We start from the raw sequence: 57,671 nt of genomic DNA on the forward strand, positions 1-57,671 counted from the left end.
GGACTGTGGAGATAGCCTAATAAATTAGAGTTCGATAGAACTCTTTACTTAGGAATCCCCCTCTTCTAAACGAAGTGAAAGTGGGGGTAGTTCAAGCGATTGAATATAATGTCACACATTTTATAAGGTAAAAAGGAAAGGATAGATGAACAGGAGAGTATACCTGTTTACATCTATCCTTTTTTACAACAATATGACCACATTTACTACTACAACAAGGATTTTTACCACAACAAATTTTCATATAGTTATTGAACTATTTTGTGAATAACTAAATTAACCTCTTCGTTAACTTTAATTACGAATAAATGGTCCCCTTCACCTTCAATTGGATCAACTACATCTTCATTAAAAGATTCAGCATGTTGTCTACCATATCTATTAAACTAGCGATTTTTTTCCCTGATTCCTTTCCATACCTAAGATACCCAAAAGTCCACTGGATTCCCGAGGCTACCATCCACATTTGTGTCTCTGAAAAGGCATTTTGTGCCAATAGACGTAACTGTAGATTCCTGAACAAGCAAATCATGAAAATACACACAAAGATAGATTATCATCCATTACATTACTGTTTTGCTTCGTTCGAATAGAAAAACTCGGAAGAACGCCACTTGTTTGATATCTCCTCAATGTGATAAGGTGTCGTTCTGCAGCATCCACCTATTAAACGTGCACCTGCTTGGTACCATTCTTCAGATTGAATATCCAACGCGTTACATTGTTCATGACCATGCCATGTTTTTGATTCTGGATTATAAGTTTCACCCGAGTTTGGATAAACAATAATCGGTTTTTTGGTGTTTGCCCTCAACTCTTGGATTGCACCAGTCACAACGGTTACTGGCGCACAATTGATGCCTATCGCTACAATTTGTTCACTTTTCTCAAAAGCTCGTGCACACTCCACGAGTTTCATACCTTCACTAATCTCTTTCTCATTTTTTAGCGAAAAGGAAAGCCAAGCATATGTTTCTGGAAACTCACGCAATAATGTATCTAATACTCTTGCTTCTTGCAGGGAAGGGATCGTTTCAAATGCCAATAGATCTGCACCTGCTTCGATTAACGCTAACATTCTCGAACGGTGAAAGTCTGCTAATGTTTTATCTGTCACACCATAGTTGCCTACATACTCTGAACCATCTGCAAGGTAAGCCCCGTACGGCCCAACTGATGCAACAACCAATGGTTTAGGCCTATTCGTTTGCGTATTTTCCTTCCAAAAATCATCTCTTGCCCTTCTTGCAAGTAACACCGTTTTCTTAATTAATTCCAAAGCTTCCTGTTCTTGTATTCCACACGCGGAAAAACCACTAATAGTAGCTTGATAGCTTGCTGTTATGGCACAGTCCGCTCCAGCACGAAAATAGTCCGAATGAACCTGATAAATTAGTTCCGGATTTTCTAGTAACGCACGTGCCGACCAAAGGGGATCGTCCAAATTACATCCATGCGCCTCCAATTCTGTAGCTAATGCTCCGTCAAGAAGCATAATGGAATGTTGGGATAAAATAGCATCAATTGGGTTGATTTTGTTCGACATAATCTACGCCCCTCTTTTTTAGATTTTTTGTTAGATAATAACTTCCATAGCAAAACAAAATAAACGGTATGCCGCAATATAAGGCAATTCTCTGTGTTGGATCGAATACAATTCCAATACACGATGCCAGACAAAGGATAAAAGAAGCAATTGGTACTAATGGATATAGTGGTGTGCGATAAATCAAGTCCTTTTCAGAATTTCCTTCTTTCAAAAATTGTCTGCGAAATAGGAACTGGGAAGCACTAATACTCATCCAAACTACAACTACTGCTAGACCGGAAATGGAAACAAGTACGATATAGATAGTATCTGGTGCCACAATACTTGAGAGCAAAGCCAAAGCTCCACCCACCATGCTGAAAATGACGGCGTTGATTGGAACACCTTGCTTCGTCATTTTTCCAAAAATCGGGGATATCGTATTCTTATTAGCAAGCGACCAAAGCATTCTAGAAGAGGCATAAAGGCCTGAGTTTGCCGCAGATAAAATGGCTGTTAAGATAACGAAATTCATTATGTCAGCTGAATATGGCACCCCAATTCGTTCTAGAACTGCAACAAAAGGGCTCTCTAATACCCCTGCATCGGAAATAGGCAATAACGCAGATAAAACAACAATCGTTCCTACAAAAAAGATGATCAATCTCCACAGAGTAGTTCGAATGGCCTTCGGTATCATTTTTTCCGGGTTCACTGTTTCTCCAGCTGCAATGCCTATTAATTCTGTTCCCGAAAAAGCAAAATTAACCGCAAGCATGGTCATTATAATGGCCGTAGCACCATGAGGAAATAAACCTCCACTTGTAAAATTAGAAAAGAATGGTGCTGCTTTTGAATGAGTCATCGGAAGAAACCCTAGCATTGCCGCTACTCCTAAAACAATAAAAATCACGATAGCTATAACCTTTATCGATGAAAACCAAAATTCGGATTCGGCGAAAAATTTAACAGTCAGGACATTTAATACAAAGATCAAAATGGCAAAAAGAGCACTCCATACCCAAACATCAATCGATGGAAACCATCGCTTCATAAGTAATCCTGCGGCTGTAAATTCAGAACCTAAAGCAACAGTCCAAGTTAACCAATACAACCAGGCTACTGTATACCCTGTACCCGGTCCAATGTATTTAACTGCATAACTATGAAATGCGCCCGTTTCAGGCATATGTACGGAAAGCTCTCCTAAACATAGCATAACTAGATAAACCACTAGCGCACCAATCAGATAGGATAGAATTGTTCCAAACGGGCCAGCTTGTTGAATAGTGTAACCCGGGCTTAAGAATAAGCCAGTTCCAATCACCCCACCAAGTGATAGCATGACTAAATGACGTGCTTGCATGTTCCTTTGAAATTCTTGCCCATTTTTGTTCTCCATTTCTACTCTCCTTTAGTTACTATCCAGAAAAAACAAAAACGCACTCTAAAAAAGAGGGCGCTACTGACAAATAAAAACGGAAGCTCTCATCTATCAGGATTATCACCCGCTGGAATTAGCACAGTGTCTACTTAAGCAGACCTGTTGCTGAGGTTTCATAAGGCCAGTCCCTCCACCTCTCTGGATAAGAAATATTTTTTTATAACCTTATCAATCCATTCAATAACTGTCAAGATAATTCTGTTTTTTTGAAATTTTATCTATTATAGAAATACAAAAAATAGAGTATTACTATAACTGCAACCCACTCCTTCTTGGGTATTATTTAAAAATCGAACATACAAAACCTCATTTATTTATGGTACGGTTCACAAGCACTTCCTCAAAATTTGATGCACTTCTAAATATCTTCTTACTTCTTTGGCTATGGGGTCACCATACATAACCATCAACTCAGGAGATTTTAATACCCTCAAATATCAAAAAACGTTATCCTTTCTAAACAAGCTAAATGAGAAAGGATGATGTTTTCTTATGAATCTCTCGATTCAAGATGAATTACTACCATTTGCAGAAGAATTACAACGATATGTTACACCTGTATTCTTAGAAGAACTTGCAAAAGAAATAGGATTTATAAAGCGAAAACGTAAGCTTTATGGATCAGACTTAGCTGCTATTTGCATTTGGATTAGTCAACGGGTGGCAAGTGATTCCTTGGTTCGATTATGTAGTAGGCTTCATGCAGCGACAGGCACTTTACTTAGCCCTGAGGGCTTAAATAAACGTTTAAATGTTACAGCAGTTTTGTTTTTAAAACATATTTTTTCTTTACTGTTACAACAAAAAATATGTGAACAAACTCAAATTTTTAATCAACTTTTTTCCTATTTTGGACGAATTCGTATCCTAGACGCTACTGTATTTCAAGTACCAAATACTTTAGAGAATCTATATCCAGGCTCTGGAGGATGCGCTCAAACAGCTGGAATTAAAATTCAATTGGAATATGATTTGCATAGTGGGCAATTTCTTAATTTTCAAGTTGGACCAGGGAAAAATAATGATAAAACATTTGGTACAGAATGTTTAGATACCTTAAGACCAGGAGATTTATGTATACGTGATTTAGGCTATTTTTCATTGGAAGACTTAGATCAAATGGACCAACAAGGTACATACTATATTTCTCGTTTTAAATTAAACACAAATATATATGTGGAAAATCCAAACCCAGAATACTTTAAAAATGCTGCTATTAAGAAACAATCGGAATACATACAAATCAATGTGAAACAGATTTTGAAACAGTTACAATCCGGGGAAACATTTGAACTAAAAAATACTTATATTAGAGATAAACAACAACTGTTTGCACGTGTTATTTTTAATCGATTAACAGAAAAGCAACTTCAAAAACGACGAGCAAAGATAGCAGAAAAAGAAAAATCACAAAATAGAACGTACTCAGAGAAAAGTAAAATGATAGCGGGATTAAACGTATATGTGACAAATACACCTTGGGAATGGGTTCCGATGGAACAAGTACATTAGTTGTATACGTTGCGTTGGCAAATAGAGATTGTTTTTAAAACATGGAAATCACTCTTCAAAATAGACCAGTATCGTCATGTAAAACAGGAGAGATTAGAGTGCCAGCTATATGGAAAGCTAATCGCTATTTTCCTGTGCTCCTCTACGATGTTTAAAATGCGCCAACTTCTTTTACAAAAAAAGAAAAGAGAATTAAGTGAATATAAGACAATTGGAATAATTCAAGATCATTTATATCTGTTGTATCAGGCTATACAACAAAACACCCAAGAAATAACAAAGATTCTAATCCGCCTGTTCCACTTACTCCAGAAGAATGGCCGGAAATCTCATCGATACGAGAAGAAAACAGTCTTTGATATTTTAGGTGTCGTCTATGAGCATAATGGTTTGAGAAAACAAAAGAAAGCTGCATAATTTTTAAAAACGATACCTATCTAGGTTTATTTGGTATGCTCGTTTTTAAGGACACACAATATTTTAAGAGTTTTTTCGTTTATACGAACGAAAGTTCATTGTGTTTCCACTCTTAAGTTGATGGGCATGTATGGTGACCCCTATTAAGAAAAAAATGCAATTATTTTTCTTTCTTTAATCGCATTCTTCTATTTGATCGCCTTCTTCACCTGTGTTTACTGCCGAACTATCCGTTCCGCCTCCCACTGCATGTTGCTGTTTGGTGTTAGAACTTTCGATGGCAGCGTTTGTTCCCGCTGCACTGTCATCTCCACCACCACTTGCCACTTGAGTAGCACTAGCCTGTTTCTCACGGGTTCTATTAATTTGATTATTGATGATGAGTACAACTTCTGCCTCTTCATCCGAAGTTTCTTTTTTCATTTTATGTGGCTCAATCTGATCCCCACTAATTCCTTTATTTATCGCTTCGCCTCCAGCGCCCACCGTTTCTTGCTGTCGAGTATTCGATGAATCGATTGCTGCATTACTTCCTGCTACACTATTTTGTCCGGCTCCACTGGCAATTTGTGTTGTATTCGGTGCAAATGTAATCTGATTATTAATGACAATGACAATTTTTCGTCTATCATCAAGATTTCCCAAATTAATTTCTTGCCCATCTTTTTTTACAAATCGAAACGTGATTTTTTCATTGTTTTCCATGTTCTCACCCCCTTTGTAATATTAAATGACAAAAGAATGATAATAGATTGGACAAGGCTATTTTTTTAACTATGTGCACCCCGCCCACAATGAAGGATGTATTCCTATGACTACTTTCCATAAGAAGTGAATGTTATTTTTCTTAAGCTATTCCAAAGTAAACTTTTAAATATTAGTTTACATTCAAAAACCCGTAAATATTGAATTCAAAACGAATCCTCTGATATCCTCAAAACACACAACAAAAGTATACATTCAAAACAATATAGATAAAGAGTTTAAAATACCTATAAACAAAAAAAAGAAAAAGCTAGATTTATGCTAGCTTTTTTACATAATTTCCGTTATCTGAAGTTTACTTAGGATACGCTACAGTCTCTTCCTTAAGAATGTTTCCATGATATCTCTCTTAAAACTTTCGTAATTGAACTGAAAAGCGACATTATGTGTTTTATAACCCGGATTTGTCACAAAACGAAAATCTGCAATACTTTGACCGAATCCTTCTCCTTGATCGGGAATTACTTTGATGGGTACTTTTGAAAGGAGAACTGCATCTGGGTTCAACAAATACCAGATTGTTACAAAATCATGCATAGGACTTCCCCCTATACCAGGGTTCGATTTAGAGTAGAAATTATAGTAGTAGTCTAACATGGGCTTGATGATAAGCCCTGCAAGGTCCTGTGTATTACGGTGAAACGCGTCGATTTGTTGGACCATTTCGGGTGTAACAATCGCGTGTTGGGTGACGTTTAACGGAATAATTGTCAAATTCTTTGCATGCTGCAGAATTAAGTTTGCTGCATAAGGATCTGCATAAAAGTTAGCTTCAGCCACAGCAGTCACGTTTCCAGGATAAAAAAAAGCTCCTCCCATACAAATATATTCATTCACGTTCCGCATTGTTTCTAAATTTAGGACAAATGCCGTCGCCAACGATGAGAGCCTTCCCAAATTGATAATTATGAGATCATCTAAATTAGAATCTATAATCCGATAAATATCATTGATAGGGTAAATCGGATAAGAAATCTCAGGCGGGATGATAGGTCCTAATCCCACTTTCCCATGCACTTCAGGAAAATACTGGACCAATATGCCCGTTAAAGGTACAGAAGCACCCAGAAATACAGGTATCTCTTCTTTTCCCCCAATATACTTTAAATAGTTAATATTTCTTATAACATTCTCTCTTGATACATTTCCATAATCAGCTACAATCCCTACAAGTTGGATATCTTTACGAAAAAAGGTATACAGAACAGCAAAGGCATCATCAATTCCTAAATCTGTAAACAGAAGAACTTTTTTTGGCATATATCCTCCCCCAAAAGCAATAGAATCGTAATTTCATTGAGCCTGTACTATATATATTTCATGTGTTCCTGAATAGTACGTTCTGGTTATCAGTCACTGCATACATCCTATATGTTTTTACACCTAAAAAATATTTTTTTTGTATATCCTCTACATGTGAACTTAACATAACACCACTTATCAGTAGTCACTGTATCTAGAAAAACCCCCTTCAATTTACTTGCTGAAGGGGGTTCCTATTTACATAATTATCGTTCTCGGAAGTCCTGTCTTTGTTTTGCCTAAAGTACTAATCCTGTTAGAATTATGGTCTCTTTTCCCGATAAGCTGAGGAATGTTCATCAGAAATGCGATAAATTTCCTTTCCTGTTGCAGCTGATACTTCTACCAATTTATGACCTAATCTATCCCACACTGCAACTGTATTTAAAGAAACCCATTGGACATTTCCCCGTGCGAGCCGAAAAGAATAATAATCATTGTCCGTTGTTACTAAGACTTCTTTATAACTAATCTGCTTGTTCTTTCGATTTTGAATAACTAAAACAAAGTCTAGCTTTTCTTCTCTAACTACTTGGATAATCCGTGCTACAAACATTTTATTAGGGCTCATCTTTGTTTTATAGACTTTTTCTGTTTCTATTTTCAGTTCTGGTTTGCCCTTCATAAATTCCCTCCATACTTATATTTCATCTTGTAATTTATATAAACTCTTGAAAGTAATGATAATTCCTTATTCAATAAACCTGTCCCTTTATTTGAACAAAGAACAGTGTATATCTTATTCATGTAAGGTTAACATAACGTCCTATTATCGGTACTGAAAAAGGATCTTCGATTGAAGATCCTTTTGTGCTGCTTATTGAACAATCGCGCCTTTTAATTGAGTTACAAGGTCAAAATAACTTTGACATATAATACTCATTATAATAAGTTCCATCTACCATAAGAGAATTTCTTTTTGTGCCTTCTATTTCAAATCCGCTCTTTTTATATAGAGCTAAACCTGCTTCATTTTTAGTAACCACTGTGAGTTCCAATCGTGAAATGTGATTACTTTTCGCCCACTCTTCTACGTGTTGGAATAAAGCTGTTCCAATCCCTTGTCCTCTGTTTTGCTCTAAAATTCCAACAACAATATAAACAGAGTGTTTATTCCTCTTTACACTTCCGCCAATAGCAATCAAATAACCTATTAAATTCCCTTCTTGTTCTGCAACAAAGATTGTTGAATTGTTTTGCTGTCCAAGACTATCTATATGTTTTCGTTGCTGTTCAGAAGTAGTTTTTCTTTCTCCAGCTTCCATAAGCATAAAATTTGATTTAGCTTCTACTTCTGTAATTAAATTTAAAAAATTCTCTGCATCCTCAATTTTTATCTCTCTAATTAACATAAAATGTCCCTTCTTTCTTCTACAGTGCTACCATTTAACTTAATCATAATTATTTCAACATTTCATGATTTGAGCAATGATTTTATTCTAGAATCTGGCCCGATTGTTGAATAACATGACTGGCGTTTTTTAAACAACTTTATTATGTTTTAAACGACTTTATTGTAAATTAAACAACTTTATTATCTCTGTACAGCAGCCTGGATGTTAATAGGACTTCTCATGTAACCTACATAATTAGTAAACCCCTGAATAAAACTCAATATTCGGTCAATACTGTATACAACCCATTTCTTAACCATATTCCATGATTGGAGCAGTTAGCTTTTGCTAGCTGCTCTTTTATTTATGAAAAATAAGATTCTTTATAATGACTCTTCTTTATTTCTCAATATAAAGAGCCTTGGATTTTCGCTAACAATCTTGTACTATATAAACAAAGAGTAAGGTAAGAGTTACTCTTTGCAATTTTAGGAAAGGTTCTGTTGGAGACAACAGGACCTTTTTTCGTGATTTGAAAATTTAACGAACTCCCGAAATAATTCTCCTTCCTCAAGCGTGTGAAGGGCGTAGCCCAACGGTAGGTGGGAGATGAATTTCAATTTGGCATAGCCAAAAGCTTTTGATAAACTAGCTATATGAAGTTCTTTAATAACTTGATATATGAGGTTGCAGGAAGAAAATAGAGTGCGAAAACCAAGCCATTCGGTTCCTGTGTAAAATATCAACCGTACCAAAAGAGTGTCCAAGCGTTGGACATCTAGGGATGGAACACTCCGAAGTAACGCTCAGGGAGACGAAAGGTTGCTTTCATCGTGGAACTGAGAAGCTCCCACTTCAAGCTTTGCTAAGTGGCGAGTAGTTCACTATATATTTCTTTTACCATAGAATCAGACGACAATAATTTAGAAAAGATCCTCTTCTCATAATTTCTCCGTGAATGACTGTTCATTGAATCACTGTTTATATTGAACTTGATGTGGGTGCTGAAGAGAACCTTTTTGTTATGCAAGAAGAATAAATTTAATATTTGATTCAAATCCTTAAAATTAATAATAAAAAGAACCATAACCTTGTCCTAATGGAAAAGTTGTGGTTCAAATAATTTATCAATATTTTATTCATTCAGGCAATCGATTGCCTCTTGATTGGTAATTGCAAATACATGCTCATTTTCTCTAATATCATAAATATGAATTTTATCTACACCTATAATCTTAGATAAAAATCCTTTAAATGATGTTAAAAGCGCTTTTGAGCCTGATATATGTAGATGATTATTCGACTTAGATATATAGCTCTTATCACTCATATATCCTGCTAGAAATGCAGGATACCATTGCTCTTCTAAGTCCGGTAACGTTATTTTGTTCTTTGCATCCAAACCGTGTTTTATAAGTGTTTCATTTAAGTGTCTTGAATGGAATCTGTACCTTATAACATTATCTGCTCCTACATAACCTCCTATATCTTCTCCACTTCTTAACACGTAAACTAACGGTTTTATAATATCTTTCTTACTAATATGCATAGTAATTTGAATGCAGTAGGAATTATGTAGTTTTAATGCCGATCCCGTAGCAAAGAGAACTCCTAAATGATAAGCTTTTTTTGCATTATCAATGGTATCGAAATAATGTTCATTTATTTCATATTTCCTTATAGCTTCACTCAAATCTCTTATCTCCACATCTAAATCATTTAAATAATTTAGTATGGTTTGTGAATCGATATTAAACATGTTCCCTATCTCAGCGGTAGAATAACCATCTTTATACAACTCTGCAAAATCTGACGCTAAATGCTCGTATAGTTTCTTTTGTCCACCCGTTTTTCGTTTGACACCCTTTTTTTCAAGTACACGAGTCACTATTCCTATATCACACTTGTACTTTCTTGATATATCAGTCTTGGAGTATCCATCTTTGTATAACTCATACCATTCATCGACATATTTATCCCATGGACTTTTAGGACAAATCTCTACAAGTCCCTCCAAAGTTCTATTTACTGTCTTTGCATCTACTTTATATAATTGACCGATCTTCCGAAACGACATTTCTGATTCGTATAATTCTTTCCATTCCTTTTGGTACTTTTCATACTTTAATCCTTTACCCATAATTAACGCCTTATTTTTTTACATAGTACCACTTATTCTTGCTTTAAGGGAAAGTAGGGTATATCCGTCAACTAAAATGAATATACATAACTACATAAAAAAGAACTTTGCAGATGGTAATTTCCTAGTTAGGTGTATTCATTTGGCTTTTCGTTATGACTGAATTGTTTTAAAATGTTCGAACGGACAATTAAATAGTGGAGGGTTCTGAATGAAGGTAAATCTAAATATTGCTTTAAAAATTATTGGGTTAGAATTTTTAATATTGGTTTTTTACACGCTTAACGGGGCCTATCAAACTATTGCTAAACCATCTAGCCCGGTATTCCAGTTTATCGGACTTGTTCCTTTAGCGGTTGGGATCTTATTGTATTTAATAATAAAGAATAAGTGGGTATACTACTTCTTTGATATTAAGTTAAATAGTTCGACGAAGAATAACTTTCTATTGAGCTCCCCTCTAGTGCTTGTTCTGCTAGTAATACTAATTGGTAATAAAGGATTAAATACAACATCAATATCTGATCTGATTTTTATGTTTATCATACAATTTTGTGTTGTTGCATTTATTGAGGAAACTTTTTTTCGGGGATTTATGCTTAAAATGTTATTTTCAAAAGGAATGAAAAAATCAGTTTTGATTTCAAGTTTCCTGTTTGGTATCACACATTTATTGCAACTGGTTGGTGGGCAGTCTGTTGAAGATACCATTTTACAAATCGTATATGCGTTTTTAGTTGGGCTTGTTCTATCTTTACTTATTGTAAATAGGCAATCTATTATCATCACCATTACTTTTCATGCTTTTAATAATTTCTTGAATTTTATGGGGAATGTTCAAGGCTCATCGCTTTTTGCTTATGTTATTATTGCGGTTTTATTCTTCTATACCATTTATTTATGGAAACGAGCTCATAAAAAAGAGTGTGTACGACAAGATATAAATTTAGCGGTTTGAGCTAAATGAAGTTTTCGTATTTTGATACTTAAGGGGCAGCATATCTATTGGTATGCTGCTATTTTTCGTTTGCAAAAGGGGTGTTTGCATTCCTTTGTTTAAACACGGTAAAAAATTAGAGTTCGATAGAACTCTTTACTTAGGAATCCCCCTCTTCTAAACGAAGTGAAAGTGGGGGTAGTTCAATGAACCTGCAACAAATTTCTTTTTAGATCAAAAATAATGTAAGAAAATAAGCACATCTTGTTATAAAAACAGATGTGCTTATTTTTTAATTTCTATGCATTTTTACGTTTTAAGAAAATTACTCCACCAACTATTAACAACAATGCGCCTGCAGCCATAGAAATCCAACTTGTTAGGTTAGTACCTGTTTGCGGTAACCATCCAATTTTAGATTGAATTTCTTTCTTAAGTTGTGGTTGTTCTTTTGGTTGCTCTGATGTTGGAGTGTTTTTATCTGGATTCGGCTGTTCTGGTTTAGGTTGTTCCGATTTTACCTCTTTAAATTTCACTGTTTGACCCATATCTTCAATGTCAACGTGAATAGCTACTAAGACATTATCTTGATATAGTTCTTCAAACACTACTACTTCTTTACCTTGTAATTCAGAAGCATTAAATGTGAAGTCTAGTGTGATAGAACCATTTTTCTCTTTTGTAGTAAACTTAGATTCTGCTGTTACTTCTTTACCATCAACTAATAATGGTTTGTTTGTTGCTTTATCCATTAGTTTACCTTTTACAACGTACTCTTTACCCACAATTAAGTCTTTGTATTCCACTTTATCTTGGATTATTACAGATTTAGAAGCGTTTAATTCTTTAGAACCATCAACTTGGTTTGTAGCTGTTGTTTTAATTAAAGGCTCTACAAATCGAACTGTTTGCCCTACATCGTTAATGTCAGCGTGAGTTGCAATTACTTGCCCTTCATGTAATAAGTCTTCAAACACTACTACTTCTCTTCCTTGCTGTTCAGCGCCAACGAAAGTAAAGTCTAATGTTACAAAACCATTCTTTTCTTTTGCAGTAAACTTAGTCTCAGCTGTTACTTCTTTACCATCAATTAATAACGGTTTGTTAATAGCTTTGTTCATTAGTTTACCTTTTACAGTGTACTCTTTACCAACAACTAAGTTAGTATACTCTACTTTATCTTGGATAGTAATAGAATCGTTTGCATGAATCTCTTTTCCACCATCAGCTTTGTTTTTACTGATGGCTTAACGAACTTAACTGTTTGACCTTTGTCGTTGATATCAGCATGTGTTGTAACAATTTTTCCGTCTTTCAGTACATCTTCGAATATTACTACTTCTTTTTCTTCTAAGCCAGTTGCATCAAATGTAAAGTCTAATGTAATAGAACCATTTGCTTCTTTTGGTGTAAACTTAGTTTCAGCTGTTACTTCTTTACCATTTACAACTAATAGTTTATTAGTTTCTTTATCCATTAATTTACCTTTTAAAGTGTACTCTTTACCTACTTGTAGGTCTTTGCATTCCACTTTATCTTGGATTGTTACAGACTTAGAAGTGTGCATTTCTTTTGTACCATCGGTTTTATCAGTAGCTGTTGTTTTACTGATGGAATCTTTTCATCTTTGACAATATGTTTAATGATTTGACCATTCTCTTTGATCTCAAAAGAGAACGTTTCTTCATTCAATACATAACCTTTTGGTACAACAGTTTCCTTATATGTGTATTTTCCAAATGGTAACTTTTCAAACTTTGCGATACCTTTATCATCTGTTTTTCCTTTTACTACTTCTTTTCCTGCTTCGTTATAAATAGTAAACTCTGCATTTGGAAGCTTGTTGTTTCCATCAGCTACATCAACTTTTGTAATTTCTAGATTACCTTTGATAAGATGATTAACTGCTAATAACTCAATAATTTTTCCATGTTCCTTTATTTCGAACACAATCGGTTCTTTAACAAGAACGTAACCATTCGGAGAAGTCTTTTCTACAAATGAATATTTACCATACACTAAATTTTTGACGTTAACTTCACCATTTTTATCTGTCTTATATTCACAAATTACTTTCCCACTTGCATCTTTTAGCTCGAATACTGCACCTTCTAATTTTTTACTGATATCTTCATTATCTACTTTTAGTAATTTCACACTACCTTTCACTTCTGTATTTTCCACTGTAAAAGTAAGTGTTTTATTGTGTTCTTTAATTTCAAAAGGATACTTTGTTTTATTTCCAATATATCCATTAGGTGTAAATGATATTATGATGAAGGGATAGCTATTAAGCTATCCCTCCTCTGCGTTTATTATTGTTACTTAATTAGAGAATCCCATTGATATTAGTGATAAAAAATGTGATGTGATTTGCAATGTTTGCACCTCAAAAGGGAACCTGTTAGTACGTAACTGCCCTCTTTTTATTACTGATTTCTTTTAGAATATTTCAAAGGATTCTATTTCTCTCTCATTTGATTCTTCTGACATTTTTTGAACCTCTTGTTTTACCTGTTTTTCTTGTATTGATACCTGATTATTATCAGATGTCATTTTGTATCCAAAATAAATTACAAAAAACAACAAAATAATTATCCAAATACATATAAACACTTTATAAGAATTTTTCACTTTATATACCTCAATCACTCTATTTAAATCCATTTCGAAATTAATTTTTTAATGCTGTTATAATTACCAATCTCTTCATTTATTTCGATACACTCATATGTAAAAGTAGCTGCGCAGCAATTAGACTGGACCTTAAATATGTACTAAATTGTGTGGGAAAGGAAGTACATTTTATATAATCTCATTACCTAAAAACCCCTAAATAGTTGGTATTCTTCTTCTTTTAAGACAGAAAGGATTTTTAATATAATGTATGAAGTTCTAACTGAGACTTCTTACTACACACACTCTTACGCACATAGAAATAACGTTTCTAGTATATGATTTGTAACAAAATATAAACAATAAGAAGATAAAATGAAACAAAAGTCACACAAAGTAATACTTTTGTAACATTAATGTAACATATAAATTTTTAACATACAATAGTTTTTTTACAGTGTTTTTTATAAGCATATACTCATTGAACATCTGCCTTCCTTACAATATATCCCCAGATACTTTAAATACCGGTGCTATCCTTTCGATGTATTTTTCAGGCTAGATACAGTTTTTTTATTTACTACTATTCTTAAAACTACGTTGGTTTGTGAGCTTTCTTTTCAACCTCTCATATTTGCAACATTGTTTTCTTCATATATTCACTTATTACATAATCACTCTAGAAATATGTGTATCCTATGCTCTCTTGTAGTATCTATGCACTACAACTCAATAAATAAGCACACCCTCTTCAATAGTAATCTCAAGATTCGTTACACTTTCGTTTTCGTGCACTCTACTTTCACGCAAAGGAGAATTGACAAATAAATAAGTGCTAATATAAGAAATATATATAATGCCATACTTCATCATTATTGTATGCTTGCTTGTTTCTTTCATCCTTCACAACAAATTCTATATGATAATAGGTGCACTTCTTCTATTCATGAAGTTTTTGATGTACCATTATGACTCTCTCAATTCTGTCAAAACAGTCACTTCTTTTTTTATTTTTTCTTTCTCAAATAGTTCTGATTTTCCCATTGATTCTTTTACCATAACTGTATAACCGCCATAAGATTGTTTGGATTGTAGAGGTAAATCTTTATTTTCGATGACGGATTGTATATCAAATCGTTTTACACCAAAAAGTATACCTACTTCTGTTTCATCCATCATAGCTAAACCACACAGTGATACTGTCGCTCGTCTCTTTGCTTTGGTTTCACAAGTCATCAGTGTATGAGCTAACTGAGCGGGACTAAGTTTTCTTCCAACTTCTGTACTAATAGGAACTGCGCCTATAGCTGTAGTTCACTTACTTCCCTTAAACCGAATAAAAGCAAACGACCCTGTAAATGGATCTAGTCCATATTTTCTGCATACAAAATGGTAATATTGCCGCTTTTCTTCCTCTGTTAGCTGTGATAAATCACTATTTATTGCCAATCTACCTAATATAATTTGTATTTCCTCAACCACTGTTGGTCTTTCCTTCGTACTAGGTATAAAAGAGCGTTCTAATATATTAGGAAACGTATTGTGTTCTTGCTTTTGTTTCTTATAATAAGTGACAATTTTTCACTTTAAGCTGACCTTACATAAGGCGTGTCTTACTTGAGACAGATTAACTTTGACTCCTTTGTTTAAAAGATAACTGTACCGCTTTCGATACCCCATTCACCCTTTTAAAAGTTTAAATTGCATGACAATATAAGCCGCTGTCTTTTTACGTTTTTTCTTATTTTCAGTAGGCTTACGATGAATAAAATCTATGTATATATAAAATAACCTTATATTTATTATGAAGAGCATTTATGGTTGCTGTTGCAAAGTTAAAAAAGCATACTCAGATTGATAAATGAATAATATTTTAAGTAATTGTTTTGGTGTATTTCATGCTGAAAAGCAGGAGCTTGATTAAAGATTTCTTCTCTGTTTTTATAGGCTCAGGTGCAAGGAACGGAGAAATTTATCGACATGAGGCATTACAATTGGCAAAAGGAAAATTTGTATGTTATCTGAGTGACGATGATTCATGGTTTCCTGATCACTTACAATACATGGAGCAAGCTTTATTCAAAGCAGATTTTGTACATAGCCGCTATATGGCTATTGTGAATAAGGAACAAATGATGGCCATTCAGGGATCATTTGAGGAACTTGAGACTCGCGATCGTATGTTGAAAGAGTCATATAAATTTTAGTCCTACGATTGCTGGACACCCCATAGATACCTATCACCGTCTTCTTGAAGGATGGAGTCCTGGACCAGAGGATGTGTGGAATGATCTCAATATGTGGCGAAAATTTCTAAAGCTAGATAATATAACTTTTCATTCAATGCCAGCTGTAACTGCTCTTATTCTTCCTTCTCCCTTTAGAACTAACATGACATTACAAGAAAGAGAAGCAGAAACGGCATTTTGGGCAAAACAAATTCGTTGCCAATCTTTTCGTTCTACTATTCAAGATACATTTTTTACACTCTAATTCTAGATGTTCCTGCTGCAAAGATGCCTAAAATGTAGAAAGAATTGGATGAAGGGATTATAAATAAAAAGTCGATTTCCTGTACGTTAAGAAATCGACTTTTTAATGAGTAATTTAATGTCTTGATTAGAAACGAGCTTAATTAAATTAAATCCAAAATATCTTTTGGGGTATTTAATACATAATTAGCTTTTTCAAAACCTTCTTTTGTCTTTGAGCCCCATAAAGCGAGTGCGAATTTAACACCAGCACTTTTCGCACATTGCATATCGTATATAGAGTCTCCAATGTATACTGCCTCATTATTAGGAACATCTAATTGTTTCAAACAAGCTAATAATGGTTCAGGGTGTGGTTTGTGTTTATCCGTATCACACGCACAAATTGTATGTTCAAAATGACCGCTTAGATCAAATGGCTCGAACTCATCTATTAATTCTTGCTTAGTTTTTGATGTAACAATACCAAGCTTTAATTTACTAAGGGATAACTCTTTAATAATGCTTTCTAATTCTTCAAACACGGAGACTTCATGAGAAAAATCTAGTACAGATTTGGCCCATTTCGGATGAACAACATCTATATTTTGTACATTTAATTTTTTTAAGGTTTCTTTTCCAGGAATCCCTAATGCAAATCTTAAATCCTGTAACGCATAATCTTCCTTTAGTTCTTCTTTTAAAACTTTTTGTAAGGATTTTAGTATTGCTTTTTCTGTGTCTAAAATTGTGCCGTCTACGTCAAAAACAAGAGATGTAATCAAAATAAATCCTCCCTATTTTTTAATCTTCACTTGCAATTACTACTTCAACACCGTTTTCTTTCAAAGTATTATATAAATCATTAGACATAACTTGATTTGTAATGAATGTGTCTATAGATTCAAGCGTTAAACCCTTATAATTTCGTCGCTGATTCCATTTAGTGTGATCTGCCACTAAAATAACTTGATCAGCATGTTTTATTAATTCACGCTTGAAATAAATATCTTCTTCAAAACCATAGTATATCCCGTCTTCTGTAATACCTGCGGTTCCAATGAACACCTTGTCAAAGTGATAATCTTTGAGTTTTTCAGTGGTCGAAGTCCCCGTAGTATGTCGAGAAACCTTATTTAAAGTTCCTCCCAAAAGGTGAATAGTCGTATCTTCAGATTGAGCTAACATATAAGCAGTATCAATCGAATTCGTCACAATAGTTACGTTCTTTGATTGCAAATGTTGCGCTACAAAGTTGACTGTTGTTGAAACGTCTAAATAAATCATGTCATTGTTTGCAATTATATTTGCAGCTTTCATTCCAATCAATTTTTTCGTTTCTAATTCAGTCTGTGACCGCTTTTGATAAGTATCAATTTTCTTATGAAAAGTAGCTAAAGCCACTCCACCATAGGTTCTAACTATTGCTTTATTTCTTGAAAGTTTTACTATATCTCTTCTTGCAGTATCTCGTGAGATATGAAACATTTCACACATTTGTTTTATATTCATGGTTTTTTGTATTTCTAAATAATTAAGGACTCGTATCAATCGTTCTTCTTGATTCATAAGTAACCTCCATAAGGATATCTTAAGTTAAAATAAGTTTATTCGCAAGTAAGTTTAAGTTATAAGGTGCATGAACACTCCTGCAATTAAGTGGTTTTAAGTAAATTTAGTAAAACCTTATTTTTAACGCCTTTATAATTTCAAGCGATTTTATGAGTGATTAAAAATTTTATCGTTGGAAGCATAAATTTGCCACGAAGAGAAAGAACCATAAATTTGCCAAATTGGCAAGGTTATGGTTTAAATCACAATCCTATACTGTGTCTCCGTCTTTCGTATATACCACTTTCCCTTTAACCGTATCTAAACCTTTTAACTTGTCCTTATACGCTCCGGGAATATCGATACTACTCTTTTTTGTTTCCGTACCCTGTTGAACGGTTTTCCGTGCTATTTGTACTGCCTTAGAATCATTTGTTTGTGTTGAACTGCTACATACTGTAATTTGAAAGACTAATGATGTTATACAAGCAATCTTAATCCATGGTTTCATACCGTAGTATCTCCCTCCTAATTAAAACGCGTACCATATCCATAAATAAAAATGTAATATTGCTAAACTAAGAAAAACGAATAATTGCACTCGAGCATGACGTTTTTTCTCCCATGACAAAATGCGAAATAACCATAACACATATGTATTGCCATATAAGCACATGATTACTAGAATTTCCAAAGACTCTAAGTAAGTCGGCTGAGGTGCCATAAAACCTGCGAGAAATATAAGGATAAAAAACCAAGAAAACGTTCCGAAAAATATATCCAATTAAATTACAGACAATATAAGAATTTTTATTGATGTTTTCATTAATTACTCCCTTATAAGCGTATCTCTCTACTTAATATAAAAATGGACTATATGCTGGATTCACTTCTTTATAGTTACAACACAAGCAAAATCGAACCCACTTTGGATGTTCATTAAACGTAGCCCTGAATAAACGCTTATTACATTTAGGATATGTTGATATTTCAACTTCCCTTATTCTGCTTCTGACTCTCCACATTCACAAAAGATACATTTGTAGTTGATATTTCACCCGTACACAATACACCTTCCCCCTCTCTTTTTTCCAGGAATTTATAGGCAACGAAAAAAGGACGCACCTATGGCATATGTATGCGTAGGTGTGTCCTTTTGCAAGATAGATTTAGAAGTATTTGCTTGCTTTCATCATATCTTAATTCTTATTAATTTTATATATGAAATTAAAGATTTTACGATGTTGTTTGTCCTTATATAAAAAATTTCTCTACTTGTTGGTTTGTAATAAAGTTTGATCAAAAGCATGCTACAACAATTGATTTTTCAACAGAAGAAACCCAAACATTTTGAAAAAGGTTTGGGCAAAATGCTTGGATTGTGTGTTGCTAGTGAATAATTATTAAAAAAGTTTAATCATTTTCTACTTGTGTTACTCAACAATCGCGCCCTTTAATTGAATAAACCACTAATTATTTTAGCTTTTACTATGGAAAGGAAAATGAAACTAAAGCACCCGATAGTTTCATTGTAATACTTCACAATTTTAAAAAATAAGCCTTTTGAGGTGTCATTGTTAATTGATTAATAATACAAATTGTTACAACTTCATTTAAACATTATCGTGTTTAACTTCTTGCATAACTTTATTGGAACTTTTTCTGTGATCGAAATATTTAGAAATGCGAATTTTATATTCGAGGTTATTTTTATAGTCTTCGGAAAAAACACAAGCATAGAGAACATCTAAAAGAAAACAGATGGAATCATTCGAACTGAAACTGCCTATCTTTGAATACAATCTCTCCCTAGTGGTAATTCGCAAAATGCAATCAGCGTATTTTGTTAGGGTATTTTCTCCAATACTTGTTAAAGCAATGACAGGTACTTTCTTTCTCTTAAGAAATGGCAACAGACCGACAATATCCTCACTTTCCCCACTATAAGATATAACAATTGCACAAGTTTCAGTATTAGAATTTACTGCTTCGAAATGAGGATCAACTGTGCATAGACTGACATGTTTTCCAATTCGGTTCATCTTCGATTTAAAATCATGACAAATCAATAAATTATGATACATAGAAAATACTTTAATATGAGCTGCTTTATCCAACATATTAGTTGCCCTTTGCAAATCATCATGATTTAAGAGAGACAAAGTATCACTAATAGTTGTCTGATTCAATAAAGCCATTTTATTTGCAACGGTCATGATACTATCCCGATCGTCAAAAGGATAATTAGCATCAATAGAAGAAAAATGACTATTTAGATATTCAATTTCGCCAAGAAAACTATTTTTTAATTCCACCCATCCACTATATCCCAGTTTTTTAGCAATTCTAATTAAGGTGGATGGATGAGTGTATGTTTCTTTGGAAATTTGTTTAGTTGTTTTATCTTTAATATTCTCTCTCTGTTTAAACAAATATACGATTATTGCCCTTTCAGATGAAGAAAAAATATCTTCTTTCATTTTCTCTATCAGTAACATATCTAATCACCTCTATTAATATTTTCGTTTGTAAATTTCATTTACAAAATTGACTTGATTTTGTAAATGAAAATGTAAATGAAGAATGATTTCCTCTTTATTATATTGATTATATTTCTCCTTATTTTATACTACAGGTAAGAAAGGAGGAAGTAACAATCTATTTAATATTACTATCCCCATTCTTAAATTCAATTTACAAATTTTTTGTTTGTATGTAAATACAGCAGCTAAAGAGAAACACTCCCTTTCTTAATAGGGATTAAAAAATAACAAAAATGAAAAGAGAAAAAGGGGGAAAAATAAAATGACAAAAGGTATAAAAATTGTAACGATTGGTGGAGGCAGCAGTTACACTCCTGAATTAATGGAAGGGTTTATTAAAAGATATGAAGAATTGCCAATTAGAGAAATGTGGCTTGTTGATATTAAAGATGGGAAGGAAAAACTTGAAATTGTTGGTAAGATGGCTCAAAGAATGTGGGACGCTTCTCCATATGATGTCAAAATCCATTTAACATTAGATCGTCGTGAAGCATTGAAAGATGCTGACTTTGTTACTACCCAATTTAGAGTTGGCTTACTAAATGCTAGGATTAAAGATGAAAGAATTCCTTTATCCTATGGGATGGCAGGTCAAGAAACAAACGGGGCAGGTGGAATTTTCAAAGCCTTCAGAACGATTCCTATTATTTTAAGCATTGTGGAAGATATGAAAGAATTATGCCCGAATGCTTGGTTAATCAACTTCACAAACCCAAGTGGAATGGTTACGGATGCAATTATTCGTTATGGTAAATGGGAAAAGGTTATTGGCTTGTGCAATGTTCCAGTTAATGCCATGATTGCTGAGCCAGAATTAATAGGAAAAAACTTGGATGAGCTAATATATACTTTTGCTGGCTTAAATCATTTTCACTGGCATCGAGTTAAAGATTTGACGGGAAATGATGTAACTTCCGAAATCATCGATAAATTGTATGATGGAGATTCCGGTATACCGTCAAATATTTTTGATGTTCCGTTTTTTAAAGAACAATTGAAACAGATGAATATGATACCTTGCGGCTATCACCGTTATTATTACCGGTATGACGAGATGTTAGAACATTTGCTTGAAGAATACAATGATTCAAACGTTGGAACAAGAGCCCAACAAGTTAAGGAGACAGAAGCAGAACTATTTGAATTGTATAGGGATCCTAACTTAAATTATAAACCTGAACAGTTGGCTAAACGTGGAGGTGCCCACTATTCAGATGCTGCATGTGAAACCATTGCTTCCATCTATGCAAATAAAAATACACACATCGTAGTTTCAACAAAAAATAATGGTGCTGTTCCAGACTTGGCTCCGGACGATGTTGTGGAAGTTTCTGCATATATTGGTGCTTCAGGGGCAAGACCGATTGCTTTCGGTTCTCTTCAACCGGTAGAAAAAGGCTGGCTGCAATTAATGAAGAATATGGAACTATGTGTGGAAGAAGCAGCAGTAACCGGTGATTACGGATTAGCATTACAAGCCTTTATAATAAACCCGTTAATCCCTAGCGGCGAAACAGCAAAACGTGTACTAGATGAACTATTAATTGCACATAAAAGATATCTGCCGCAATTTTCTGAAAAAATTGCAGAGTTAGAAGCTATAGGGATCACAGTAAAAGATGAAATAGCTAGAAATTTATACTAAAAAGATAAATAGTGTCCAAAATAAAAAAGTGGTAGCTTAAAAAACATTAGATTCGCTCTTATGATGCTTTTACGCATTGCTGATGGCAAATTTGTTGAGAAAAATTCTTATGTTGGTGTACATGACATTCTCCCCAGCTTGGCGTTAACGCCTTACTCTCTAATAGACAAATGTGTTTCAGTTTCAATATAGCTAATTATGAGACCCTTTAAGGGTCTTTTTTTATTGTTCTAAGGCTACCAATCCAACATTTATAATGACTACCATGATGTGTGTATAAGTATCCATAACCTTTCCCTAAAGTCTTATCAATTTATTTGGATACCTTATTCAAAAAAAATGCTCCGTTAGTTTAAGTACATTCCATCACAATATCATCTATATATTAACATAGACATTCATTTTTCTTTAAAGGTGTTGTTCAATAATATGGCGCAATTCAAAAAGTTACGTCTATATATATGCACGCCTCGATTTTGATTGAAGATTAATTTCTGTAGCTTTCAAAAATATTTAATATAAAAATCGTGTCTCAACTTTCCGCTCAGCTGAGCATATATTCTCGTGGTTTCACTCTTCTCATGACCAAGTAAGCTTTGTATCACTTCAAGTGGCGCACCGTTGTTAATCATATGTGTAGCATAGCTGTGACGTAATTGATGAGGATGAATACTCTTTTTAATCCTGGCACGATTTGATATACGTTTGATAATAAATCTTAGGTTATCAATACTCATACGTCTTTTTGGCCTTCTTTCCGTAATAAACAAACAAGGCTCCTCATCACCTCTTTCATCTAGATACCTTTTTAACCAAATGGTGCAACGAGTATTAAAGTATACTTCCCTTTCTTTATCACCTTTCCCATGTACAATGACAGAATTCGTTGAGAAGTTAATATCGACACGATTCAGTTTTACGACTTCCCCAATACGGCAGCCAGTAGAATAAAAAAATTCAAATAATGCATTCTCCATTGAGTTATGACATGCTTCCCTAAGATGTTCAATCTCTAGTTCCGAAAGGAATTTTGGGATTATTTTGCCTAACTTCGGCTCTTTTAATTTAGCAGCAGGGTTTTTAAGAATAAAACCTTCATCATGTGTCCATCTAAAAAGTGATTTGATGCAACGAACTCGGTGTCCTAAACTAGATGGCTTTAAGTGTTCTCCTGCTTCAATTAAGTAACCCTTTAGTTTTTCTGTAGTAAATTCACTCATGTTAATGTCACCGAAATAACGTAATAAAAGATTATATTGAAAATAATATGTTTTTAAAGTCAGAGGTGAATATCCCTCAATTTTTTTTATCTAATTGATACTGTTCCCAGGCCTCAGATAATAACATTATTCCTCACGCTCCCATTCTATAAATCAATTAATCTAGATTCTATTATGTTCAAGGAGAGTCTCTTTTATACGTTAGCTATTCAACAATCGTAGAAAACAAAAAAATTACTTAACCATGACAACACTTGAAATACAAGAAAAAGACGCTTCTCTATAAAAGAATAGCGCCCGATTCTGGAAGATTTCAAAAACGTTTATTTTTCTTTTAACATTGAATACTTTCGATAAACTTTATAGAAAATGCTACCCAAAAAAACAAACAGAAGTGTGGGAGACAACTTCACAAGGACAAATGGAGTTTCAAATAAAAATGCCTTCCAAAATAATGAATCTTTCATACTCCAAAGACCTTCATGATATAATCTCGAACCCTTGTAAAACATATAAGAATAAGCTAAACACAGCGTACCAAACCAAAATGAATAACCCATTAATCTTTTATAATAATTATCCTTTGATTGGCGATCCGAGAAGATTTCATTTTGATCATCATCTTCTTTTTGCCAATACCGTATTCCACTAAGCCAGGACCCCTTTATATAGTTCCAACCGAAATCCTTATATATCCCTTTATATTCAACCAACTTTTTCTTAGGTAAATAATCTTGATAATCAAGTCGCATAACATATCTCTTGTCAGTTTTTTCGAAAGTGTATATTCCTAATCCACTAATATTTGTACAACGATAGCCTTTTTGTAATTGCTCGTTCAACCATTGCTCCTCTTTTTCAATATCAAAAAACATCTTAAATTTCTTCATTGGATTCACTTCCTTCGTACAGGGATAAAATATGCAATAACCTGTTTTGTTCCATTTTCAAAATGGCGCTTCCTTCTGCAGTTATCATATAAACTTTTCTTCGACCTAACTCTCCAACAGGTTCAATCCAACCATGCTTATTCAAGTTTTCAATCGCACCGTATAATGTACCAGCTGCTAAAATAACAGTACCGTTACTTATCTTTTCTATCTTCTGCATTACAGCATAGCCATGGAGTGGCTCACGCATAGCTAATAAAATATAATGCATGGTTTCAGACAACGGTAATAATTTATGTTTCATATCCTCACCCTTTATTCAGTTCGACTATATAGTTCAACTTAATAATAACATAATACAGTTCAACTGAATAGTCAACAACATTTTCAAAATTAGTCAAAGGAACTTAAAGTAAATAGCTTGATAACAAAGGGAAAATCAATCTAAAAAGTCACTTTCCTTACGTAAGGGAAAGCGACTTTTTGTGTAGTCTTATTCAATTAAATGGCCCAATTGTTGAAGAACATGACTGGTGTTTTTTAAACAACTTTATTATGTTTTACACGACTTTATTGTAAATTAAACAACTTTATTATCTCTGTACACTTAGAGATCTCCTCAAAAATAAGAAACAGTTTATATCCGAATTTAATACAAATTATCAATCTTTTTTTAAATTACCAAACTTTATGCAAATGATACAAAAAGCCAATGCACATATGCGTATTAAAATAACAGAAGGTCATAGCGTGGAAATAAATTCCATAATATGACCCATTTTTACACGAATCTCGGCTGAATCACTTAAGAAGGTTCCTTAAACGGTGTTTGATGTTTGTTATGATACTTTGTTTTTGGCAATGCGTTTTGGAACTATTTTTTGACCGTATTTCTTTGAGTTTTGTTAGAACTAAATAGAGTTCCTTAAACGATCATTTTGGGTTAAAAAGAATTTCTTTTTATTTATTGACTATGAAGTAACCACATAGTTTATAGTATGAATATTATTCCTTATAGGAGGCAATATAATTAGATGGATAGCTATAAGTTAACTAAAAGTGATGTAATTAAGATTTTTAATACAACGAAAGAAACACTTCGATTCTATGAAGAAAAAGGACTAGTTCAGCCAAAGGTAGGTAAAAATAACTATAGACTTTATGGAAATGAAGACCTACAGAGAATTAGCCAAATCTTTTTTTGTAAAGATATAGGTTTTTCAATTGAAGAAATTGATTTAGTAATAAATAAGAAAAATATAATAAACAATATAAATATCTTACAGAACAAAAAAAATGATATTGAAACTGAAATTTATCGATTTATGGAAATGCAAAAGAAAATTACTAGGCTCCTCGATCTCCTTCAAAATAGAAGTAGAAACTTCAATGAAATTCAGAGTGTCTATTTTGAGGAAAGAAAATATTATCACATCAAAGGAGAAAATTTTAATAGTGTAAAATCCTTTTTTGATAAATTCCGTTCTATTTTTAAGCAAGGTGAATTTTTTCAAGAACAATTTATAACAATGTGTTCTATTAAGAATTTATTCAATGATGATCTGGGACTATCAGTTTATTATCCTGTTTTGAACGATACAGAGATAGAGCATGTTGATATTCTTAGTATACCTGCAGGTAATTATCTTTGTGTTGATTACGTATGTACAGAAGAGCATATGGATGAAGTACGACGTCAAATATATACAAATATTACAGACTATATAGAGAGAAATGGTTTACAGTTTAGATCATGTAATGTAATTGAAACAGATCTACATGAATTGAATCTGTTTTATCCAGAAGGACAGATAATTATGAATATGCAAATTCCTGTTGAAGAAAAATCAAAACACCAAAAGAAATGAGCATTTATTTATGCAACACAATTTACAAGGAAGGCGTAAAAATCGGCCCTTTTATCAAAATGTGCTTAGTATGATTTTTTTACGAAGTGCTGGTAGTCCACTTATTATAAAATCATAGAATCTCTTTAAGTTAATACAAACTAAAGCCAATTTCCTTAACTTACAGGAAACTGGCTTTTTCTTTGTTGAAATTTGCTTAGCGCACGAAATTCGCGAAATGTTGGTGCGACCCCATGCCTATCAAGCTAACATCTTGAATTACCCCCAAAACGAAAATTTCATCTTTTCATAGGTGTCCATGAGAATTGAGCTCATTTTTTTGTTTGGGGTAATTTTGAATTCTTAAATTGATGGCAATGGGGTCACCATACATCGCCATCAAGCTAAGATTTTAAAGTACCCCCTAAATGGAAATTTTGTGTTTTTATAGCACCGAAGTTTATTTTTATCGTTTTGGGGAACAACAGATTTTTTAACTTGATAGCAATGTGGCGAGACCCCTATTATAAGTTCACTTTCTTCCTCCGCTCCGATTATACCTATTGAATTCTTTTCTCTACTATCTCATGTTAGTCTCATACCATCCACACTCTCTCCAAATACCTTTTAAGAAAAAGCATGGATAAACTAATAAATATAAATTAGGAATCCACCAAGAAATATCGAAATCTAAACGGATTGTCCAAAATGCTAGAGCTTGTAATCCTGAACAAAAAGTTAAAATTAATGATAAAAACGCAAAATGGCTCCAAATATGCTTTTGTTTAGAATACAAATACAAACTTAAAAATCCCGTCAACGAGATTAATAAATCTAAAGGTAGAAAAGACCAGTTCCATGCCACTAAAATAGGATTTTGATAATCTTTAAACAAATATTCTTGTGGAATCATATGAAAAATTGTTATGAACCAATATATAATAAACCCAATATCAGTAATAAGGAAAAAATATTTTAAACGGTTCAATGTACACGTTCCTCCACCATTTCTTTGTTCTTCTCTTCATGTGCCGCACTATTAAAATTTAAGATCACGACTCCAATTAAAATAAAAAGAATCGCTAGTATCTTAATTACATTGATACTTTCTCCAAAATAAAAGAAACCAATTATTGTAATCGTAACAATTCCCATACCTGACCAAACCGCATACGCAACGGACACCTCCATCCCCTTTAATGCAAATGACAGAAATGAAAAACTTACTACATAAAATACAAAAATAAGAATACTTGGAACAAGTTTCGTTAATCCATCAGATAGTTTCATCGCAGTTGTACCCGCTACTTCAAATAAAATTGCTAAGCATAAATAAATCCACTGCATTATTCTCCCACCTTCTATTTTGAATTAGAAATTCCATACATCAACATGTCCATAATAGATTCAAGCATACTCCCCAATGTATAATCACTCTTTTCAATAAACATAGGATCATATATGCGATTCAGTGCTCCTAAATATACTTCAATAAAAAACGGAACTTGAATTTGTCTAATACTCCCTTCTCTCATTCCCTCTTCTATTAACCGGATTACAGTAGACCAACCTTCACGTAAAAATTGATCTAATTTCAACCATTGATTATAATGGTGTTTTTTTAGTTCTACTAATAAACGTGCATCCATGAATTTAAATTGTTGTGGAATACTAATTAAGATGCGTCTTATTTTTTCAACTGTTTGTAACGTATCATCTTCAGCGATATTTTTTTCCTTTTCTTGAATACCTTCTATTACATTACAAATAACTTCATCTACTATCTCACCCTTTGAAGAGAAGTGCTCATAGATTGTCCTCTTACTCACAGCTAATTGTTTTGCTAAGTCACTAATTGTAAATATAAACCCCTTCATTTGAATTTGATGAATTGTTTCTGTTAAGATTCTTTGTTTCATAATCCGCCCCCTAAACCTTCGGTACCCATATGTTTTTTTCGGTACCATTTTCATTTTACAATATTTAACACCCTCTAAACAACTAGCATTTCACAAACTCTTTTTTATCTAACGAATTAAACCGCTCTGAGCATAGCCCCTGAGCATTTTTAACTTTTACATAAGAATTATTATATGTATCTTCACCACACTCTATCTCGGTTAATTTCCATCTTCTCCTGAAATGCCTCCACCAAATCAATTTCTAATTTATTCACTAAATCACATACATTCCAAATTACATCGAACATTTCTAAGCCTATTTCTCTTTTTATATTATCATCATTTCTTCTTAAAACCGCTTCTGTTAGTTCTCCTAGTTCAGCCATTAAATACATTGTACGCTTATCAATCGTCGTATCAGCAAACCCTTTTTCTTTACTAGGGATATAAAGCTAAGGTTCTGCACTATCCATAAAGCAAAAAAGACGTTATCCTTTCTGGAGAATTATAGGAAAGGATGGCGTTTCTTTATGAATCTTTCGATTCTTGACGAACTTCAACCGATTGCTGAAGAATTACAACGACATATGTCTCCTCATGTTCTAGAACACCTAGCCAAAGAAAAAGGATTCGTTCAGCGAAAGAGTAAATATCAAGCACAGGTGTTAGTTGCTTTATGTGTATGGCTTAGTCAACAGATTGCAAGTACATCACTCACACAATTATGTAGCTGCCTTGAAGTATCTACGGGTATTCTTATCAGCCCTGAAGGACTTAACCAACGATTTAATGCTTCCGCAGTACAGTTTCTTGAACAAGTTCTAGCTAACCTTTTAACTCAAAGAATTCATTCAACAAAAGAAATAATTCATCAATATACCACGACATTTAAGCACATTCGGATTCTAGACTCTACAACATTTCAGCTTCCAGATAAGTTTTCTTCACATCATCAAGGTTCAGGTGGAAGTAGCCATACGGCAGGAGTTAAAATTCAATTGGAGTATGACCTATTGAGTGGAAAGTTCCTGCACGTTTATGTAGGAGAAGGAAGAGAAAATGATAAAACCTTTGGTTCAACAAGCCTACAAACCATTCGACCAAAAGACTTGTATATAAGAGATTTAGGTTATTTCGACTTACATGACTTACAGAAGGTCCATGATAAAGGAGCTTACTATGTCTCACGTTTGAAATTAAATTCTCGAATCTATTGTAAGAATGATAAGCCAGAGTATTTTCGAAATGGGACCATGAAGAAAGGAACACTCTATATTCAGTTAGATATGGAAGAACTCATGAATCAATTGCCCCCTGGTCAAACAATGGAGGTTCCAGAGGCATACATTGGACAGTATCAAAAATTACCAGCTCGTGTTATTATTCATCGATTAACAAAGGAACAAACAGAAAAAAGGTTGAAAAAACAAACCAAAAGAGAAAAAAAGAAAGGTATTATCTACAAAGAACGGAGTAAACGGTTGAGTGGAATCAATGTGTATATTACGAATCTTTCTGCAGAAAATGTTCCAACGGAACATATCCATGACTTCTATTCATTACGTTGGCAAATTGAAATTTTATTTAAAACATGGAAATCTTTCTTTCAAATTAACAAGTGTAAAGAAATCAAGAAAGAACGCTTAGAATGCCATTTATATGGGCAACTCATTAGTATTTTACTCTGTTCATCGACGATGTTTAAAATGCGTCAGTTACTCTTGGATAAGAAAAAGAAAGAGCTAAGTGAATACAAATCCATCTATATGATAAAGAATTATTATCTATTGTTTTATGAAGGATTACAAAAGGACATCCATGAATTATTAAAAGTTTTACTGCGTTTGTTTTATCTTTTAGAGAAAAACGGTAAAAAATCTCACCGGTACGAAAAGAAAACCGTCTATGATATCCTAGGTGTTGTGTACGATTATACGTTGTCACAGAGTTTCAATGTTGCATAATATTTTTTGAAATACCTATTTAATAGGTTTATTTGTTATGCACATCTTTAGTGTAGTCGTAGAAATTTCAAAAAATCACATTCATATATACCCTCCTGATTCCCTTAGCTTGATGGTGATGGGGTGCCACAAAATTTCAAGTTGATAGCGATGTGTTGCTATCCCAATGAATAAAATTTGATTATATAAAAATAATAAAAACACGACTGTTATACGTAAAGAGGTGTAAATCATGTCTTTAAATGAAAAGACCTTAGAAACCATGGAAAATACCATTGTTGAAACTATCCAGACAAATAATTTACAAGAACTTAAGAATACATTAGAACAGATCTTTGATATTTGTGCCGATTTAGTTGAACATCCATTACAATTAAAAACAAAAACGAATGTTTTACTATATTATTTTGAAGGTCTGACAGATGGTTTTGCACTAAAAGGAAATGTCGTTACACCATTATTACAAGAAGTAAATGAAGACAGGCAAGTATTTAATTCTAATATTATTGCTACTTATACAAAAACAGTATATACATGGAATGAAATTAAAAAAGGGCTGCTCGAGGGACAATGTGTACTGTTTATGGAAGGAGAAAAGAAAGCCCTTCTCATAAATACAAAGGGATGGGCAGAAAGATCGATTCAGGAACCTATTTCAGAAGTTACCATTAAAGGTTCTCATGATGGGTTTATTGAGAATGCCACTAAAAACATAGGTCTCATTCGTAGATATATTCCTTCTACTGAGTTAAAAATCAAAGAATTGACAATCGGAGAACGGGCCACTACTTTTGTATATTTACTTTACTTAGGCGATGTAGCTAACGAAGATGTGGTACAGGAAGTGGAGACAAGAATCTGTAAAATTAAAACTGATACAGTATTGAGCGTAGGAGAATTGTCCAACTTTACAAAAGATCAAAATTGGACTCCCTTTCCACAGGCTTATTTAAGTGAACGCCCAGATGCTATTTCTAATCATATTCTTGATGGTAAAGTAGCAGTGTTAATTGATAGATCTCCTGGTGCAATGATCGTTCCAATGAATTTAATTGGATTTTTTCAGACTCCCGATGATTATAATGTACATTGGCTGATTGCATCATCTTTTCGCTTATTACGATTTTTAGGATTTATTATAGCTATATTTTTACCCGCAATATATATTGCAATGGTTTCATTCCACTTTGAAATCATTCCTTTAGATCTATATACTTCTATTGCAACGTCAAGAATTAAAGTCCCTTTCTCGCCTTTACTAGAAGCATTTATTATGGAAATCACATTAGAAATGCTTCGTGAAGCTGGTATTCGTCTACCACAACCAATTGGACAAACCATTGGAATTGTTGGAGGGATTGTAATTGGACAAGCAGCTGTTCAAGCGGGACTTGTGAGTAATGTTATGGTTATTATCGTATCTATTACTGCCATTGCATCATTTGTTGTTTCTAATTATGATTTATCAAGTTGTATTCGGCTTATTCGTTTTCCAATGATGTTATTTGCCTACTTTTTTGGAATTGTAGGTATTGTTAGTGGATTAATGCTCTTATTTGCTCATTTTGTTTCACTAACTTCCTATGGTTCACCATATGGATTGCCAATAGCACCATTTCGTCTCCAAGAGTTAAAAGATTCTTTTGTAAGATTTCCTATTTCTATGATCACCACCCGCTCGAGCACAGGACAGCCGAAACAAAGAAAGAAAAAAGAAGGTGGCTCGCATGGGGAATCTTAAATTCCAAAGTATAACCTTATTCGAATATATTGTTTTCATTCATTCACTGCAACTTGCATCAGGTATGTTAATTATGCCAAGCCCTCTTGCCACTACCGCTGGTACAGACGGCTGGATTTCTATCATTCTGGGATGGATAATTACTTCTATAATTGGCGTAATTATTATATTAATGTTACGAAAAAATCCTAACAAGAATTTCTCTCAGATCTTAAATGCATACTTTGGTAAATGGCTAGGGACAATTTTTCTTCTTTTATATGCCTTTTATCTATTTTTTGCTGGTTTTAATACTTTATTAAAGGCAACTGATATTGTAAAAGTGTGGATATTCCCTTCCACTCCTGCTTATCAAATCTCCATATTATTACTATTGCCTTTTATTATTTTAGCCCTGAGTGGGTTAAGGGCTCTTACTAGTTATTCTATGCTTGTTTTCTTCTTCACTACTTGGATGCCACTATTTCTTCTTTTTTCACTAAAGAGTAACTACAATCCTTTACACCTACTACCTATTTTTAAAGATGGCTTATACCCTATTGTAAAGGCAACAAAAGAAACCATTACTCCTTATGCGGGCTTAGAAATTGCATATTTTATTTATCCGTTCTTACAAAAAAAACAAAAAGCCATAAAAGGAATACTAATAGCGAATACTGGAACCATGTTTTTCTATCTATATGTGACTATTCTTTCTTATATATACTTTAGTCCGGAGGGGATAAAAGACGTAATTTGGCCAGTATTTCATCTGTTAAAAGGAGTTCGTTTTTCTTTCATAGAACGATTAGAAATTTTATATATCGCTTACTATTTGATTGTATTTTCCACTACAATATATCCGTATTTATTTTTCAGTTTCGAATCTGTGACCATTTTATTTCAAAAAACCGTTCGCAATTGGGTGCTGGTTGGTTTTATGCTATTAATAGTCGGCTTATTCATTTTTCTAAACCCCGATGTGGATCAATATTTATTTATATATTCTCTTATGGATATCTTAAATATCATTTTCTTTATTCTATTACCAATCTTCTTTTTCGCTTACAGCATTGTTTTTACTTGGTTTACTAGGAGGAAACAGCTTTGATTCGAAAATGGATATGGATTGTAATCTGTTGTGTATGTTTAATTGGTTGTAGTCAGAGAATTCCTCTTGAAAAAGTTTCTTTAATCCTATTAATCGGCTTAGATAGAACTTCTAATGGAAACATAAAAGTGGGCACAAGCATACCACTCTTTCATCATAAACAGCAAAGCAGTACTGTAGAGCATTGGGTTCAGGCGTCAACCATATATGATGGATTTAGCAAAATGGATACGAAATTAACAGGGTATGTGACATCATCCAAAGCTGAAGTTATTTTAATTGGGGATAAATTAGCACAAGAAGAAAATTGGATACAGGCGCTCGATTCCTCTTACCGTGATCCTTACGCTACCATCAATGCTAAAGTGGTGCTTGTTGATGGACCGGCAGAAGATGTGTTTAAAGTTAATAGGCCTGATAAGCCATCACTTCCATCTTATATAAAGGGTGTAATCGAATCGTCTATTCAAAATAATCAATCCGTCTCTTCCACGATTCAACAATTAATGAGAGAAAAAAATGAACAGGGAATGACGCAAACTGTTCCCATTATCAAGAAAACAAATAATGAAATTGATACGGTAGGAATTGCATTTTTAAATCATCAAGGAAAGTACTTAACGAAGATTCCTAAAACCGATGTGAAGTTTTTCAACCTTATTAATAAGTCAAAAAATACAGGTCGGATGATACTACACCTTGTTCTTTCTCCAAAAAAATCTGATAAAAAGCCAAATACGTCTGTTCTCGTACAAAATACAAAGAGAAAAATTAGTGTTGATTTCCAAAAAGGTAAATTTATTTTTAATATAGATGTAAGTATGAATGTATCCTTAATTGAAAAAACCAACGGAAACTTAACTAAAACTCGTTTACATGGTAATAAGAATATAGGTAGATTGGAACATGAGATCCAGGAAGAGTTCAATAAAAAATTACAAGGCATGTTACAGGATATGCAGAGAAATAAAATTGATCCAATTGCTTTATCATTACACGCTAGAGCTTTTCAATATAAAGAATGGAAAAAGGTAAAAGAAGATTGGTTGCGCGCTTTTTCAAAAGCTAAAATACTTGTGAATACACACGTTAAAATAAAAGATACAGGAACAATTAGAAATTAAACTATCTAGATTATTTTTAGCCAAGAAAACTTCCCCCTCAATTTGTGTGAAGGTGCAAAGTTTCTCAAGAGATAAACAGAGGCATGAATATATGAGGAAATATTATGAGGCTACTAGTAATTCCTGTAATTCATGATATACCGAAAAGGCGAAGTCTCCAAAGAGACTCCGCCTTTTCAACGTACAATGAACTTCAACAAAATGTTTTAGTTTTAAAGCCATCGATTAAACTTCCTGATGTATATTCTCTTTATAATTTCAGTAACTAGAGCATATATTGTTAAAATTCCAAATAACCACGGGAAATAATACAACGGAAGTGGAGTTAAGCCAATTTGGGTACTTAACCTGGTAAATGGAAGAGAAATCCCTATAATCATAACTAAACCTGTAAGTATCAAAACAGGTCTAGCAGCCGTACTTTGTAGGAAAGGAATATGTTGAGTACGAATCATATGCACAATCAATAATTGTGTTAATAATCCTACTACGAACCAACCCGTTTGAAATAAGGATTGCATTTCAGGAATATTTGCACCAAATATATTCCACATTACATTGAACTACCCCCACTTTCACTTCGTTTAGAAGAGGGGGATTCCTAAGTAAAGAGTTCTATCGAACTCTAATTTATTAGGCTATCTCCACAGTCCTTGCGGTTAGAAGCCTTATCGCTTCATTCTTTAGATTGATACTTGCGTTAATATCCCTATCATGGTGTGTAAGACAAGAAGGGCAGTCCCATTTACGTAGGTTTAGATTTTTAACGTCTTTGTTTTGATATCCACAACAAGAACATAATTGGCTTGAAGCAAATGTTTTCGATACAACAATGACTTGTTTGCCATACCATTTTGCTTTGTATTCCAACATGGCTCGAAACTGTGACCATGATACTTCACTAATTGCTTTTGCTAACTTATGATTCTTTAACATATTCGATACTTGCAAATCCTCTATACCGATAACATCGTGGTTTTTGATGATTTCAGTTGAGATTTTGTCCAAGTAATCTTTTCTAGCATTTGCCATGTATTCATGAATTTTAGCTACCTTTACTCGCTGTTTATTCCAGCGAGAAGAACCTTTCATTCTTCTAGAAAGAACATGCTGTGCTTTAGCCAACTTCTCTTCTAATGATTGAAAAAACTTCGGGTTTTTATAGGTTGTTCCATCTGACAAAATGGCAAAATCTTTTAGTCCTACATCCATTCCAATGTAAGAATGTGTTTTCGGAAGTTCTTGCACTTCTGTTTCAACTAATAGTGACACAAAATATCTATCAGAAGGGTTCCGCCTAACTGTAGCATTTAAAATGCGTCCCTTTACTTCACGACTTTTGGCAAATCGAATAAGACCTAGTTTTGGCAATTTTATTTTGTTTCCTACAACGGCAATGTTTTCATTTGTTTGTTTTGTGGTATAAAATTGTACGTTGTTCTTCTTAGATTTGAAACGCGGGGCATTGTTTTGTTTTTTGAAAAGGCGTGTATAAGCATCCGCAAGGTTGCGAACAGACGACTGAATCGCAATACTATCCACTTCTTTTAGCCAAACAAACTCTTTCTTCATGGCAGGAAGTTTGGCAGAGCATGTACCATATGTCAAACCTTTTCCTGTTTCTTTGTATGCATTATCCCATAGGGATAGGAAGTGGTTGAATACAAAACGAGAACAACCTATCGTTTTATTGATTAGGATCGCTTGTGCTTTATTTGGATAGATACGAAATTTATATGCTTTATTAATCATCATTCATTTCACCTCCATTTCGGTATGCGTCTATTATACAACAAACATACATTTGGTAGGTAGTGAAGTAACACTTTATGTATGTCGAACAATTAAGATGGCTTCCTGCCATTCTTTGTCCGAGGCCAATTCATCTCCCACCTACTCACTTCGCGCTCCTTGAGGAAGGAGTCTTCTTGGCTAAAATGATAAAAACGAAAAATAAATTTTTTATAAACCTAATAGCATTTTTGCAATGGTAAAGTACAGAACTAACCCCGTCCCATCGACTAACGTCGTAATGAACGGACCCGAGATAACAGCTGGATCCAGCTTTAACTTATTTAGAATCAAAGGTAATACAGATGAAACAATAGACGACCAAATAACAATGAATAATCCTGTAATAGCTACAACTTGTGCGACTTCAGTACCTACGCCTAAAGTGTATGCACGAATTAATGCTGCCACGGCTAATGTAAGCCCAAGTAAAACACCTACTAATGCCTCTTTTTTCATGACACGAAATATATCTTTAAATTTCACCTCATTTAGAGCTACAGCACGCACCAATGTGGTTACAACTTGTGTACCTGTATTTCCACCAGTTCCGATTAACAATGGAATAAAGAAAGCCAGTGCAACTACATGAGTCAAAGTTTCTTCATAATGTCGAAGTACAGAACCAGTATATGCTTCTGCTACAAACAGAAGTAATAACCAACCTATACGTTTACGGTATATATGCCAAATAGAGGTTTCGAAATATGGCTTATCTAATGGGGTACTTCCTCCTAATTTTTGAATATCTTCGGTTGCTTCTTCTTCGAAAACATCCATTGCATCATCAAAGGTTATAATACCTATCATCCGATTTTCCATCGTTGTTACAGGTATAGCGGATAAATCATAATCCATTAGCTTTTGTACAGCTTCCTGTTGGTCTAAGTCTACTGAAACTGAAATAACATCTGATGCCATTATTGATGATAAAGTCTTATCATCTGATGCTAGCAATAATTCACGAATAGAAACAATTCCATTAAGCTGTCCACGTGTATCAAGAACATAAATATACGATATAGATTCTACCCCTGCCCCAATTTTCCTAATATGCGACAGCGTATCTTTCACTTTCCAATTTTCCCTGGCAGCGATATAGTCAATTGTCATCAGGCTGCCCGCTGTTCCAGGTTGAAAAACCAGCAGATCTCTAATTTTTTGTTGAGATTCTTCAGATAAAAGTTGTATCAATTTTTCAGCCTGAAGTGGATGAATTGAAAGAATTACATCAACGAGGTCATCAATGGATTGCCTAGCTAATAGCTTTTCCCCTTTATCCACAGACAAGTTGGTGTAAATATTATATTGCTCCTCTGGAGTAAGGTAACTAAGAATTTTCGCTCCTTTTTCAATAGGAAAACATTTCATTAAAGATATCTGATCTTCATGATGAAAATCTTTCATTCCCATTGCAATATCATAGGACTGAGTTTTTAAAAGTTCTCGCTCTAGGTGTATGTCTTTTGTCGTTAATAATTGTTGTAAACATTTTTTCATCGTAATTCCTCCTTAAGGACAGTAGTACTATTTATTCATTTTCCCACTTCTGGGAAAACAAAATTCTTAATAAATATGGGATCAATATCATCAATCATTAGTTTTCCCCCCTTTTTTAAGAGATTTATTACAAATAAAATTTTGCATATAAAAAACCTCCCCTAGTGATTCAACTAAAGGAGGTTGATTTAAAAAAGACATAGCTAAATAAAGCTCATTCCCCCCTAGTTGAGTTTTGGCACTATACAACGTAAAGGATGAATCATTCATCACTTAGCTATCTTAAGAAGAGCCTTAATCCGACAATTCCTGTTCTACCCATTGGCATCTTTCGATATTTTTGGGCAATAGCCTGTGTTTGTATAGGAGCCTCACCTAACAGGTTATAAATATTAAAATTTTTTTGCTTGTTTCATGTTAAAGAATATCCACTATTTTTAGACTTGTCAAGTACATATAAAACTTATTATTCCACTTTTTGGTGTCAATCCAATACCAAATGCTAGATATTAACATTTTATATTTATACAATAAATTTCACAATTTATGCATTTGATTTTCTAAGTTATACAATATCTAAACCTTGGTGAGAGGATTGCTTAATGTGCCACACATATAATGATAGAGATGTAAATACCAGTATTAATTCACTGAAATTAACAATGTAATTGGCATTGTTTTTTAGGGTAGGAACTCCCCTTATAGGTTGGTAAACTTAGATGGCTATAAACAATCATCTACCTCCCAAGAAGCTCCTACTTATAATTATCTCTAATAGGTTAGTTCTGCCTTTAAGAACTTCAAAATTTCAGGGGACACTATTGTATTTGGATATTCATCTATCGAGCAAGAACCTCGTATATTATCGACACATAACCAAAAATTCCCCTGATCAGGTACAGAAAAAGATTCAGTATTAACATTATATTCCTTCAAAACTTTAATAAAATTTATACCTTCTGCCGGAGAAACAATTTCATCTTTCTCTCCCCAAATAACAAAAAAGCTACTTTTAAACATTGGGTTATTTGTTGCTTTCTTTATTTGATATATGGGAGAAGCATCTATATAAGCTTGAGTTGACTGATAAGGCGTTGTGTCCATCATTTTCAAAATCACATGATTGGTCCCTTGTTGTTCAGGTAGTTCATAGTTTTTTTTGTATCATAAAGACCATATACTGGAATTACTGCACGTATTTTAAAACAAGCATTGCAGCTAGATAGCCACCTGCTGAGTCACCCATAACTCCTATATTTTGTGGATTTAAATTCCATTCATATGATTGATTCACAATATAGTCGATTGCTAATCTCATATCATCCATGATGCCCGGCCAAATAGAATAAGATGGAGTAGCCAAGCGGTAATTTAGGTTCTGGTGCAGAAAATTTAAAATGACTGAAAATAATCTTTCAAACTTGGACATACTGATACTATTACTCTATAAAAGGTGTGTGATCAGTATGGAAAAGGAAAATTTATTTAAATGGAAACATTATCAACCTGACATTATTTTATTAACGGTTAGATGGTACCTACGGTACAATTTAACCTTTCGTAATGTGGTGGAAATGATGGAGGAACGAGGGCTATCTTTGGCTCATCCATACACATAATGCGACTAAATCTTTTGCTTGGTATTTACTTGTTCGTTGTACGAAACCAACATCTCTAGCAAGATCTCGTAAGATATTTGGAGATAAAAAGCTTTGAATCTCTTGAGCAAATAGTTGTAATTCATCAGATACAGAAATAGACATACAAAAAACGCCATCCTTTCCTATGATTCTACAGAAAGAATAACGTATTTTTTTCATTTTGAGGATATTTAATAGCCTACATTTTAAGGAATGTAGGCTAAGTAATATAAGTTAATCCGTTATTAATTTTGAATAAATACTTAGATCAATAAACTTTTCATTAGATTTTTCACACTTTCTCATTGTCCCTTCGAATGTAAAGTTTAACTTTTGTAAGACTTTTATTGAATTGATGTTTTCAGATTCAACTTTTGCTTCTATTCTATTGAATTCTAAAGTACTAAACGCATAATCCATTAAAGAGAGAATGGCTTCTGGCGCATATCCCTTACCCCAAAAAGCTTTACTAATATCGTAACCAATTTCTGCTTTGGCGTTTTTGAAATCAAATGAATTATAACCACAAGAACCGATAATTTCATTTGATTCTAATTCAATTATTGAATAACGAATAGCTCTGTTTTCCCGAGATAACTTATCAAGCATTTCAATCATATCTACCGCTTGGCTTTCATCAGTAAAACTATTGATATTCATAAATTTTGTAACTTCTGGATCAGACCAAATTGTAAACATGCTAGCTGAGTCTGATGCTTTCATTTTTCTTAAAACTAATCTTTCGGTTTGTAGTTCTGTAATCAATATTTTTACCTCCATTATGTTTTTATTTTGGGGTCAAGATATTGATATCTGCGCATAGTTCAGTCCCTTCGTGTTTCAAGATAATATTATTATAAAAGCTATAAAGGATGAAACAATAAATTTCAAAAATTTGGTTATGTCACAGTTTATTATAACTGCGTAATAAAGAAAAATGAAACAATTGTATTGTGATTTTTAAACATCTTTAATTTTATTCTTATTTACCGTTCGTTGAGAGCAATTATTTTTTAGTTGCTGTATTTCCCATTGCAATAGAAATTCTATTCCAACTGTTGATTTGATTAATTACCAGAACAAGGTCAACATATTGTTTCTCGTCATAGTGTTCACGTACTCGCTTATATAGGTCTTCAGGAACTCTTTTAGTGGGAATTAGAGTAATATGCTCAGATAGTTCAAGAGCAACTTTCTCTTCAGGTGTATAAAAATCACATTCATTCCAAGCATTCAAGCAATAAATTCGTTGTTCGGTTTCACCTATCTTACGGGCATCGGATGTATGCATATCCATGCAGAAAGCACAACCGTTAATTTGAGAGACTCTAATCTTTATAAGTTCTCTAGTAATTCGATTAATTGTAGACTTCTTAGTGTACTTCTCCATATCCATCATAATTTTCATGCCATCAGGTGCAACATCATAGTAGGAAATTCTTTGACTCATAAGGCAAGACCTCCTTTGATTTTAAGATACTTATAATTATACCTTCATACAAACATTCGTGCTATTTTTTATTTGTAAGGCATTCGAAATCAAAGAGAATTTCAGTTATAGACAGTGTAATTAGTTGTTTCATGCTACGTAAATATCGCAAATGAGTAACCGTATTTTCCAAACAAATATTTTCACTTTTTAATTATTTTATTATTACCGTCAGAATAAATTGAATAACTTTATTAATTTTTAAATGATTTTATTATAAATGAAACAATTTTATTATCACCAAACAATTACATAATTTTGATCAAACTTTATTCGAAAGCTACAGTGTTTTTATCTTCCTATAGTTATTTATGGGGATTTAGTTAATTTTTTCGTTTTGGAGAACAACTAATTTCTTAGCTTGATAGGCATGTGGCGGCACCTGTTTAAGGGAAAATCTGGATAAATTCTATTAAATACTATATAATAATAAATGGGAGGGGATAAAAATGCTAGATCAAATCACTTGGGGAACGCCAGCCAGCTTATTATGCTTAGGATTCTTTTTTGCAGGGTTAGGAATCTTCTTAAGAAGTATTACGTCATATACGAAAAATAAATAAAAGTTCAAAAAAACACAAAATTTCCATTTAGGGGATACTTTAAAATCTTAGGTTGATGGGCGATGGGGTACCACCCCATCGCTACCAAGCTAGCAAAACTAAATTTCCTTAAAATGAAAAAATACGCTATTCTTTCTGTAGAATCATAGGAAAGGATAACGCCTTTTTTACTTTATGGATAGTGAAAAACCTTAGCTTTATAGCGATGCCTCATCTAGCCGTTTAATAATTATTTCTGTTACCTTTATATATTTACATAATCAATGTTAGCTGCATTCAATCTATCTAGAATTCTATTAAAATCCCTTTAGAGTATCTGAAGGGGCTTTTTATTTACATAATCAAACTTTATTACTAATTTGTAATTGCTCTAAAAGATAATCACAGACATTCACAAAAATACATTGTTTTTTTAAACTTAATAACAAGTATTTCAATTCAAATTCTTGATAAAAAATCTTAGTGATATATAGTTTAAACTCATCTAAATTAGGTTTTTTGGGGCTGTATAGCATATCTAAAGGAAGTTTAAATTTAGAAAATAAATGATCATTTTGGGCAAAAATCGAAACTTCTTCTCTAGTTAATCGATCATGAAATGCAATTAAAATTTTTCTTAAAGCATTTACTTGTTCTTCTTCAAATTCATAATCTATAACAAATCTATAAAATGGGAATTCATCTGACTGAATCATACTTTGCATAAGTCTAAATTGATATCTTAATAAAGTCACTTCTTTGATTAAATCCATGTTCCTCCTCCTTCATTTCCCTAAATTAACCAGTTTATCATAACAATTTATAACTTGAAATACAAATACTTATGATATATCACCTATACAATTTTTATTAACATAACCTATCATTATCAATAGTCAACGATGTATAAAATTTTCGTTCTGGGGGTAGTTAAAAATATTAGCTTGATAGCGATGGGGTATCACCACATCGCTATCAAGCTAAGAAAAGCAATTTCCCTCAAAACGAAAATTTTGTATTTATTATATCCCTGCATTCTCATTAAATAAAAATGAGAATGCAGGGATACTCGATTTGCACTATTACCGCAACGATAATAGTGATTATCCAGAACATTAAAAATACAAATCTGATTCTAAGGTTATTTCCGTTTGTTTGATTGGATTCTGAGAAAGTGTAAGGTACATACTTTTAAACAATATTAAAAAACGTGGGTAAACCAAATCCAAATACTGTATCCTTCGCTCTATTTTTTTTACTTTTCTAAAACAATTTCTGCTATTTCATGAGCATATTTTTTAGAGTCAAATTCGTCATAGTTACTTAATACCGCAACAGACAAATATTCTTTTGGAAACCTCATGAAGTGTGAACGATAACCTGCCCAGCTTCCTGAATGTTCCAGGTATCGACAATTAAAACCTTCTGCAGCTCTCAGCCCAAAAGCATAATCTTTATTGTCAATAATCGATTCTCCAGTTGGAGAAATTTTCGGACCTATTTCGCTCATTCTTTTAACAAGGTCTTTTCCACCAACGGTACCTATAGTTAAATTCTCTCCCCATTTTACCAGGTCTTCAACTGTTGTATGAACTGCCCCATCCCCTGTATGTTCCCAAGGGCTTTCATAGATTTTATATGTTCCTTGTTCATTCTTCGAATATCCGCTAGCAATTGATATAGTAGTTGGGTAGTAATCCACAATTGTTGTGGCCCTCATATTTAAAGGGTCAAAAATACGCTCCTTTTTAAACTGACATAGAGACTTGCCACTTACTTTCTCTATCACTTGTGATAATAAAAAATATCCTGTATTGCTATACTCAAATTTTGTTCCAACTGGGAACTTTGCAATTTGATGACTTTTAAGGTGTTCTAGCGATTCTTCCACAGTTAATGTATCAGTATATTTAATATTTGCTGCTTCAGCCAATTCCATATAATCAACTAGTCCACCAGTGTGATGAATTAGGTGTCTCAATGTTACAGGTTCAGCATATGCTCCTATAGAAGGAACAAACTTTACAATTGAATCATCTAAATTCAATTTCCCCTCTTGTTCTAAAAGTAATATAGAAAATGCTGTAAATTGTTTAGAAACTGAAGCAATATTAAAAATAATTTTGGTATTTATGGGTAGATTTCCCTCTATAGAAGCTAAGCCAACTGCACCTTTATAAGTTACTCCGCTATCGAAACTAGCAATATATGCAAAGCCAGGAGCTTTTGGCGAAAACTTGTTAAATAATTGTTTAATCGATGTATGTGTCTTTTCATTATATGTATTATTCATCTCAATCACATACCCTTCCTTTAAATGATTAGCAATATATTAACCTGTTATCTTTCTCATATTTAATCCAATTGGACTCCGTATCGGATTATGAAATCCAACAATGGGATGACCATCTTCAGGCTGGTTGCGCAGACCTACTTGGATACTTCAGTTTTGGACTATCTTTTGCATCATTCCAATATATTTTAAATTTTAGAATTAGGTTCCACATTTCACTTCAACTCAAAACGACATATTTTATATTTGACTACAATAAAGCATCATCACACTAATTTCTTTAGTTTCTAAATTCTTCTCTTTTTAGAGGGCTTAAATTTAGTGAGTGCTATTATGCCCGACTTTACGGAAGTACCTCTTTCAATCCCAAAACCACTCATGGCAACGTAATAGATATTTTCGAAATGAGGGAAATAGCATCTAAATCACAGATGTTATTGACCAAAATATCTATTTTACTTTCAGATTTAGGACCGATGTACTAGCGAATATGAAAACTATTTACCAGTCCTCTGTGAAGATAGGTTTTAATAAAATATTCAACTCCCTTATACCTTATACCTTTTCCCGATTTCGGTTATAGTCTACAATTTTTATAGTCATCGACATCTTATTCCATAGTGTTTTACCTTTTCGATATAAAAATCCGAATACCCATTTTAAACAACTAAATTATATTAGACTATATTCACAAAAAATCAGGGGGTTTCCAACTCTTTATTTTTCATTGTAGTTTCAAATGTAGTATTGGGTAGTGATGCCCTGCATTATCTGTAAGTTCCCCCTTGACTTCAGCTAACTAGTTCAAGTGAGAGTGTCAAGAAAGTAATCCTGTATCTTTTGCCTTTTGTACGGCTTCTTCTCGATTTTTAACTCCTAGCTTCTCATAGAGATTGGAGGCGTAATTTCTTACCGTTCCGTTTGACAGGTAAAGTTTCGAAGCTATTGTTTTATAACGGCTTCCTTGTGATAATAGTTCCAAAATCTCTAGTTCTCGTTTCGTTAATCCATACTCTTTTCCATCTGATCGTGATTCAAATGATCCTGTTTCTTCATTTTTCCCCCACATTCTATGGAACAAGTCATGATTAATCATCGTGCCTCCTCGATAGACTAGACGAATTGATTCAGCTAGTTCACGCGAATCTATGGACTTCAATAAATATCCATCCGCACCATTTCGTATGATTTCTTTTGCCCTTTCTGTATTCTGAAAGGTTGACAGAATGAGTACACGAATGTCCGGCCATTTTTCCTTAATCATTTTAGTCGCATGAATTCCATCCAAATTAGGCATCTCTAAATCCATTAATACTACATCTGGTTTTAGTCTTTCACACAATTCCATAGCCCGTTCTCCATCTTCAGCCATTCCCACTACTTGTAAATCCTCCTGTCCATCCAAAATTGTATGAAGACTTTCTCGAATAAATGAATGATCATCGACAATACACATGCGGATTTGTTCATTAGACAGTTGTGCTTGTTTCGGTAAAACACATGAAATTAACGTCCCTTCCCCCTTTTTGGAATAAACAATGACTCTTCCTTGAGACTGACTCACGCGCTCTTTCATTGCAGTTAATCCAAAGCCATCCTTCCACTCTTCTACCCCACAGCCATTATCCTGTACATCCAATCTTATCTGTTGTGGTTCAAAGTGAAGTGACACAATGATTTCTGTGGAATGCCCATGGCGAACAGCATTTGTTAGTGATTCCTGCAAGCTCCGATATAGTGTCATTTTTGATTGTTTGGAGGCCATATACTCTTCCCCTATTATTCGAGTACGTACATTTACTTTTGCATGTTTCTTAAATTCCTCTGTCAATTGTTGTAATGTGACAGCTAAGGGAAGCGATTCTTGCGATAAATCCAATTTATGTAAATACAGTCTTACTTCTTCCATACTGTTACGGGCCAATTGTAATAATGAATCGAGCTGTTGCTCTCCTTCTTTAGACTTTAATTCCATACGTAATGTTTCCATCCCCATAATAATTGAGGTATAGGAATGCCCCATCGTATCGTGTAAGTCTTTTGAGAGCCTATCACGTTCCTCGAGTAATGTAATCCGCTCAACTTGGGATACGTATTGTTCCAATACATGTTTCTGGTTCCGAATAGTTTCACTTTGACGGTAATTAATAGCCAGTAAACGAAAGAAAGAGCCCATAGCAAAAGCTAAACTGAGTTGTAGGATGATTACCCATAAATCTGTTACTTTGGAAAATATCGCAATGAGCAACGGGAACAAAATAATTGTGATAGGACCCGACCAGCGGTAAGATTTATGAGCGCTATTTGCCGCAATCATAAAAGTTGGCATTAAAAAAGTAAGATACGCTGACGGAAATAATAAAGTTAAATAGAAACACACTCCGCCAAATAATATTATTTCAGTAAACAAATAATAGCGATAACTGAACATTAAACAAATCCAAGGTACTGAAAATGAAACGATTTCCCAAAGAATTATGATCCAAAGTGGTACTGTCAAATGATCTTGTCGTTGGATAGTCGTTGATATCAATGATAGCCAAATAATAAAACGTATACAAAGTAAGGCCCAATCATACCAGAACCATAGTTTCAAAGTCTTAAACAAATTATCACTCCTTTATAGCTTTAAACATGGAATGCGTGTACATTCCAATAATTCGAACTAAGCAGTTTCCAATAAGATTATGTATCCAGATGAAAATGAAACCAACAATCATGACAAAAATTGCTGTCTCCCATGAATTCACAGCAATGCCCAATAAGTATATATTAAAATATCGAAAAAGTAAGGGTGTAACGATACATACTAGCGGCATTACATACAGTAAAACAGCACATATAAGGCTCATTATTCCGACAAAAAATTTCTGCATGAGCCAAAAAATAGCCCTCCAGTTGCTATTATTAAGGATTGTATCTCTCGCTTTAATCCATTTATCTCCCTCCTCTTTTTTTCTTGGTTCGAATAACTCTATCGATATATCTGCATAAACCTTCGTCTGAATACGTTCATACTGAACAAACGTGTGAGTTGTTTGTAGCACCCAAGCCAACAAGGGAATACCCAAAAAGATAATCGTCATTACTAATGCAAATGTAATGCTGACCAGATAGAAACAAAAGTAAAAGAATCCGGATACAAAGGTAAATAGCAAGAAATAAAAATCTTGCAAAGTTTTTTGAGCTGATGCTTTCGTCATTAAAATCTCTCCTCCTCATTCATTGCTAATGCGTTAAAAGCTACTTTTTGATTCTAAGTATTTTTCTGTCACATACGGTAGTGTCAAAGTGTCATGGTTTGTATGACATAACTATCAATACAGCCTTAGCCCACTCAATTTTTGTTATCCTTTATAAATATGACAAAAGTTCATTATCAATCATTCCTACATAAGCATCAGCTATTTCACATGTTTGTCCTGGTTGAAGGGAGTTCATTAACGTCTCCATATCTATCCGTATATACTCTGTACCTTTCTTAATTCTTCCATCTTGAAAATAGTCAGGGTTAGGATTTTTTTGATAAATACATGTATTCGACTTGATACGAGAGATATAGTAGGCCTCCTTATCTTGTATATATTGAAAGTCTTTTAAATGAAAATAACCTAAATCTTGGATAAATAAATCATTCGCTGTCACAGTTTGGGCACACAGAGAGCCGTAAGTGCGATCATGTTGTTTACCTGGACATGTATGAATATGTAGGAACTGCCCACTTAACAAATCATACTCAAGTTGAATTTTTATCCCAGCTGTATGGCTGCATCATCCTGCACCTGGATAAACCGATGAAAATACATCCGGGAGTTGAAATGCAGTTGAACCTAAAGTACGAATACGCTTGAAAACAGAAGTGTATGGAGAAGAAATCGGCATAGATGTGGCCAATTTTTTGTTTAGTAGTTCGGCTAGTAGGCGTTGTAAGAGTTGGACGGTCGCCTCATTAAATCGTTGATTCAGTCCCTCAGGACTGATAAGTACTTCTGTTGATGCTTCTAAACAGCTAGATAACTGAGTTAAAGAAGTCATAGCTATATTTTGGCTCAACCATACACATAAAGCGACTAAATCTTTTGCCTGATACTTACTAGTTCGTTGTACAAAACCAACATCTCTAGCAAGATTCCGTAAGGTATTTGAAGATAAAAAACTTTGAATCTCTTGAGCAAATAGTTGTAATTCGTCAGACACAGAAACAGACATAAAAAACACCATCCTTTCCTATGATTCTACAGAAAGAATAGCGTATTTTTTCATTATAGGGGGGCATTTCTTTTTATTAACTTGATAGCGATAGGGTACCGCCGCATGTCCATCAAATTAAGAACTTGCTTTACCCCCAAAATTTTTTTCAGAGTAAATTTTTTTTTTTGAACCAGAAAGGTATATTTTTAACTATAAAAACTATGACAAAATTTATCCGGTTTTCCTTTTTGCCTACTTGCTAAATTCAGCAAGTAAAATATTTTTATAAGGATCAGGACTGTTAGCGCTACGCATACTGTTCAAACTGACGGCCAACGTATGCTTACCGCCAAGTGTACCTCCAGCAAAAGTGCTAAATCCTGGAATGTCACCCGAGTGTCCCCATATCGTGACACCGCTTTGAAGCTTAGTTTCATAGATTCCAAGACCATATCTCCCGATTTCAGCTCTTCCTGTAGGAACTGTAGTAAGCATTTGTTTTAGCTGCTGTTCTTTCAGTAATTTGCCACCGAGCAAGTAAGAAAAGAATTTGTTTAAGTCGTCAGCAGTAGAAATCATCTCTCCAGCCGAGCTACCTATACTTGGATTAAAATAAGTAACGTCTTTTAGCTCATTTGCTTCGTCTGGTTGGACATATCCACGGGCATGCTTAGTGCCTGGAATTACGCTTGAATTACCAGGTAGGAATGTATTCGACAATTCAAGCGGTTCAATAATCCTATTTTCAATCTCCTCCGCATAACTGTTTCCGGTTACTTTTTCAATAAGGATACCTAGTAATACGTATCCTGTGTTTGAATAAGACCAGCCCTTTCCTGGGGCAGAGTCTGGCGGCATCGAAAGTCCAATCTTCACTAGCTCTTCAGCGGTATACAATCTTTTTGTACGCGTAAAATCAGCTTCTTTTGATCCTGAGTATTCAGCGATACCACTTGTATGGTTCAACATCTGACGGATAGTAATCTGTTTAGCATCATATCCATTTCCTTGAATGATACCAGGTAACCATTTTTCAATGGAGTCGTCTAGATTCAGGCGGTTCTCTCCAGCTAATTGAAGTAAAACCGTCGCGATGAACGTCTTCGTCACACTACCAATGCGAAAGCGAAAATCTGTTTTCATTGGTTTCTTGTTGCTAAGATCCGCTACCCCAGCGGCATAAGCCCACGTTTTTCCACCCTCAGAAGTTTTAGCAAGTATCCCCGGGAATCCAAGTTGCAATGTATCCCGTATTGCTTGCTTGACGGCAGTACGATCTCGTTGAGTACTTGTTTGTAACGAACTAGATACACTTTGAGTAGGCTCTGCTTTTACAATTGAGGTTGGCGTTGTGTATAACAGGGAACTTCCAGCTATTAAAAGGGCAAGACTTGCAAATGTAATTTGGCTACGTGTTTTCATAAGGTATTCCTCTTCTCTATTTATATTGTATAGTTAGTTGCTTGCTGTTTCGTATTAACCACACAGCTATTATCTCCACCAATGACAAAAGATCAAAATTGAATTCGTAATCATATTCATAATTATTATTTTTACAAACGCCATTCTGTCCTAAGTAAGTCCCTCTTTTTCCATATGTATGTTAACCCTAGAAATTACTTCTTTTCCTTGAAACACTCTTGTTACTGGTTTGTTTTTCATAAATAGGTCATACCTGTTTCCCCTTTCACGCCTCTTTATATTTTTATCATACACAATGAAAATCTCCCCTCCTCATTTATTGTTAATGCGTTAAAAACTGCTCTTTGATACTAAGTGTTTTTCTGTCACATACGGTAGTGTCAAAATGTCATGATTTCTATGACATAGCTATTAATATAGCCGTATCCCACTCAATTTTTGTTGTTCTTTATAAATATGACAAAAGTTCACTATCGACTATGACTCGCCGCTTGCTACACTCTGTTCATACGCTAACGAGCCGCTAACTCGTTGTGCTAACAAAAAATTTCAATTAAATAAAGGAGCGTACAAAAATGAAACAAGCAATTAACAAACTGGGGATCGTTACAATTCTTCTTTCTTCTTCAACCATGATTTCTGCATGTTCCCAACAATCATTAGAAGCAGAAAAATCAAAACCAGCGGCATCCACGACTAATATCCAAATGACGAAAGGACTCAATAATAAAAAAGAAATAGAATCTTTTGCTGATCCGTTATTTGAAGAAAAAATGAAGAAGTACAATGTGAACGGTTCTAGTTTTGTCGTCGTTCATGATGGAAAGGTCGTTGTCAATAAAGGGTATGGATATGCCGATAAAGAAAAGAAAATCCCCGTTACTAAGGACACGGTCTTTCAAATTGGTTCCGTCTCGAAAACTTTTACTGCTTTGGCTGTGATGCAGCAAGTCGATAAAGGAAAGCTTAAACTAGATCAAGACGTACAAAAATATCTTGGTGGATTACAAATACCTAATCAAACAGGGAAATCTCTTACCCTGTTTGATATGCTCACTTATACCAGCGGGGTAGATTTTCCCGATCTCACGAATATAACCGGACCTGAATACGTTCATAATAGTATACCAATGAAAGAATTTTTCTCTAATCATATGCCAACTGTGGTACGGCCACCGGGTGAAGTTTATACGTATGACAACGTCTCATTTGCGCTCGCAGGGTTTGCAGTAGAGAATGTTACTAACAGCCCTTTCTCGAAATATATGGAAAAGAATATTTTCAAACCATTAGATATGAAATCTACAAGCATGAGCTTTACGCCTGACCTTCTCGAAAGAATGGCTACACATTACGGTCCCACTGGCGATCCGATTCCAACAAGTGGGAGCGGTTTAAGGGATACACCACAAGGAGGCATTTTATCTACTGCGGAAGACATGTCAAAATACATGATTATGCAACTACAGAAAGGAAAGTTTAAAGACAAAGAAATTGTAAGTAAAAAAAGCATGGATATGATGCATGACTATCAAGTTTTTGATGATAAGACGACTCCTGTTGCGACAATTGGATTTGAAACGCCTTTTAATAAATTTGCTAACGGTCAACACGTTGTAATAAAAGGGGGAAGCATGCCTGGACATCAATCAATGCTGATTTTAGTGCCTGAACAAAAAACAGCATTTTTCATGTCTTACAATAATGATTCAGTGATGAGTATAGACATATATGAAACTCTCATGGATCACTATTTCCCTGCTAAGAAGAATGAAGTAAAAACAAGTTATCTCCCTTTAGAGGAAAAAGAAGCTCATAAATACTTGGGCTTATTCCAAAATACGCGTTTCGCTGCAATGCGCACTCATTTTAATTATGAAAATGGGAATTTGGTTATGGAGGGTGGTACAACGGGAAAACAAGTTCTCAAAATGATTCATCCGTTGTTATTTGAAGATTCGGAAGGCAACAAGGTTGCTTTCAAAAAGAATTCGGCTGGAGAAATCGCATATTTTCACTACAACTCTCCTAAAAGCCTTGATTTTATAGCAGATGCCCAGAGAATTAACAACAAACCACCTTTTGATGACGTTCCACAAAAGAGTAACTATAGAAGTCACATTGATAATCTTCATGCCCTAAATATTATGGGTGCTAAAACAGGTAATCTATTCAATCCGATGGACACCATGACACAAGGAGAATTTGCGGATACGTTGTTACTTGCTCATGGATGGAACGGTTTTCCAGACGAATCCAAGGAGGCAAGGGAAAAAATTATGAATGGAATTCCAGAGTATAACCGTGCTACTCCGATTACCCGACAGGTCGCAGCAACCATGATTCAAAACGTAAAGCAAATTCAAGACTTGAAAACGATTCAACCTGATAAAGCTATTAAAGTTAAATTACTTGATGCCGCAGATGACTGGGCAGTCCAATCGATTCAGGTACTTGCCTCCCAAGGAATTCTTGACCCTGATACTTCCATCAATGCTGACGGATCCTTTATGTTCCGTCCGAAAGATCTGTTACTACGTCAAGAAGCAAGTGCCTTGCTGGATTTAGCTTTTGGCTATTATGCACTACCTAACAAACGGCAGTAGATATTTTATCTTAGATTGAATCATGAAAAAATTGGATGCTGATGAGAAACCAACATCCGGCTAAAATAATACAAAAAATTCTACTTTATAAGATCTTTATGAAAACAGAAAAGATTCTAAAGATAATACGATACATCTTAAGTTTTTGCATTTAAAGAAGGAACCTATTATGAAATATGATAGGTTCCTATTTTGTTATTTAGGGGGAATCATACTTACCCATCAAGCTAAAAAAAGCAAATACCTAAAACGAGAAAATTTGCATTTCTAGATTGCAATATACATTTTTTGGTTTTTGGGGCCATTTGATGAGCATTGAATATCAGAAAAAACGCGTTAAGATCAGTATTTATATACTATTTCGTTTCATACAAAAGGAATTTGTTCATTATTAACGAAAGTGTATGTTAACTAAATGCATTCGATCATACACAGTACTATAAAAAGGCATGGGGACAATCTCATAGCACGATATGTAATTATAATCCGTTTCAGAAGCTTGTAAAATTAAGGAGAAATATTGTATGGGGATAAGAGTATTGTTCTTTGGAGATTTTGGAATTGACGATGCGATAGCTATCATATATGCACATTTAACAGTTAAAGTTGATGTTATAGGAATTGTTGCAGACTACGGGAACGTACCTCAAGCTGAAGTTGTTAGAAATGTTCGCTTTTTACTTAAAAGTGTAGGAAAAGAATATATAAAAGTTTTTGGTGGGGCGGAGCATTCCATGTCTTCAGAAGCTGAAACTTTTTATCCAGAAGTTCACGGTAAATTTGGGATAGGGCCCATTCACCCAGGACTAAGGCTTCAAACATTTGAGAATTTTTTTTGAGGTTCTCGCACTTATTAAGCAGTATAAAAATGAACTTATTATCGTGAATACCGGAAGGCTAACTTCACTTGCAACTTTATTTCTCCTTTATGGAGATGTGATGGAATATGTACATTCTTATTATATTATGGGAGGAGCTTTTCTATATCCAGGAAATGTTACTCCCATTGCAGAAGCTAAATTTTATGGTGATCCTGTAGCGACCAATATTGTAATGAGATACGCAAAGAATCTATCAATTTATCCTTTGAATGTTACACAATCGGCTATCGTAACACCAGAAATGGTCAATTATATTCAATCTAAAGGAAAAACTAAGTTTTTAAAGCCTCTTTTAGACTATTACTATTATCAATTTTATCAAAAAAAAGTTCCTGGAATACAAGGTAGCCCGGTTCATGATGCGCTCACTTTGATTGCGATTAATCGTGATGATATTTTTACGTACCATCAATCAGCAGTGACTGTTAATGTACTTGATACTGTATGAGGGCAAAGTATAGGAGATTTTAGATTTACTTTTGAACCAGAAACATTCGGTAATCGTCCAAAACATAGGATTGCAATACAAATGAATTATGAACAGTTTTTTAAGGAGTGTATGACTGTAACGACTGGCGACCTATTTTAGTGAATACCCTTGTCCATCAAGCTAAGAAAAGCAAATACCCCCAAACGAGAAAATTGACATGTCCAGATGAAAATGTACAATTTTTTGTTTTAGGGGCGTTATAAAGTTTTTAAGTTGATGTGGGGTATCACCAATTAAATTTTTACGAGCAGTAATACGCCCTTATAATGATGATATATTAAACCACTCAACTTCATTTTCTTTTTATTGATGGGATTGCGCATTTGAAATTGCATTATATAAAAACTGTGCATACTGTTCACGTGTTACGTTCATATCCGGAGCAAATTCCCCTTCTCCAACTCCTACTGCAATATGGTTCGATTGCACGGCACTAATCGCATCTTTTGCCCATGAATTTGCTGGAATATCGTTAAAATTATGCGGCGCCTTTACATCTAATCTAAATGCTTTCTTAATAACTTGTGCCATTTCTGCACGTGTTAATGTAGCTTTCGGTCTAAAGTTTCCTTGATCATCTCCTTGAAAAATTCCTAGCTTAGTTAAAGCTAATATTTCCTCAGGAAACATTGTTGAATTTCCATCGATATCTCTGTATGGATTTTCATATTTATCTTGTTTTTCTATATGCAAAGTACGGTAAATTAATGCAGCTACTTGTTCACGTGTTACATTATCACCCATACTAAATATCCCATTTCCATAACCTGCAATAATTCCTTTACTCGCTAAATCATGAATTGCATGAAATGCCCAGTGTTCTTGTGGGACATCCTTAAATGTAGTTCTATTTACTCCTGCATCGATTTGCAAATCATTTTTTATTACATCCCATTTTATTTTTTCTGTTCCTAATTCATAATTCTAATGGTGTGGGGTGTATATTTCTCCGTAAAAGTAACTTATTTTCATCTTTTTAAACAATTTATTATATTATTTTCATCTAATTAGGCACAGAAACAATTTAAAAATTCTTACTACTTTTTTAGGAAAAACGTTTTTAGGGTACATTTTAAAATAGCTCTTTTTCTTTAAAATGTTTCTGTGCTTAATATTTAAAATATCTTATGTCAAAATTCCCCGCAACTAATATGTTAAATGATTTATAATTATATATAATATGGAATATTATAGTTAAATATTCCATATTATAATCTATTAAATATAGCGTATTTAACTTATTATGAATTGATTTGTTAGTCTAAGTATGAATTATTAAGTATGTTTTGTTTATAATTGTCACAATATAATTTTATATTCGACGTTTTAATTACTTATAGAACATTTACATATGTTATAACTGTTATTTATGAGATAAAGAATCTCTTTACATATAAGATTTACTTAATTTAGATTTTTTCTCTCTCAATCATTTTGTCGAAAAAAGTCGGATTTTTATATTTTTTCTTTATTTTTTATTGTAAACGTTTTATTTTCGTGTTACCATCTTAATCAAACAATAGATAGTAACAAACTTAAAATATTTCTTTCCATTAGACACATATAAACGTTCGGTAACAACATGAAAATATGGCCAAAGAAAAATGAACTACATGTTAAAATATTCAATGGGATTTTTACCACCTAATTTTTCTGTTAATTCAGAATTTACACCTTTAACATTTTGTCCCTAAACAAAATTTACATTTTAGCGTGGAAAACCCAAAAAACTAAATCACCCACCCAAATTAATAAATGAAATGTCTGTTTATATCTAGTAATAAGTCATGAGAAAATGATTTCTTCCCTAAGAAAACTGAGCCAATTAATAAAAAGCATCTAAATTACTATCTATTGTTGATTACATATTTACCAACTATAAAAAAGAACCTACTGAAGGTTCTTTTTTATTTTAACGAATTCCCCGAAATAATTCTCCTTCCTCAAGCGTGTGAAGGGCGTAGCCCAACGGTAGGTGGGAGATGAATTTCGGTTTGGCATAGCCAAAAACTTTTGATAAACTAGCTATATGAAGTTCTTTGATAACTTGATATATGAGGTTGCAGGAAGAAAATAGAGTGCGAAAACCAAGCCATTCGGTTCCTGCGTAAAATATCAACCGTACCAAAAGAGCGTCCAAGCGTTGGACATCTAGGGATGGAACACCCCGAAGTAACGCTCTGGGAGACAAAAGGGTACTTTCGTCGTGGAACTGAGAAGCTCCCACTTCAAGCTTTGCTAAGTGGCGAGTAGTTCACTCATTAATATTTCAATTATTGATAATCATTGGTGTTGAATCTTTATCTCTTCAGCTTCAATCAAGTATTTTCATCCTTTTTTATAAAAAATTGTTTCATGCGATCCTATTTATTCTTAACATGCCTCTTTAACCTTTCAAACCTTCCACTCTTACATGAATGTCCCTCATCTTTTCATCCAAAGATTTTGCAGTTTTGGCCGCGTCTATAAGCTCTTGCTCCAGATAGAAAGGGATTTTTTTGTCATACTTATAATAAATTTTATGTTCTAGGCTAGCCCAAAAATCCATCGCTAAGGTTCGAAGCTGTATTTCAACATAAACAGTCTCTACTTTTTGGGATAGTGTTACAGGTATTTGTACAATTACATGTAAACTCTGATACCCATTTGATTTTGGATTTTCAATATAGTCTTTCACCTGTACAATTTTAATATCATTTCGTTTGGATAGCTGAGAATATATATCATAAATGTCATTTACAAAAGAACAAATGATTCTCATACCTGCAATATCATACAACTGTTCTCTTGAGTTTGACATTGTAGGAGAAATTCCTTTTCTATCAAGTTTTAGTTGAATACTTTCGAATGATTTAAGTCTCGTCTTAATATGCTCAATTTGATTATGGTTTTTTAAATACTTTGCTTCTTCAGCTATTATATTAATTTTGGTTGTCATTTCATCTAAAGCAAACTTATATGGTAGTAAAAATTGACCCCATTTTCTTACATCTTCCATGTTAATCCCCCTCTTATTTCAACTTTTCACATGTATTGTTCAATTGAATCAATCACATTAAAAACGTTCATCAGATAGACAGAAAGAAGATGCCTTAACTCTAAAAATTCTTCATTTTTTAAACAACTAATTTATGTTCTCAAGTCGATCATCTACTTGATTTGAAATTGGAACTGTTGTTCTTTTAAGAAAGAACGATAGAATAAATGCTACACCAGCAATAACAGCTGATACTAAAAATGCATCATTGATTCCTGAAATAGTTGCTTCCATGGAGATGTGCTGCTGTATTTTTGCTAAGGCTTCACCAGTAGGTGCATTTGTTAGCTTATTTATAGCATTAGACATCATTTCTTCTACATGTATTGCTGTTCGATTAGACATAATTGTAACGAGTAGGCTACCACCGATTGCTCCTGAAACCTGTTGAATCGTACTATTCATTGCTGTTCCGTGTGGTGTAAATTCTGGTGGTAATTGATTTAAACCATTCGTCATAATCGGCATCATAACCATTGAGATACCAAGCATACGAGTTGCATATAACACAACTAAATGTGTATACCCAGTGGATCCCGTTAGTTGACTAAATAAAAATGTTGTAACGATTACAATAGCTAAGCCAATAAACGCCAACAATTTCGGACCATATTTATCGAATAATTTTCCTGTAATAGGCATCATAATCCCCATGATTAATGCGCCAGGTAACATTAGTAAACCAGAATCCATTGCGGAAATACCACGGATATTTTGTAAATAAATCGGTAATAACAGCATGGCAGAGAACATCGCCATGTTTAAAGCCACTGAAATAATTGACGATAAAGCAAACATTGGGTATTTATATACTCTAAAGTCGAGCATAGGCTCATCAAGATTAAATTGACGAACAATTAACCCTACCAACGATGCTAGTCCAATAATAATGGTTAAATAAACATTATGTGCACTCCATCCACTGTTACCAGCAGAGCTGAATCCATATAAAATACCACCAAAAGCCAAGGCTGATAAGACAACCGATAATCCATCAATACTGTCATTGCTTTTTTCTTTGTGATCATGTAATTTAAAGTATCCCAAAATCCAGACTAAAGCCATTATAGGAGCCATCATTAAGAAAAGTACCGGCCAATCATAATGTTGGATAACCCACCCCGATAATGTTGGTCCAATAGCAGGTGCAAAAATCATTACTAAACCAAAAAGCCCCATTGCTGATCCACGTTTTTCAGGTGGAAATGTTGTATATAAAACATTCATTAGTAGTGGCATAATTAAAGCCGCTCCTGAAGCTTGAATCATACGAGCCGAAAGTAAGACTGAAAAACTTGTTGCAAATCCACCTATTAATGTACCAATTGTAAACAACCCCATAGAGGTTAAAAATAATCGTCTAGCCGTATATTTTTTTATTAAAAATGCAGTAGTGGGAATTAAAATTCCATTTACTAGCATATATCCTGTCGATAACCATTGTACGGTTGAAGCACTCACATCAAAATCCTTCATGATAGATGGTAAAGCTATATTAAGCAATGTATTACTTAATAACGCTACAAATGCTCCTATCATTAAAATCGCTAATAAGCTAAAAGAAGCTTTTGTTTGTTTTTCTTTCATGTATATGCCCCCTCTGTACTATCGGTTTATTTTTATACCTCAAGTCCAACAAGGTTAATGATATCTCATTAGCAATTAATTATCAACAAAAATGTACCGATTGTCCAAAATTGTACTAGTTGCATTTTATTTGTTACAATATATTTATTAATATAAGAGCATTACCTCTAAAGGAGCTTAGAATATGAATAAGAAGAAAAGAGACGTTTTAGATAAAGCA

The 57,671-nt window shown here is 33.7% G+C and carries 43 protein-coding genes, 9 pseudogenes and 2 riboswitches (1 of these 54 running past the window's edge); of the genes and pseudogenes, 14 read left to right on the forward strand and 38 right to left on the reverse strand.

The window, feature by feature from the left end:
- Positions 1 to 568: 568 nt before the first annotated feature.
- Both mmuM and mmuP read right to left on the reverse strand, forming a co-directional pair.
- A complete protein-coding gene (mmuM, locus tag ACFVQC_RS24500; protein WP_377899471.1) occupies positions 569 to 1,546 on the reverse strand; it encodes a homocysteine S-methyltransferase in 978 nt (325 codons plus the stop codon).
- Positions 1,521 to 2,930: an S-methylmethionine permease gene (mmuP, locus tag ACFVQC_RS24505; protein WP_377899472.1), complete on the reverse strand. Its 1,410-nt coding sequence runs from the start codon at positions 2,928 to 2,930 to the stop codon at positions 1,521 to 1,523. Before mmuP ends, mmuM begins: the two co-directional genes overlap by 26 nt.
- Before the next feature lie 83 nt (positions 2,931 to 3,013).
- Positions 3,014 to 3,121, reverse strand: a riboswitch (SAM riboswitch).
- Positions 3,122 to 3,464: 343 nt separating this feature from the next.
- Between mmuP and ACFVQC_RS24510 the strand changes: the two are divergent.
- Positions 3,465 to 4,901, forward strand: a pseudogene (locus tag ACFVQC_RS24510) (IS4 family transposase).
- 174 nt (positions 4,902 to 5,075) lie between these two features.
- Here the strand turns inward: ACFVQC_RS24510 and ACFVQC_RS24515 are convergent.
- The 5 genes from ACFVQC_RS24515 to ACFVQC_RS24535 all read right to left on the reverse strand — a co-directional run bounded on the left by ACFVQC_RS24515 (position 5,076) and on the right by ACFVQC_RS24535 (position 10,442).
- The gene (locus ACFVQC_RS24515; protein WP_377899474.1) at positions 5,076 to 5,606 is read right to left on the reverse strand and encodes a hypothetical protein; all 531 of its coding nucleotides are present in this window, start codon (positions 5,604 to 5,606) and stop codon (positions 5,076 to 5,078) included.
- 369 nt (positions 5,607 to 5,975) lie between these two features.
- Positions 5,976 to 6,926 (reverse strand): nucleoside hydrolase, encoded by a 951-nt coding sequence (locus ACFVQC_RS24520; protein WP_016097069.1) that lies wholly within the window; start codon positions 6,924 to 6,926, stop codon positions 5,976 to 5,978.
- A 304-nt stretch (positions 6,927 to 7,230) separates the two neighbouring features.
- Positions 7,231 to 7,593, reverse strand: a complete 363-nt coding sequence (locus ACFVQC_RS24525) for a hypothetical protein (protein ID WP_377899475.1) — start codon at positions 7,591 to 7,593, stop codon at positions 7,231 to 7,233.
- A gap of 229 nt (positions 7,594 to 7,822) precedes the next feature.
- Entirely contained in the window at positions 7,823 to 8,320 is a 498-nt protein-coding gene (locus ACFVQC_RS24530; RefSeq protein WP_377899477.1) for a GNAT family N-acetyltransferase, read from the reverse strand.
- Positions 8,321 to 9,437: 1,117 nt separating this feature from the next.
- A complete protein-coding gene (locus tag ACFVQC_RS24535) occupies positions 9,438 to 10,442 on the reverse strand; it encodes a hypothetical protein (protein ID WP_377899478.1) in 1,005 nt (334 codons plus the stop codon).
- A 211-nt stretch (positions 10,443 to 10,653) separates the two neighbouring features.
- On the opposite strand from ACFVQC_RS24535, the gene ACFVQC_RS24540 reads away from it, so the two are divergent.
- Positions 10,654 to 11,400 (forward strand): CPBP family intramembrane glutamic endopeptidase, encoded by a 747-nt coding sequence (locus ACFVQC_RS24540; protein WP_377899479.1) that lies wholly within the window; start codon positions 10,654 to 10,656, stop codon positions 11,398 to 11,400.
- 278 nt (positions 11,401 to 11,678) lie between these two features.
- Here the strand turns inward: ACFVQC_RS24540 and ACFVQC_RS24545 are convergent.
- Both ACFVQC_RS24545 and ACFVQC_RS24550 read right to left on the reverse strand, forming a co-directional pair.
- Positions 11,679 to 13,641 (reverse strand): annotated as a pseudogene (locus ACFVQC_RS24545) (VaFE repeat-containing surface-anchored protein); the annotation flags it as partial.
- A gap of 1,320 nt (positions 13,642 to 14,961) precedes the next feature.
- Positions 14,962 to 15,174: a hypothetical protein gene (locus tag ACFVQC_RS24550; protein WP_377899480.1), complete on the reverse strand. Its 213-nt coding sequence runs from the start codon at positions 15,172 to 15,174 to the stop codon at positions 14,962 to 14,964.
- 719 nt (positions 15,175 to 15,893) lie between these two features.
- Between ACFVQC_RS24550 and ACFVQC_RS24555 the strand changes: the two genes are divergently transcribed.
- Together ACFVQC_RS24555 and ACFVQC_RS24560 are read left to right on the forward strand one after the other, a co-directional pair.
- The gene (locus ACFVQC_RS24555; RefSeq protein WP_157383879.1) at positions 15,894 to 16,202 is read left to right on the forward strand and encodes a glycosyltransferase family A protein; all 309 of its coding nucleotides are present in this window, start codon (positions 15,894 to 15,896) and stop codon (positions 16,200 to 16,202) included.
- Positions 16,203 to 16,293: 91 nt separating this feature from the next.
- On the forward strand, positions 16,294 to 16,488 hold the full coding sequence (locus tag ACFVQC_RS24560; RefSeq protein ID WP_033718471.1) for a hypothetical protein: 195 nt from the start codon (positions 16,294 to 16,296) through the stop codon (positions 16,486 to 16,488).
- Positions 16,489 to 16,630: 142 nt separating this feature from the next.
- Here the strand turns inward: ACFVQC_RS24560 and ACFVQC_RS24565 are convergent, their stop codons facing one another.
- The 4 genes from ACFVQC_RS24565 to ACFVQC_RS24580 all read right to left on the reverse strand — a co-directional run bounded on the left by ACFVQC_RS24565 (position 16,631) and on the right by ACFVQC_RS24580 (position 20,515).
- Positions 16,631 to 17,251: an HAD family hydrolase gene (locus ACFVQC_RS24565; RefSeq protein ID WP_377896055.1), complete on the reverse strand. Its 621-nt coding sequence runs from the start codon at positions 17,249 to 17,251 to the stop codon at positions 16,631 to 16,633.
- A 19-nt stretch (positions 17,252 to 17,270) separates the two neighbouring features.
- Positions 17,271 to 18,035 carry a DeoR/GlpR family DNA-binding transcription regulator gene (locus ACFVQC_RS24570; RefSeq protein WP_377896056.1) on the reverse strand — a complete coding sequence of 255 codons (765 nt, stop codon included), beginning with the start codon at positions 18,033 to 18,035 and terminating at the stop codon, positions 17,271 to 17,273.
- Positions 18,036 to 18,288: 253 nt separating this feature from the next.
- Positions 18,289 to 18,528: a hypothetical protein gene (locus tag ACFVQC_RS24575; RefSeq protein ID WP_377896057.1), complete on the reverse strand. Its 240-nt coding sequence runs from the start codon at positions 18,526 to 18,528 to the stop codon at positions 18,289 to 18,291.
- Between the two features lie 1,102 nt (positions 18,529 to 19,630).
- Complete coding sequence (locus ACFVQC_RS24580) at positions 19,631 to 20,515, reverse strand: MurR/RpiR family transcriptional regulator (protein WP_377899481.1); 885 nt, start codon at positions 20,513 to 20,515, stop codon at positions 19,631 to 19,633.
- A gap of 307 nt (positions 20,516 to 20,822) precedes the next feature.
- Here ACFVQC_RS24580 and ACFVQC_RS24585 point away from each other — a divergent pair, with 307 nt between their 5' ends.
- Positions 20,823 to 22,205 (forward strand): 6-phospho-beta-glucosidase, encoded by a 1,383-nt coding sequence (locus tag ACFVQC_RS24585; RefSeq protein WP_377899482.1) that lies wholly within the window; start codon positions 20,823 to 20,825, stop codon positions 22,203 to 22,205.
- A 503-nt stretch (positions 22,206 to 22,708) separates the two neighbouring features.
- Here ACFVQC_RS24585 and ACFVQC_RS24590 read toward each other — a convergent pair.
- From ACFVQC_RS24590 to ACFVQC_RS24600, 3 genes and pseudogenes are all read right to left on the reverse strand, one after another.
- A pseudogene (locus tag ACFVQC_RS24590) lies at positions 22,709 to 23,552 on the reverse strand (tyrosine-type recombinase/integrase).
- Between the two features lie 196 nt (positions 23,553 to 23,748).
- Positions 23,749 to 24,315, reverse strand: coding sequence for a DUF2812 domain-containing protein (locus ACFVQC_RS24595; RefSeq protein ID WP_377899483.1), 567 nt, complete (start codon positions 24,313 to 24,315; stop codon positions 23,749 to 23,751).
- A complete protein-coding gene (locus ACFVQC_RS24600) occupies positions 24,302 to 24,619 on the reverse strand; it encodes a PadR family transcriptional regulator (protein ID WP_340853655.1) in 318 nt (105 codons plus the stop codon). The genes ACFVQC_RS24595 and ACFVQC_RS24600 overlap by 14 nt, the downstream gene beginning before the upstream one ends.
- A 730-nt stretch (positions 24,620 to 25,349) precedes the next feature.
- On the opposite strand from ACFVQC_RS24600, the gene ACFVQC_RS24605 reads away from it, so the two are divergent.
- On the forward strand, positions 25,350 to 26,183 hold the full coding sequence (locus ACFVQC_RS24605) for a MerR family transcriptional regulator (protein WP_377899484.1): 834 nt from the start codon (positions 25,350 to 25,352) through the stop codon (positions 26,181 to 26,183).
- Between the two features lie 559 nt (positions 26,184 to 26,742).
- Here the strand turns inward: ACFVQC_RS24605 and ACFVQC_RS24610 are convergent.
- From ACFVQC_RS24610 to ACFVQC_RS24625, 4 genes are all read right to left on the reverse strand, one after another.
- Positions 26,743 to 27,150 (reverse strand): YvaD family protein, encoded by a 408-nt coding sequence (locus tag ACFVQC_RS24610; protein WP_265621162.1) that lies wholly within the window; start codon positions 27,148 to 27,150, stop codon positions 26,743 to 26,745.
- Positions 27,147 to 27,509 (reverse strand): DMT family transporter, encoded by a 363-nt coding sequence (locus tag ACFVQC_RS24615; RefSeq protein WP_265621163.1) that lies wholly within the window; start codon positions 27,507 to 27,509, stop codon positions 27,147 to 27,149. Before ACFVQC_RS24615 ends, ACFVQC_RS24610 begins: the two co-directional genes overlap by 4 nt.
- Positions 27,510 to 27,523: 14 nt before the next feature.
- Positions 27,524 to 28,081, reverse strand: coding sequence for a TetR/AcrR family transcriptional regulator (locus ACFVQC_RS24620; protein ID WP_377899485.1), 558 nt, complete (start codon positions 28,079 to 28,081; stop codon positions 27,524 to 27,526).
- A gap of 182 nt (positions 28,082 to 28,263) precedes the next feature.
- Entirely contained in the window at positions 28,264 to 28,509 is a 246-nt protein-coding gene (locus ACFVQC_RS24625) for a MazG nucleotide pyrophosphohydrolase domain-containing protein (RefSeq protein WP_377899523.1), read from the reverse strand.
- An 84-nt stretch (positions 28,510 to 28,593) separates the two neighbouring features.
- Here ACFVQC_RS24625 and ACFVQC_RS24630 point away from each other — a divergent pair, with 84 nt between their 5' ends.
- The 4 genes from ACFVQC_RS24630 to ACFVQC_RS24645 all read left to right on the forward strand — a co-directional run bounded on the left by ACFVQC_RS24630 (position 28,594) and on the right by ACFVQC_RS24645 (position 33,982).
- The gene (locus ACFVQC_RS24630; protein WP_377899486.1) at positions 28,594 to 30,027 is read left to right on the forward strand and encodes an IS4 family transposase; all 1,434 of its coding nucleotides are present in this window, start codon (positions 28,594 to 28,596) and stop codon (positions 30,025 to 30,027) included.
- Positions 30,028 to 30,259: 232 nt separating this feature from the next.
- Entirely contained in the window at positions 30,260 to 31,768 is a 1,509-nt protein-coding gene (locus ACFVQC_RS24635) for a spore germination protein (RefSeq protein ID WP_377894504.1), read from the forward strand.
- Positions 31,755 to 32,858 carry a GerAB/ArcD/ProY family transporter gene (locus ACFVQC_RS24640; protein ID WP_377894507.1) on the forward strand — a complete coding sequence of 368 codons (1,104 nt, stop codon included), beginning with the start codon at positions 31,755 to 31,757 and terminating at the stop codon, positions 32,856 to 32,858. Before ACFVQC_RS24635 ends, ACFVQC_RS24640 begins: the two co-directional genes overlap by 14 nt.
- Positions 32,855 to 33,982 (forward strand): Ger(x)C family spore germination protein, encoded by a 1,128-nt coding sequence (locus ACFVQC_RS24645; protein ID WP_377899487.1) that lies wholly within the window; start codon positions 32,855 to 32,857, stop codon positions 33,980 to 33,982. The genes ACFVQC_RS24640 and ACFVQC_RS24645 overlap by 4 nt, the downstream gene beginning before the upstream one ends.
- Before the next feature lie 212 nt (positions 33,983 to 34,194).
- Here ACFVQC_RS24645 and ACFVQC_RS24650 read toward each other — a convergent pair.
- The 5 genes and pseudogenes from ACFVQC_RS24650 to ACFVQC_RS24670 form a co-directional block, all read right to left on the reverse strand.
- Positions 34,195 to 34,545 (reverse strand): annotated as a pseudogene (locus ACFVQC_RS24650) (cation transporting ATPase C-terminal domain-containing protein); the annotation flags it as partial.
- 70 nt (positions 34,546 to 34,615) lie between these two features.
- Complete coding sequence (tnpB, locus tag ACFVQC_RS24655) at positions 34,616 to 35,737, reverse strand: IS200/IS605 family element RNA-guided endonuclease TnpB (protein ID WP_377899488.1); 1,122 nt, start codon at positions 35,735 to 35,737, stop codon at positions 34,616 to 34,618.
- Positions 35,738 to 35,944: 207 nt separating this feature from the next.
- Positions 35,945 to 37,273, reverse strand: a complete 1,329-nt coding sequence (gene mgtE, locus ACFVQC_RS24660) for a magnesium transporter (RefSeq protein ID WP_002016493.1) — start codon at positions 37,271 to 37,273, stop codon at positions 35,945 to 35,947.
- 213 nt (positions 37,274 to 37,486) lie between these two features.
- A riboswitch (M-box (ykoK) riboswitch) is annotated at positions 37,487 to 37,663 on the reverse strand.
- Between the two features lie 381 nt (positions 37,664 to 38,044).
- Positions 38,045 to 38,392, reverse strand: coding sequence for a hypothetical protein (locus ACFVQC_RS24665; protein WP_002191455.1), 348 nt, complete (start codon positions 38,390 to 38,392; stop codon positions 38,045 to 38,047).
- A gap of 67 nt (positions 38,393 to 38,459) precedes the next feature.
- Positions 38,460 to 38,702: an alpha/beta hydrolase gene (locus tag ACFVQC_RS24670; protein ID WP_377899489.1), complete on the reverse strand. Its 243-nt coding sequence runs from the start codon at positions 38,700 to 38,702 to the stop codon at positions 38,460 to 38,462.
- Between the two features lie 37 nt (positions 38,703 to 38,739).
- On the opposite strand from ACFVQC_RS24670, the pseudogene ACFVQC_RS24675 reads away from it, so the two are divergent.
- Positions 38,740 to 38,880 (forward strand): annotated as a pseudogene (locus tag ACFVQC_RS24675) (IS6 family transposase); the annotation flags it as partial.
- On the opposite strand, the pseudogene ACFVQC_RS24680 reads toward ACFVQC_RS24675, so the two are convergent.
- The 10 genes and pseudogenes from ACFVQC_RS24680 to ACFVQC_RS24725 form a co-directional block, all read right to left on the reverse strand.
- Positions 38,872 to 39,036 (reverse strand): annotated as a pseudogene (locus ACFVQC_RS24680) (IS4 family transposase); the annotation flags it as partial. The pseudogenes ACFVQC_RS24675 and ACFVQC_RS24680 sit on opposite strands and share 9 nt — an antisense overlap.
- Before the next feature lie 111 nt (positions 39,037 to 39,147).
- Complete coding sequence (locus ACFVQC_RS24685; RefSeq protein WP_002159200.1) at positions 39,148 to 39,678, reverse strand: GNAT family N-acetyltransferase; 531 nt, start codon at positions 39,676 to 39,678, stop codon at positions 39,148 to 39,150.
- Between the two features lie 241 nt (positions 39,679 to 39,919).
- Positions 39,920 to 40,363 (reverse strand): carboxymuconolactone decarboxylase family protein, encoded by a 444-nt coding sequence (locus ACFVQC_RS24690; RefSeq protein ID WP_000083030.1) that lies wholly within the window; start codon positions 40,361 to 40,363, stop codon positions 39,920 to 39,922.
- A gap of 943 nt (positions 40,364 to 41,306) precedes the next feature.
- Entirely contained in the window at positions 41,307 to 41,717 is a 411-nt protein-coding gene (locus ACFVQC_RS24695; RefSeq protein ID WP_085311911.1) for a DUF1878 family protein, read from the reverse strand.
- A gap of 482 nt (positions 41,718 to 42,199) precedes the next feature.
- The gene (locus tag ACFVQC_RS24700; RefSeq protein ID WP_377899524.1) at positions 42,200 to 43,237 is read right to left on the reverse strand and encodes a serine hydrolase domain-containing protein; all 1,038 of its coding nucleotides are present in this window, start codon (positions 43,235 to 43,237) and stop codon (positions 42,200 to 42,202) included.
- A gap of 817 nt (positions 43,238 to 44,054) precedes the next feature.
- Complete coding sequence (locus ACFVQC_RS24705; protein WP_377899491.1) at positions 44,055 to 45,845, reverse strand: response regulator; 1,791 nt, start codon at positions 45,843 to 45,845, stop codon at positions 44,055 to 44,057.
- Between the two features lie 4 nt (positions 45,846 to 45,849).
- Positions 45,850 to 46,440 (reverse strand): sensor domain-containing protein, encoded by a 591-nt coding sequence (locus tag ACFVQC_RS24710; RefSeq protein WP_002191450.1) that lies wholly within the window; start codon positions 46,438 to 46,440, stop codon positions 45,850 to 45,852.
- Between the two features lie 175 nt (positions 46,441 to 46,615).
- Positions 46,616 to 47,446: pseudogene (locus tag ACFVQC_RS24715) on the reverse strand (IS4 family transposase); the annotation flags it as partial.
- 234 nt (positions 47,447 to 47,680) lie between these two features.
- Complete coding sequence (locus tag ACFVQC_RS24720) at positions 47,681 to 48,850, reverse strand: serine hydrolase domain-containing protein (RefSeq protein WP_377899493.1); 1,170 nt, start codon at positions 48,848 to 48,850, stop codon at positions 47,681 to 47,683.
- A gap of 150 nt (positions 48,851 to 49,000) precedes the next feature.
- Complete coding sequence (locus ACFVQC_RS24725; RefSeq protein ID WP_002191445.1) at positions 49,001 to 49,144, reverse strand: hypothetical protein; 144 nt, start codon at positions 49,142 to 49,144, stop codon at positions 49,001 to 49,003.
- Positions 49,145 to 49,425: 281 nt separating this feature from the next.
- Between ACFVQC_RS24725 and ACFVQC_RS24730 the strand changes: the two genes are divergently transcribed.
- Both ACFVQC_RS24730 and ACFVQC_RS24735 read left to right on the forward strand, forming a co-directional pair.
- Positions 49,426 to 51,456, forward strand: a complete 2,031-nt coding sequence (locus tag ACFVQC_RS24730) for a serine hydrolase domain-containing protein (RefSeq protein ID WP_377899494.1) — start codon at positions 49,426 to 49,428, stop codon at positions 51,454 to 51,456.
- 524 nt (positions 51,457 to 51,980) lie between these two features.
- Positions 51,981 to 52,926 (forward strand): annotated as a pseudogene (locus ACFVQC_RS24735) (nucleoside hydrolase).
- A gap of 204 nt (positions 52,927 to 53,130) precedes the next feature.
- Here the strand turns inward: ACFVQC_RS24735 and ACFVQC_RS24740 are convergent.
- From ACFVQC_RS24740 to ACFVQC_RS24750, 3 genes and pseudogenes are all read right to left on the reverse strand, one after another.
- Positions 53,131 to 53,679, reverse strand: a pseudogene (locus ACFVQC_RS24740) (S-layer homology domain-containing protein); the annotation flags it as partial.
- Positions 53,680 to 55,213: 1,534 nt separating this feature from the next.
- A complete protein-coding gene (locus ACFVQC_RS24745) occupies positions 55,214 to 55,825 on the reverse strand; it encodes a GTP pyrophosphokinase (RefSeq protein WP_002069075.1) in 612 nt (203 codons plus the stop codon).
- Positions 55,826 to 55,951: 126 nt separating this feature from the next.
- Positions 55,952 to 57,451 (reverse strand): DHA2 family efflux MFS transporter permease subunit, encoded by a 1,500-nt coding sequence (locus ACFVQC_RS24750; RefSeq protein ID WP_377899496.1) that lies wholly within the window; start codon positions 57,449 to 57,451, stop codon positions 55,952 to 55,954.
- Positions 57,452 to 57,635: 184 nt separating this feature from the next.
- On the opposite strand from ACFVQC_RS24750, the gene ACFVQC_RS24755 reads away from it, so the two are divergent.
- Positions 57,636 to 57,671, forward strand: the start of a protein-coding gene (locus ACFVQC_RS24755; protein ID WP_002151156.1) for a TetR/AcrR family transcriptional regulator. It continues 870 nt past the right edge of the window; only the first 36 of its 906 coding nucleotides appear in the window; its start codon is at positions 57,636 to 57,638; the stop codon falls past the right edge of the window.

The organism is Bacillus sp. NPDC057893 (assembly GCF_042796455.1).
Lineage (GTDB): Bacteria > Bacillota > Bacilli > Bacillales > Bacillaceae_G > Bacillus_A.

Bases quoted from the DNA above. Each gene is read 5' to 3' on its own strand.
- mmuM (WP_377899471.1), bottom strand. From the start codon at position 1,546: ATGTCGAACAAAATCAACCCAATTGATGCTATTTTATCCCAACATTCC.
- mmuP (WP_377899472.1), bottom strand. From the start codon at position 2,930: ATGGAGAACAAAAATGGGCAAGAATTTCAAAGGAACATGCAAGCACGT.
- ACFVQC_RS24515 (WP_377899474.1), bottom strand. From the start codon at position 5,606: ATGGAAAACAATGAAAAAATCACGTTTCGATTTGTAAAAAAAGATGGG.
- ACFVQC_RS24520 (WP_016097069.1), bottom strand. From the start codon at position 6,926: ATGCCAAAAAAAGTTCTTCTGTTTACAGATTTAGGAATTGATGATGCC.
- ACFVQC_RS24525 (WP_377899475.1), bottom strand. From the start codon at position 7,593: ATGAAGGGCAAACCAGAACTGAAAATAGAAACAGAAAAAGTCTATAAA.
- ACFVQC_RS24530 (WP_377899477.1), bottom strand. From the start codon at position 8,320: ATGTTAATTAGAGAGATAAAAATTGAGGATGCAGAGAATTTTTTAAAT.
- ACFVQC_RS24535 (WP_377899478.1), bottom strand. From the start codon at position 10,442: ATGGGTAAAGGATTAAAGTATGAAAAGTACCAAAAGGAATGGAAAGAA.
- ACFVQC_RS24540 (WP_377899479.1), top strand. From the start codon at position 10,654: ATGAAGGTAAATCTAAATATTGCTTTAAAAATTATTGGGTTAGAATTT.
- ACFVQC_RS24550 (WP_377899480.1), bottom strand. From the start codon at position 15,174: ATGATGGATGAAACAGAAGTAGGTATACTTTTTGGTGTAAAACGATTT.
- ACFVQC_RS24555 (WP_157383879.1), top strand. From the start codon at position 15,894: ATGCTGAAAAGCAGGAGCTTGATTAAAGATTTCTTCTCTGTTTTTATA.
- ACFVQC_RS24560 (WP_033718471.1), top strand. From the start codon at position 16,294: ATGTGGCGAAAATTTCTAAAGCTAGATAATATAACTTTTCATTCAATG.
- ACFVQC_RS24570 (WP_377896056.1), bottom strand. From the start codon at position 18,035: ATGAATCAAGAAGAACGATTGATACGAGTCCTTAATTATTTAGAAATA.
- ACFVQC_RS24575 (WP_377896057.1), bottom strand. From the start codon at position 18,528: ATGAAACCATGGATTAAGATTGCTTGTATAACATCATTAGTCTTTCAA.
- ACFVQC_RS24580 (WP_377899481.1), bottom strand. From the start codon at position 20,515: ATGTTACTGATAGAGAAAATGAAAGAAGATATTTTTTCTTCATCTGAA.
- ACFVQC_RS24585 (WP_377899482.1), top strand. From the start codon at position 20,823: ATGACAAAAGGTATAAAAATTGTAACGATTGGTGGAGGCAGCAGTTAC.
- ACFVQC_RS24595 (WP_377899483.1), bottom strand. From the start codon at position 24,315: ATGAAGAAATTTAAGATGTTTTTTGATATTGAAAAAGAGGAGCAATGG.
- ACFVQC_RS24600 (WP_340853655.1), bottom strand. From the start codon at position 24,619: ATGAAACATAAATTATTACCGTTGTCTGAAACCATGCATTATATTTTA.
- ACFVQC_RS24605 (WP_377899484.1), top strand. From the start codon at position 25,350: ATGGATAGCTATAAGTTAACTAAAAGTGATGTAATTAAGATTTTTAAT.
- ACFVQC_RS24615 (WP_265621163.1), bottom strand. From the start codon at position 27,509: ATGCAGTGGATTTATTTATGCTTAGCAATTTTATTTGAAGTAGCGGGT.
- ACFVQC_RS24620 (WP_377899485.1), bottom strand. From the start codon at position 28,081: ATGAAACAAAGAATCTTAACAGAAACAATTCATCAAATTCAAATGAAG.
- ACFVQC_RS24630 (WP_377899486.1), top strand. From the start codon at position 28,594: ATGAATCTTTCGATTCTTGACGAACTTCAACCGATTGCTGAAGAATTA.
- ACFVQC_RS24635 (WP_377894504.1), top strand. From the start codon at position 30,260: ATGTCTTTAAATGAAAAGACCTTAGAAACCATGGAAAATACCATTGTT.
- ACFVQC_RS24640 (WP_377894507.1), top strand. From the start codon at position 31,755: ATGGGGAATCTTAAATTCCAAAGTATAACCTTATTCGAATATATTGTT.
- tnpB (WP_377899488.1), bottom strand. From the start codon at position 35,737: ATGATGATTAATAAAGCATATAAATTTCGTATCTATCCAAATAAAGCA.
- mgtE (WP_002016493.1), bottom strand. From the start codon at position 37,273: ATGAAAAAATGTTTACAACAATTATTAACGACAAAAGACATACACCTA.
- ACFVQC_RS24670 (WP_377899489.1), bottom strand. From the start codon at position 38,702: ATGTCCAAGTTTGAAAGATTATTTTCAGTCATTTTAAATTTTCTGCAC.
- ACFVQC_RS24690 (WP_000083030.1), bottom strand. From the start codon at position 40,363: ATGAGTCAAAGAATTTCCTACTATGATGTTGCACCTGATGGCATGAAA.
- ACFVQC_RS24695 (WP_085311911.1), bottom strand. From the start codon at position 41,717: ATGGATTTAATCAAAGAAGTGACTTTATTAAGATATCAATTTAGACTT.
- ACFVQC_RS24700 (WP_377899524.1), bottom strand. From the start codon at position 43,237: ATGAATAATACATATAATGAAAAGACACATACATCGATTAAACAATTA.
- ACFVQC_RS24710 (WP_002191450.1), bottom strand. From the start codon at position 46,440: ATGACGAAAGCATCAGCTCAAAAAACTTTGCAAGATTTTTATTTCTTG.
- ACFVQC_RS24720 (WP_377899493.1), bottom strand. From the start codon at position 48,850: ATGAAAACACGTAGCCAAATTACATTTGCAAGTCTTGCCCTTTTAATA.
- ACFVQC_RS24730 (WP_377899494.1), top strand. From the start codon at position 49,426: ATGAAACAAGCAATTAACAAACTGGGGATCGTTACAATTCTTCTTTCT.
- ACFVQC_RS24745 (WP_002069075.1), bottom strand. From the start codon at position 55,825: ATGGAAGATGTAAGAAAATGGGGTCAATTTTTACTACCATATAAGTTT.
- ACFVQC_RS24750 (WP_377899496.1), bottom strand. From the start codon at position 57,451: ATGAAAGAAAAACAAACAAAAGCTTCTTTTAGCTTATTAGCGATTTTA.